The sequence below is a fragment of the Asaia platycodi JCM 25414 genome, assembly GCF_000614545.1.
GTDB classification, from domain to species: Bacteria; Pseudomonadota; Alphaproteobacteria; order Acetobacterales; family Acetobacteraceae; genus Asaia; species Asaia platycodi.
In genome coordinates this window covers 1-57671 of record NZ_BAKW01000007.1, presented here as the reverse complement: position 1 = coordinate 57671, position 57671 = coordinate 1, and the positions used below count along the sequence as shown (strand labels likewise).

The following is a 57671-nucleotide window of genomic DNA, read 5'->3' as shown; positions in this document are numbered from 1 at the left end:
CGCGTTCCAGAAAGCGGTCTCCTGAGCGTTCGAGCGCGCGCGCAATGCGCCGCATGTCACACAGATCCGTGCCAATCCCCCGTATCATGACATCAGATCAGTTCTTCGTGCGCTCAACCTGCATGACACCTTGGGCAGAACGCAACGCCGCGATCATCGCAGAAAGATGCCGAACATCGCGCACTTCAAGATCAACAAGAATTTCCATGAAATCGAGCTGGCGGTTGAGAATACGCAGATTGACCACGCTGCCATTATGTTTGGAGGCCGTGTTCGTGAGCGTTGTCAGCACAGCGGATTCATTAGCCGCGATCACACTCACCCGGCCGATATGCGGGGCGCCACGCTCACCCTGCGCCAAGGCCTCGTAGTCCCAGTCGATTTCGAGAAAACGCTCGGGTGTGGAAGAGAACGCGCTGAGATTCTGGCAGTGACGCTGATGGATGGTAACGCCCTTGCCCTGCGCAATGATCCCCACGATAGGATCGCCCGGCAACGGGTGACAACATCCGGCGAAGTGAGTGGCAATTCCCGACCCGATACCATTGATGATCGAGCCGCTCTTCGCGCCATAGCGTGCCGGGGCGCCGATACCGCCACCGAGACGCCCCGATAGGCCCGGAACCATACGCGGCGCGCGGTGGGTCTGGCGCAGTTCGGGATAAGCAGCGTTGACAACGTCACGCGGCCCGAGTTGCCCCGTGCCCACGGCCACATAAAGATCTTCGATACTCGGCTGACGCAGATCACGCAGGAGGGTCTCAAGCACCTTCTCACTGCCATCGACACCTTCCTGACGAAAAGCCTTGGCCAGAGCGGTGCGCCCCGTGTCGAGATTGACCTGACGCTGCTGAAGCGCGACGTAGCGCCGGATACGCGCCCGCGCCTTGCCGGTAACCACAAAACGCTCCCATGAGGCGGAAGGCGTTCCCCCACGCGCGGTCATGATTTCGACCTGATCGCCGTTCTGCAACTCATGCCGCAGCGGCATCAATCGGCCATTGATCTTGGCGCCCACGCAAGCATCGCCCACCTGGCTATGCACGGCGTAAGCGAAATCGACTGGCGTTGCGCGGCGCGGCAGGGAAATGAGCTGGCCCTTGGGCGTAAAGCAGAAAACCTGATCCTGATAGAGCTCAAGCTTGGTGTTCTCGAGGAACTCGTCTGGCGCTTCGGAATCTTCGAGAATTTCAAGAAGATCTTGCACCCAGCGCAGCTTGTTCAACCCCAGCGCAGCGACTTCACTGCTCGAAGCCTGCGCTGCATCGCGCTCCTTATAGGCCCAATGGGACGCCACACCGTTTTCGGCAAAATCATGCATATCGGCGGTGCGTATCTGGATTTCGATCTTCTGATTGCGTGGCTGACGCAGCGTAACTCCCGTATGGAGACTCTGGTAGCCATTTGCCTTCGGGGTCGAAATGTAGTCCTTGAAGCGCCCGGCGATCATGGGATACGCGCCATGAATGGCGCCAAGCGCAGCGTAACAGGCATCACGCGACGGCACGATCACACGGAATGCCATGATGTCCGAGAGCTGCTCAAAAGCGACATTGCGCTTCTGCATTTTTGCCCAGATCGAAAAGGGCGATTTTTCACGCCCCGTTACATCGACATGGTCGAGACCGACCTCGGCACAGAGCGCTTTAAGCTCCGCGCGAATTTGCTCGATAATATCGGCACCGTGCCCGCGCAGAAAATTCAACCGTGCCCGGATCGTAGCATCGGCCTCAGGCTCCAGTTGCTCGAAAGAGAGATTCTGCAGCTCCGTCTTGACCCGATCCATACCGATGCGCTCAGCGAGCGGCGCATAGATATCCATGGTCTCGCGCGCAATACGCAGGCGTCTATCCTGACGCTGCACGTAATGCAGCGTACGCATATTGTGAAGACGGTCGGCAAGCTTGACAATAAGCACGCGGATATCGCGTGACATCGCCAGAACGAGCTTGCGGAAATTTTCGGCCTGTTTGGTACGGTCCGACTGAAGCTCGAGCCTGGTCAGTTTGGTCACACCATCGACGAGACTGGCGACCGTCTCACCAAAACGCTCCTTCAAAAACGCCTGGGTGATGCCTGTATCTTCGACCGTATCGTGAAGCAGTCCCACCACGATGGACGGCACGTCCATGCGGAAACCCGCGAGGATATTAGCGACGGCGATCGGGTGAATGATGTAGGGTTCGCCGTTATCGCGCTTTTGTTCACGATGCGCCTTTTCGGCCACTGCGTAGGCTTCTTCAACGCGAGCGAGGTCTGCGTGAGGATCGTAACCTGCGATGCGGCGCAGCAAACCGGAAATTGACGGAATTGAGGCCGGCATTTCAGCGTCAGGGAGAAGGGTGTCAGACATGCCGGTGCTCTCTCCCAGTTTCGATCAGGCCCGGATTTCGTCAGGCGCAGAAACGATACCGGACCACAAAAAGGCCCGGTATCGCAAGAGATTAGCGGCGGCCGCGCCCTCCGAATTCCGCTTCAAAGGACGCTTCCAGCTCGGCCGGGGACATCGTCTCCGCCATATGGGCATGCTCTTCCTCGGTAGAAACATCCTGCAGACCGAAAATATTCTGATCGGTCGGAATGAGATCCATGACCTCTTCGTCAACCGGCTCAGGCTCAGGCGCACGGGCAAGGGAACGTACGATACCGTCCTTGAGCGCGCCCAGATTGACTTTTTCTTCTGCGATTTCGCGCAGGGCAACCACCGGGTTCTTGTCGTTATCGCGTTCGAGAGTCATTTCCTCGCCGCGTGAAAGGCCGCGGGCGCGCTGCGCAGCAAGGAGAACGAGCTCGAAGCGGTTCGGAACCTTTTCGATGCAGTCTTCAACGGTTACGCGTGCCATAAACTTTTCCCAACCAATATACGCAGATCCACGAGAATTGCATCGGCTATCACAAATACCCGTTCCGAGCAAACATTCCCTCTATCGGACCACGCTGCGGACACAAGTGCAACGAATGCGGATTGGCAGACCAACAAAAGCGACGGGGACGATAAGATGACAAGTGGCGATAAAGCAATGATATTGCTGTATTCTCGGTTCAGAATTCGTTAAACCACAGTTTGAGATTATTTTTTCTGTGACAACCGCTAAACGTCACAGTTTTTCTGCGATAGGTAAAAGATGCTCGATAAAAATGAGAGAACTGCCGTATTTATAGATGGTTCGAGCCTATATTATACCGCCAAGACTATTGGATTTGAAGTAGACTACAGAAGATTGCTGCGTTATTTCAAAACAAATACAAAACTATTGCGCGCCTATTATTATGCCGCAATCCCGGAAACCGAGGAGTATTCGCCACTCAAACCCCTGACTGACTGGCTGGCCTATAACGGTTTCATGCTGGTTACCAAGAACGCCCGGGAATTCACCGATCAGACCGGCAGACGCCGGTTGAAGGGCAACATGGATGTCGAGCTTGCAGTCGACCTCATGGAGCTCGCTGACCGGATCGATCATGCCGTGATCTTCAGTGGTGATGCCGATCTTCGCCGCGTCGTAGAGGCCATTCAGCGGCGTGGTGTACGCGTCACAGCCGTATCGTCCCTGCGTTCCTCTCCGTCGCTCATCGGTGACGATTTACGCCGTCAGGTCGATCAGTTCATCGAGCTGGGCGACATCGCAGGTGAATTCACGCGACGCCAGGGCGATGCCCCAGCCAGAACACGCTCCGCCCCGGTACGTCACCCAGCTGATATCGTAACCGATGACGACCTTGAAGACTGATACGCTTCTTCAGGCTCGATGACCGCTTCGATATGGACAGAACAGCTTCCGGCCACGAGAAGGCCTGCATTCTCGTCGTAAGTCTCGCCGAAGTCTCACCAGGCCTGCGGGACGGAATAGAGACACAAATGTGCCGGCAGAGCGTCCGAATAATTGATACGAGGATCGTCTTTCATCATCTCGAAAGAGCGCGGTCGGACTGGTCGATCCGTTCTGCGATGCAGGATGTCGAAGCAATTAGCCTGGGCGAGTTGCTTGCATCCCTAACCAACCTGAAACTGGTGATCACGTTCGGTGTTGCAGCGCATCTTTCCACCATCAGTGCCTATGGCATGGGGTGGACTCGCGTTCCTTTCCGCCCCGGCAAAATGACCGCCCTGCCTGACGGCTGGTGCTGGCCAACCTCCCCGCCGCGCAAGGGAAACATATTGACACAATAGCAGCACTACTTGCACAAATACCCCCCGCTCTCGGAGCGGCGCTGTCGGTTTAGTCCTTCGGGCGCGCAACCTGTGTCACGTCGGTGCTTTAGTCAGCAGCACAATGCGTGAAAAGGTATGACGAGAATGACTGGACAACAGATCGGCTTTGTCGGCTACGGCGCCATGGGCGCTCTCATGGGGCAAAACCTCAGAAAGGCCGGTTTCGGCGTGAGCGCCTATACGCCGTCGGGCCGACAACAGGATGCACAGACGCCCGTGGTGAAAACGGCCTCCACACTTGCAGCGCAATCGGATATTCTCATCCTCTGCGTACCTAATGACGCCGCGGTCTTTGCATCGGTCGAAGGCGATGAAGGGATCCTTGCCGGAGCCCGCGCTGGCACGCTCGTTCTCAATACCAGTACGATTTCGCCAGAAGCGACCGACAAGCTGCACGCTCTCGCGCAGAGCACGGGATTGCGCTTTGTCGATTCTCCGATGTCAGGAAGCACCCCTGAAGCCGAGAAGGGCGAGCTTGTCATGCTGGTTGGCGCGTCACATGACGACCTTGAGGCCGCTCGTCCTGTATTGAGCGCCATCGGCAAATTGAGCATTCATGCAGGAGGGGTCGGCGCAGGAACGCGGCTCAAACTCGTCATCAACGGTATCATGGGAGCCACGCTCAATGTCATTGCCGAGGCTGTCGGATACGGACTGTCGAGCGGTCTGGATCGCGCAATGCTCTATGAGGCCCTTGCGCAGGTCGCGGTGATCTCACCTCATCACAAGCGCAAACTGGCCGGTGCCGAACGCGGCGATTTCACCGCCCAGTTTCCGACACGCCTGATGTCGAAGGATATGGGGTTGCTCGTTTCGGCAGCGCGCAGCACACACAGCTTCTGCCCTTCTATTGCTGTTGCTGATCAGGCCCTCGCGCTCTCCAGCAAACGCCACGCCAATGACGATTACGCGGCCTTGCTCGGCGCGATCGAAAAGAGTGTGGTGCACCAGCCGGATCCTTCCGGAAAAGCGTGATCACCGTCGGGCCCCGACGGGTTGACGAAACCCGTCTGGCAACATAGCTGCCTTGGGAGACCAAGCAGCTCCGCTTTGTCCCCACCATGATAGTCCAGGAGACGCACCATGCTTTCGAACTGCCGTCCCTCCCCTACCAGACCAGCGCCCTTGCCGCTTCGGGCATGTGCCAGGAAACCCTTGAGCTGCATCACGGCAAGCACCATCAGGCCTATGTCACGGCGCTGAACGGCTTTGTCGAAGCCAAGCCGGAGCTTCAGGGCAAGAGCCTCGAAGAAATCATTCTCGCCGTGAAGGGCGACGCCGCTCAGGCTCCTGTCTTCAACAATGCGGGTCAGCACTGGAACCATATCCTGTTCTGGAAGAACCTTGCCCCGAATGGCGGTCAGATACCCTCTAAGCTCGCCGCCAAGATCGATTCCGATCTGGGTGGTCTCGATGCGTTCAAGGCCGCCTTCAAGCAGGCTGCGATCTCGCAGTTCGGTTCGGGCTGGGCATGGCTCGTTCTTGGCGCCGATGGCAAGCTCGCCGTCACCAAGACCCCCAATGGCTCGAACCCGCTCGCTGAAGGCCAGGGACGCGCGCTGCTCGGCCTCGATGTGTGGGAGCACGCCTATTATCTGGACTTCCGCAATCGTCGTCCGGACTACATCACGAACTATCTCGACAAGCTCGCCAATTACGAGTTCGCCGAGGCGGAACTGCTTTCCGCCTGATCCCGCAACGGGTCAACAAAAAACCGGCTTCCTCGCGGAGGCCGGTTTTTCTGTTTCTGGTACCCGGATCTAACGTCGAGGCCAGAATTACTTGGCAGCCTTGGCACCGTCATTGGCAGGCTTTGCCGTGCTGGTCAGAACCTGCGACACGTTTTCACGCATCAGCTGGATCTTCACGCCGGGAGCGATCTCGACCTCGATCTCCTTCGTGCCGTCGCGTGAAAGCTGCACCGTACCAATAATGCCACCGCTGGTCACAATGCGGTCACCACGGCGCAGGGCATTGAGCTGGGCCTTGAGCTCTTTCTGGCGCGACTGCTGCGGGCGAATGAGCACGAAATAGAACACGACGAACACGAGGATCATCGGGAGGAATGAGATAATCCCGCTGTTGGCGAGCATGCGTTTCTTCCATATGTCGATAGATAAGGGACCGGACGCGCCCGAAAGCCAGCCCGATTGGCCCGGACCATAATAGGTCGCGCCCGCTCGTCAAGCATAGTCACGGAGCAAGGGACACACCCATGGACGTCGTTCTGATCGAAAAACTCGAGCGCATCGCCAGCGCACTCGAGCGCCTGTCTCCCGCTCCCGCCAGCCCGGCGACCCTCGAAGGCAGCGACGCCTTCATGTGGCAAGGCAGCGCCGCGACATTGCGCGCCGTCGCACAGGTTCAGGGGGTCGATCTCTCCTTGCTGCGCGGTATCGACCGACAGACAAGGCTTGTGCTTGAAAATACGCGTCATTTCGCGGCGGGCCGAAGCGGCAATAACGTCATGCTCTGGGGTGCGCGAGGAATGGGCAAATCCTCGCTAGTCAAAGCCTGCTTTGCCGAAGCCAATCGAGCGCATCCCCACGCACTGGTTCTGATCGAAATCCAGCGCGACGATCTCTCCACCCTGCCCCGACTTCTGGATATTCTGCGCGCCCAGCCCCGACGCTGTATCGTGTTCTGCGATGATCTCTCTTTCGAGACGCAGGACGCCGATTACAAATCGCTCAAATCGGTTCTCGATGGTGGTATCATGGGACGACCGGAGAATGTGCTGTTTTACGCCACTTCGAACCGGCGCCATCTGATGCCGCGCGACATGATGGAAAACGAGAGCGGCAGCGCCATCAACCCGCAGGAAGCCGTAGAGGAAAAAGTCTCACTGTCAGACCGCTTCGGGCTCTGGATCGGCGTGCATGGCTGCAATCAGGAGACCTATCTTGCCATCGTCGATGGCTATGCCGCCCATCGCAAGCTTGAAATCTCCAAGGAGGCCCTGCATCGCCACGCACTGGAATGGGCCATGGAACGCGGCGGCCGCTCGGGGCGCGTGGCTGCCCAATTCATTGATCATCTGAGCGCGACACTCGGATGAGAAGAACCGGACTGGTTTGGCACCAGCCCGGTCAGGGGCAACCCTGAAAAACATGATGCACTCACGGGGGCCGGAGAATCGGCCCCTGCACCAGCTGATATCCGATCAGAACGTCGCGTTCAGGCGACCGTAGTAATAGGCGCCATAAATCGGGACACCAGACGAGTCGGTATCGTAAATCTTCGGCCCCAGATAATTAAGTGTCGGGTTCACGTGACGCGGGCGCTGGTTGAAGATGTTGTTCGCGCCGATAGCGAAGTGCCAGTGCTCGGTAAAGCGATAACCAACTTCAAGATCGGTCAGCCAGGTCGGGGTGTTCTTGAATTCGGCCCATTCAGTATTGGAGTATTTGAGCGCAGCCGGAGCCAGATCTTCATAGGTCATCAGCGACTTGGTCTCGCCGTAACGGGTCTGACGCAGGTTCACGTCCCACTGGTGATAGGTCCAGTAAGCGTTCAGGATCAGCTTGCTGCGCGGTGAACCCGTGGTGAGATAACCCACCGTCTGGGCATTCGCGGCAGGATCGCCGAAAGCATTGGTATTGATGTGGCTGATGCGCGTGCGGTTGAGGTTGAGCATCGCGCTGAGATTAAGCGTCCCGAAGCGATGCAGATGCAGCAGATAATCCGATTGCAGATCGAGCCCCTGTGTACGCGTGCTGGCCACATTGGCAAAGTAATTCGCCGTCACGTTGTCCAGCTCGATCCCACTCGGCAGATTGACGCCGGTAAGGGCGATGGCGTCCAGCGCGGTCTGACCATTGACTGTAGCCGAGCCGATAATGCGATCGCGGATGTTGATCTGATAGACGTCAACCGAGACGTGCCAGTCCTTGAGCGGCTCGGCAATAATACCACCCTCGGCGCTGGTCGATCTCTCAGGCTTCAGACGCTGGGCACCGATAGTCTGGCCAGCAGCGCCAACCGTCTGAAGGAGACCCGAAGCACCGGTCGGCGACACGTTGAGCGCCGAATAATATTGCTCGGGCATGGTCGGCGCACGGAAACCGTTGCTGATCGTGCCACGGATCGCCAGCTTGCTGGTGATGTCGTACCGCGTCGTGACCTTGCCGTTCTCGGTGTTACCCATGTCGGTGTAATGCTCGAAGCGCCCGGCAAAATCGAGATCCCAGTGCGGCAGCGGGTGGAAATCGCCGTCCAGATAACCAGCCCAGATGTTACGCTGCCACTGCCCTGCATTCTGCGGCGTAAGACCGGCAAAACCCTGCGTGCCGCCCAGCTCATACGAGGCCGGCTCGCCCGCCTTGATCTTGTACATCTCGAGGCGATGCTCGGCTCCGAAGGCCAGCGTCATCGGCACGACATCGGCAATACGGAAATTGCGTCGCGCGTCGAAATTGCTGGTCCACTGGGCGAGCGAATAGCTCTGGGCACGCACGGTGGTCGGCGAGAAGCCATACGCCTTGTAGTAATTCGGGTTGAAGGTGTTCTTGTTCCCGATATCGTCGTCATCCTGACCGTAGAGCGTACTCAGATCCCAGCTGAAGCCGAAGAGATTATCGCCCTTGATGCCCAGATTGGCCTGAAAATCATTCTCTTCAATGGTCTCGAGCGGCGAGAACCCATAAGGGAAGGCGCTCGGTGCCACGGTGGGGGTACGATAGTTTTCATAGGCCTCGGAGTGACGATGGGCATAGGTGATCAGACCATAGGTCTCGATGCCTTCCGTGATGCCCTTGCCCCATTCGATGGAGAGATTTTCGCGCGTCTCCTCGGGGTTGGAGAGAATCTTGTTCGAGTTCGCAGGCCAGCTCGAAGTCGGAGTCCAGCGATGATCGTTGGTGCTCTTGAGGTTCGAGACCCAGTGATCGGTGTGATAGACCTGACCACTCAGATGAACGAAGCCGTCATTGCCCCATTTCAGACCGCCATCGGCGCCGATCAGATACTGCCAGCCATCGCCGTTATACGCATTGGCGCCGGTCTGAGCGACGGTGTTGATCCCATGATTGGTCTTCTTGGTGATGATGTTCACAACGCCCGCAATAGCATCCGACCCATAAAGTGCGGCTGCGCCATCACGCAGAATTTCAATGTGATCGATGGCCCCTGCCGGGATCATGTTCAGATCGACGGGCGTCGAGCCCTGCTGCGGACCGTTATCGGCATAGATATTGGCGGTCGTATTGCGACGCTTGCCGTCGACCAGCACCAGCACTTCGTTCGGGTTGAGACCACGCATACGAATTGCGGAGGTCAGCGCCCCGGCATCGGCGCCATTGGCTGTGACCGTAATCGACGGATCGACACGCGTGATGGCATCGGCAAGGTTGAGCTGGCCCGAACGACGCAGTGTGGCAGCAGAAACGACCGTTACCGGCACAGCGCTGTCCCGCGCCTTGCGGTTGAACGCATGAGTGCCGGTCACAATGACGGATTCACCGCTGTCGCCGCTCGCATCGCGGGCCTTGCGTGTGCGGATTTTCGGAACCGAAGCCAGAGCCTGGCCTGAGCCGATCGACGTCCTGCTATGGGCTGTGGCGGTCTTTTTCGCTTTGGGCGTCGTCTGTTCAGCCGGCTGGGTGGCAGCCTGAGCATAAGTGAACCCGAAAGGAAGGGAGAGAAGGGTCGCTGCCGCAAGTATTCTTCGTTTTGTGAACATCGTTCGAGCTGTCTCTCCATGGGAACTTCAACAGGGGACAGTCTATGCAGTAATGAAAAATCGTTACAACATCGAAAAGGATATTTCTTTCGCTATCGGATCGATTGCGACAAAAAAAACACAGTTTGTTGCACAAAGCCAGCGTAAACCGCCTCTCTGACGCAATATTCTTTCTCTTGTCCCAACGCGCCCGCATGAAACTTGCTCGCCTCGCCCCTGTGCCATAAAGGCGCTGTTCCCCTTTGCCGCAAGCCTGCTAGTGTCGGGTTGCGTATCATCATGCACAATCTCAGGGCTGGGTTTCAGGGGACGCACCTGCCAAGGATGCCAGCCAGGAGGAGGTCACGACAGGAATACCCATGACGGAAAGCCTTACTCTCGACACCACGACCCACAAGCCGGCTGAACAACGCTGCTCAGACGCCATACGGCTGGGCAAGGACACGGTCGATCTGCGACGGGTCAAATGCGATCCGAATTACTGGTATCCTGTCGCCTGGTCGCACGAGCTCAAGAAGGGCAAGACCATCGCCACGCGCTTTGCCGGTCAGCCCATCGCGCTTATCCGCCCGCAGGAAGGCAGCGTCTTCGCACTTGAAGACCGATGCGCGCATCGTCAGGTGCCGCTCAGCAAGGGCCGTGTCGAGGGTGAGGCCGTGCAGTGCTGCTATCATGGCTGGGCCTATGGTCGCTCCGGACGCTGCATCGACGTTCCCTATCTTGGCAAGGGCAAGCTTCCAAATGGCGTGCGCACCTATCCTTGCCGCGAAGTCGAAGGCTGATTTTCGTCTTTCCCGGCGATGCCGAAAAAGCCGAAACTACGCCTTTCCCCCAGCTCGGATCGGTGGCCGATCCGGCCTACAAGACCCGACGCTTCGGTGAACAGGTGAAGTGCCATTACAGCTTCATGCATGAAAATCTGATGGATATGAATCATCAGTTCATGCACTCGAAGCAGATGGGCAAGATGAAGCCGCGCTATCTGGGCGGGGAGAACGAACCCCGCATGGTCGAGGCGCGCTACAGTTTCGCACGCGTGGGTGGTAAGCAGCCCTGGGGTGAAGCACTGATCTTCGGCGAACGTCGCGATGCGAGTGCCAAATTCGCCCATCGCGATGTCATGACGATCCGCACCGTCTATCCTTATCAGACGCTGCATATTCGCACGGAAGACGAACCGCCGGTCATGGATCTGTGGATCGTCTATGTGCCGCAGGACGAAGACCACCTGACCTGCCGCGTTTTCGGGCTGCTGTCGATTCGTCGCCCCAAGCTGAAGGGGGCGCTCGAACTCGCCTGGCCGCTTCTGGTTGGATTCACCAACCGCATCTTTGCCGAAGACCGCGAGATCGTGGAGCTTGAGCAGAATGCCTGGCGCGAACTGGGCGGGGACCGTAACCAGGAGGTCTTCCCGGTCATCAATGCGTTGCGCGATCTCTTGCGGCGCTCGGGTGTCCAGCCGGACACAGCCGCCGCGGAGTAACTCTGTAGAATGAGCCTCTCGCTCGACGTCGCCCCCTATACACTCCGCCCCCTCCGCGCCGATGATGGCGCGGCGGTGCATCGTCTGGTCAATGACTGGAGTGTGGTGCGTATGCTCAGCCACCTCCCCTTTCCCTATCCCAGGGAATTGGCCGATCAGTGGATCATGAGCACCATCGATCGCCAGACAGCGGGCACAGCCTGGCATTTCGCCATATGCGAGGGTGAGACCCTGATCGGCTGTATCGGCCTTTCGCTTGGTCATCCCAATCAGGGCGCCAGGATCGGCTATTGGGTCGGGCGTCCTTATTGGCAAAAGGGAGTCGCGACAGCCTGCGTCCGCCCGGTTGTGGACTGGGCGTTCGATACCCTGCCCGTTTCTCATATTCTCGCCGATGTTGCGGAAGATAATCTGGCTTCTATCGCGCTACTTGAAAGAATGGCGTTCGTGCGCTCGGGCACGACGCGCGTGCCGTTTCTCTCACGCGGACCGGACCCGTACCCCGTTCTGACCTATTGCAGAGAGCGCGCAACGACAATGGTCGCGAACCGAAACGATCCAGCCGCCCCGCGCATCCTGCTTGTCGTCGCTGGCGTATTGATCGACGCTGCAGGCCGCATCCTTCTGGCGCAACGACCGCCCGGGAAGCCCCTCGCAGGGCTATGGGAGTTTCCTGGTGGCAAGGTGGAGCCGCATGAGGCACCGGAACAGGCGCTGATACGCGAAATGCACGAGGAACTCGGGATCGATATCGCGTCTGGCTGTCTCGCACCTTTTACCTTCGTCTCGGAAAATATCGGCGCGCGCCATCTCCTGATGCCGCTTTATGTCTGCAGACGCTGGCGCGGCCAGCCTGCCGGTAAAGAAGGGCAAGCACTGGCCTGGGTTACCGCAGACCAGCTTGATGCTTATCCTATGCCTGCCCCTGACAGGCCTCTGATCCCGCTGCTCAAGGAGCTTCTACTAGGCTGACAGCGCGATACAATGTTGAGGCAGGCCAGCCTTATCAGCCGAAAGGTGAAAAGACTGCCAGAGCGCGGCTGGGCAGCAAGACCCTGCTCTGACACGCCCTTGCGGGCCGTCGTCACATAGGCCGTCTTGCGGTCATCACCACCAAAACACACCTTTGTTACGTTGGCTGCCGGGATGCGGATGGCGAAACGCTCTGACCCTTCCGGGGTAAAACAGCGTACATGCCCACCGCTCCATGTCGAGCACCAGACATTGCCTTCGCAATCCGCCACCACCCCATCGGGATAACCCTCCTCCTCGGGAACACGGACAAAGACCTGCTTGTTATGGAGCTCGCCTTCGGCCGTGATATCGAAGCGGTAGATCACCCCGTTTGGCGTATCACAGGCATAAAGATGCTTTCCGTCAGGCGAGACGGTCGGGCCATTCGACACGACATAGCCCGTATCGTGCTTCCTCAGTACAAATCCGCTTGCCTCATGTGTCACGCTGTAAAGCGACCCTGATGGGTCTTCTTCAGAATCGTCCATCGTACCGAACCATCCCCGCCCATGCAGATCGACGCAACCATCGTTCAGGCGGTTGCCGGGCAGCTCGGGCTCGACATCGAGCGTTTTGGTGAAGCTGCCTTCCTTGGGGTCGAAGCGATAGAGCCCATCCGGCAGCCCTGCGAGAAAGCTGCCATCCTCGACGGGCATGAGAAACGCCACCTTGCCCGGCGCCGCCCAGTGACAGGCCTCGCCCAGAACCGGGCTGAACCGATGGACCTTGCAGTCGTTGATATCGACGAAATAGACGGCATTCTCGCCAGAGATCCAGACGGGGCCCTCACCGAGTTCGGCACGGACGTCGTAAGCGCATGACGCGCAAACCTCGCTATTGGGTTCGGCCATTTCTGTTCTCCCGCGAAAAAGTCATCGATTACTAGAGGTTTAACGCAAGGCGACCCTGTATGGTTGTCGACGTTTTCATTCCTCGTCACTCAGAGGGACTTAGTCATGACTCCCACAGCCTGTCTCCTGATCATCGGCAACGAAATTCTCTCGGGCCGTACGCAGGACGCCAATATCCGTTTCATCGCTACGGGCCTAGCCCAGGCCGGAATCGCGCTTGAAGAAGTGCGCGTCATCCCGGACAAGGCCAGAAAGATCGTCGAAACCGTCGTCACATGTCGCACCCAGTTCGATCACGTCTTCACGACGGGCGGTATCGGCCCGACCCATGACGACATTACCGCAGGATGCGTCGCGGAAGCCGTCGGCGTCCCGCTCGAATGCCATGAAGAGAGTTATCAGGCGCTCGAAGCCTATCTGGGCAAGGAAAAATTCAACAAGGCCCGCCAGCGCATGGCCTGGTTGCCACGCGGCGCCGTTCCGATACGCAATACCGTCTCGATCGCGCCGGGATTCTCCATCGCCAATGTTCATGTGATGGCGGGCGTGCCCTCGATCATGCAATCGATGTTTACGGCCTTGCTACCTACGCTCCAGGGCGGTGCGCCACTCTGTTCGGTCGCCTGGCATGCTGATCTGCGCGAAGGGACGCTGGCCGAGGGGCTCGAAACCATACAGAACGATTTCCCCGAACTCGATCTGGGCTCCTATCCCTTCGAAAGGCCCGATGGGCGCCGGGGCGTGTCTCTCGTGGCCAAGGGTTATGACAGCGAAAAAGTCGAGGCCGCGGGTCAGCGCATCAAGGCACTGATCGAGTCGCTCGGTGTCACGCCAGTTGCGGGCGAACCTGCCCCCTAAAACAACAAAACGCCCGACCTGGCGGTCGGGCGTCCGGACTGTTCATCTCGAAAAGCGGATCGCCCCGCTCTTGCCTCCCTAGAGCGCCTCGCGCCCCATGGCGAGAAACTTCTCGCGGCGCTTGGCAACGAGGCTTTCGCTTTCGTACGGCAGAAGTTCGCCAAGCATATCGCCGATGGCATCGCCCACCGAGGCGATAGCCTCGTCCGGGAAGCGCTGGGCGCCTCCGATCGGTTCAGGAATGATCCGGTCGATCAGGCGCAGCTTGAGCAGATCCTGAGCAGTCAGCTTCAGCGCCTCGGCAGCGGTCGAGGCCTGCTTGGGGTCGCGCCAGAGAATCGACGCAGCGCCTTCCGGCGCGATGACCGAGTAGATGGAATGCTCAAGCATCAGCACGCGATCTCCGGCGCCCAGCGCCACGGCGCCGCCGGAGCCACCCTCACCGATGATGATCGCTATTAAAGGCACGGGAGCACGCAGGCAGCAATCGGTTGAGCGGGCAATGGCCTGAGCCTGGCCGCGCTCTTCGGCATCGATCCCGGGCCAGGCGCCCGAGGTGTCGATGAAGGTGAGAATCGGCAGACCGAATCGCCCGGCCATTTCCACAAGGCGCTGCGCCTTGCGATAGCCCTCGGGCTTGGGCATGCCGAAATTATGGCGCAGGCGCGACTCCATATCAAAACCACGCTCTGTGCCGATCACCATCACGGCCTGGCCGCGGAAGCGGGCCAGACCGCCAACGATGGCCTGATCGTCATGACCGAGGCGATCGCCTGCCAGCGGCGTGTATTCCTCAAGCAGCCCCTTGAAATAGTCGAGGGCGCGAGGGCGCTGGGCATGGCGGGCCACCATCACCTTCTGCCAGGGCGTCAGCTTGGTATAAGCTGCCCGAAGCTGCTTCTCCGCCTTGTCGGAGAGCTTGCCGATTTCGTCGGCGATGTTGATGCCTTCGCCGTCCTTCGCCATCTGACGAAGTTCGGCAATCTTGTTTTCAAGCTCGGCAACCGGCTTTTCGAAATCGAGATACTGACGCATGACCCGCCGATAGCACGGCTTCCATCCCGACAACAATCCGTTGCGTCACGAGACCGTCTCGTCTGAGAGCGGATGATGCTGGGTCAGCACCTGTCTGAGCCGCTCCTGCATCACATGCGTATAGATCTGGGTGGTGGCGATATCGGCATGACCGAGCAGCATCTGCAACGCCCTCAGATCGGCCCCACGCTCAAGCAGATGAGTCGCAAAGGAGTGACGCAGCACATGCGGCGAGACAAGATCGGGGTCGATTCCGGCCCTGATCGCAACCTGACACAGGATCTTGTCGAACCCCTGACGTGTGAGTGGTTTCGACGGATTACGCCCCGGGAAAAGATAGGGGCTCTCGATGTCCCGGTCATGATGCATCAGGCGAGCGCAGCCTCCCTCGCGGCACGGGATACGGGAATGAGCCGCTCACGCCCCCCCTTGCCTCTGATCAGCACCATGGGAGCGTCACGCATGAATACCCTTCCCGGCAGGGTGAGAAGTTCGGAAATACGCAGCCCGGTCGTGTAGAGCAGTTCGAGAGCGGCCCGGCTCACAATATCGCGTCGTGGATCGTCATGCCCGTTGCAGCCCTTGTCGATCAGGGCCGTCACCTGATCCTGCGAGAGCAATCTGGGCAAAATGCTCTGATGCCGTGGCATGACCACAGTTTCAGTCGGATCGGCGGCGCACCATCCTTCCCTCAATGCGAAACGAAAGAACTGCCTGAGACAGGAGAGCCGCCGCGCCATGGTACGCGACGAGAGCCCGGCCTGAGTCTGCAGGGCCATATAGGCAGAGATAGCGGCCCGATCGGCGTTCAGAATTGCGCCTGCGCCGCCCGGTGAAGCATGACGCAGGAAAGCGACGAAATCGTCCAGATCGGCGGCGTAAGCCTGGCGCGTGCGCAGGGCGGCATTGCGCTCAGCGAGCAACATTTCGAGAAAAGCCTCGGCCGCAGGTGGCAGGGCGGTTCCCCGTTTCGTCAAAGAGGGAGCGTTCAGTGTTGAAGCGTCGGGGCGGCGACGGGCTCCGGCATGGCCGGAAGCGGCTGACCGGCCTGCGGCGTTGCCTGATCCCGGGTCGCGGCGAATTGTGTTCCGGGAAGCTCTTTATGCACGATGGTCTGAACCGGCAGAGGCGGGTTCATGCCCAGCTTCAGAAAGGCGCCGCCCAGACCCAGCACGAGCAGAACGAGAAGGGCGAGGGCGATCCTCGGAAAGCTCAACGTGGACATGGAGGCTCCTGAACAATAGGCGCGAAAACGGAATTTCGTCACATAGCCCGACCCGCTCGGGGTCAGGTCGGTGGCGAGTGGCTTTCCTGTATGTTAGCCTTGCATGAATGTCACGCCCCACCTTTTTTTCTGATCGAAACCGAACGATGACCGACCTGCCTGATCCCGTACCGGGATCGGTCTCCCCCCAGATCGCCTCCTCGCACGGCATTATCGTCCTTGTCGGGTTGATGGGCGCAGGAAAGACGACGATCGGTCGGCGCCTTGCGGCTCGACTCGGGCTCGATTTCGTTGATGCCGATCACGAGATCGAAAGGGCTGCCGGGTGTACCATTGCAGAAATTTTCGCCCGCCATGGTGAACCCGCTTTTCGCGACGGAGAGCGACGCGTGATCCAGCGCCTGCTGCAAGGCCCGCCGAAGGTGCTGGCCACTGGCGGCGGAGCTTCATCGACTCCCAGACACGCAGACTCGTCAAGAAACATGCCCGCTCGATCTGGCTGCGCTGCCCGCTGCCCATTCTGGTCAAGCGCGTTTCAGGACGCACGGGGCGCCCGCTTCTCGACAAGGGCAATGTCGAGACAACCCTAGTGACACTTCAGGCACAGCGTCACCCTATTTATGCAGAGGCCGATATCATCGTGGATTGTGGAGATGACAGCGTCGATCACGGCGCCCAGCGTATAATCGAAGCCCTCGAATCTCATGCGCATCCGCTCAGGGTGCCTGTCACGCTGGAATCGCATCATTATGATGTGCTCATCGGTTCGGATCTGATCAGCCGCGCTGGCGCCTATTTGGCGCCTTTCCTGCCGCAGAAGCGCGTCGTAGTCGTCACAGATCAGAATGTCGCGGTCCTGCACCTGCCACGCCTCATGGCTGCTCTGGCCGAGACTGGCATCAAGGCAGAAGCCTTCATCGTGCCGGTAGGCGAGGAATCGAAATCCCTCACGCGCTATGCGCAGCTCATCAACGACATTCTTGACCATGGCATGGAGCGGCGCACGACAGTCATTGGCCTGGGCGGCGGTGTCGTAGGCGATCTTTCGGGTTTCGTCGCATCCAGCATTCTGCGCGGCGTTCCTTTTGTCCAGATCCCGACCACTCTACTATCGCAGGTCGATAGCTCCGTCGGCGGCAAGACGGGGCTGAATGCCCGCGCCGGAAAAAATCTTGTCGGCGCTTTCTATCAGCCGCAGCTCGTGCTGGCCGACAGTTCGGCACTGGCAACCCTCTCGCGTCGCGAGCGGGTCGCGGGCTATGCTGAGATCGTCAAGGCAGGGCTGATCGCAGACCCGGAACTGTTCGCCTGGTGCGAGGCTCATGGCGCCGACATACTGGATGGTGACCCCGCAGCACTTGCCGAGGCCGTTCAGCGGGCCTGCAGCTTCAAGGCGCGCGTGGTCATGGACGACGAGAAGGAAACTGCTGCCCAGGATGGCCGCGCCCTGCTCAATCTGGGCCATTCCTTCGGCCATGCCCTGGAAGCTCATTTCAACTATGACGGGCGTCTTCTGCACGGTGAGGGCGTCTCCATAGGGCTGCATCTCGCTGCGGCTCTCTCGGTTGCCTGGGGCATTGCCCCGAAAGGGACATGCAGCGCCTCGACGCGCATCTGCGCGGTCTGGGCATGCCCGCCGGTCTCGACTGGTTCGACGAAACCCTGAGCGCAGAAGAACTTATCGGTTCCATGGCCCGCGACAAAAAGGTTCAGGACGGGCGGCTGTCTTTCGTGCTGATGCGCGGAATCGGCAAGGCATTTACCAGTCGCGATGTTGAAATGGACACGGTGCGTGACGTTTTGGTGCAGGCGGGGTGCCGGGCGTAACCAAAACGGGGCTGTTTCCTGATTTTCCTTACGAATCAGTCAGTCTCCTCACGATCCGTTGATGATACGAATCAGAAAAAACCCCGTTAGAACGGGGCGCTGCATAAGAAATTGTTAATCGGACGGAATGAAGTGTTGCAGTTTGGACACGGCTACTTCGTCTAATCGTCAAATACCCATGGAACTCACTTCCTGAACCGGAACTGACGGCTCTATACGCACTTATGCATCGCGCTGAGCCTGTTGTTGCTTCGCCTCTCCGGGGGCAACGACACAGGCTTGAATGGATGAATTTATGAGGACGAAACTAATGCGTCTCCGCACGGCACTTCTGGCCATGACGTCGATGGCAGCCGCCCCGACGATCGCCATGGCGAGCACCATCACCGGCCCGTATGTCAATATCGGCGGTGGCTACAATCTGGTTCAGCAGCAGCACGCTACCTTCTCGCCGACCACGCAGGCTGACGGTGGGAACGGCGCGGGCGGCAGCAGCTCGCGCTACCGCCACAAGGACGGCTTCACGAGCTTCGGTTCGTTCGGCTGGGGCTTCGGCAACGGTCTGCGCGCTGAAGTTGAGGGTGTCTACAACTACTCCCAGATCAACCATCGTCGCCCGACCTACGCGAACGGCACGACCAGCGGTTCCGACCAGTCCTACGGTGGCTTTGTCAACGTTCTGTATGATATCGATCTGGCCCAGTTCGGCATCAACCTGCCGATCACGCCGTTCGTCGGTGTCGGTGCAGGTTACCTGTGGCAGCACTACAACCCGATCACCACGTCCTACACCAATGGCGTGACCAATCGCGTTGGCGGCACGCAGGGTGGCTTTGCCTATCAGGCATCGTCGGTGCAGCCTATGACATTCCGGGTGTTCCGGGCCTCGCCATCACCGGTGAATACCGCATGATCGGCCAGACCTTCTCGGAAGGTGCATACCGCTCCACCACGTGGAACCGCAATGGTTCGGGCCTGCACAAGGGCAACGTGAACTTTGATGACCGTTTCAATCATCAGTTCATCGTCGGCCTGCGTTATGCCTTCGACACGGCTCCCCCGCCGCCGCCGCCGGTTGCAGTTGTTGTTCCGCCCCCGGTTCAGCCTGCTCGCACCTATCTGGTGTTCTTCGATTGGGACAAGTCGAACCTGACGGGCCGCGCTCGTGAGATCGTCGCCCAGGCAGCTCAGGCTTCCACGCACGTCCAGACGACGCGCATCGAAGTCAACGGCTACACCGACAACTCTGCTGCGCACCCCGGTGCTCGCGGCCAGAAGTACAACCAGGGCCTCTCGGTCCGTCGTGCACAGTCGGTCAAGGCTGAGCTGATCCGTGACGGCGTTCCTGCCGCTGCGATCGACATCCACGGCTATGGTGAGCAGCATCCGCTGGTCCCGACGGGTCCGAACACCCGTGAGCCGCAGAACCGTCGCGTCAAATCATCCTTCGCTGATTTCGGCCTGATCTGAAGGCTGCCTTGGCAGCCTCCTGATTGGTTCAGAAAAGGCCCTTGGCAGTCATGCCAAGGGCCTTTTTGTTTGCTTGTCAGCCATGCAATTAAAACAATTCATTACTAATATGTAATCTGCGATAAAGGAGGCGTGCCACCAATCCCGTTTGAAGGGAGTTTGTCATGACCCGGATTTCACACCTTGGCGACGTGCCGAACCTTCACCGCTCTTCGCTTGATAATCGTCAGGACGGGATAGGCCTCACTATAGGCGCCATCCTTGGCGGGCTGATTGCATTCGGCACGATCGTCTTGCTCATGCTTTGAGTGGCGCCCTCTTCCCTGATCGCCGTCACAACCCACGCACGCCGGCGACAGGTCAGCCACAGGTTCATTTTCGCCGCGCCTTACGGTGAACAGCCGTCCGCCCGACAGCCATAAAAAAAGCCCCGAAAAACGGGGCTTTTTCTCCAACCCAGTGAATGTTGGTCAGGCGCTCAGGCCGATCTGCTTGATATCGTGGAAGGCGAGGTCTGCATTCATTTCGACCGTGCGACGCATCATGAAGTTGGAACTGGCAAGAAATACCGGATCGCCATCCAGATCATCGGCCATGGCCGAGCGATTGACCATCGAGAAAGTCTCGATCTTGCCTCGCTCGCCCGTTACCCACCGTGCAATAGTATAGGGCGTCGATTCAAAACCGATGGCCACACCATATTCCCCCTGAAGCCGCGATTGCAGCACGTCAAGCTGCAGCGTGCCCACTACCCCGACAATCGGCGGCAGGCCATCCTGCGGGCGAAAGAGCTGCACAACCCCCTCTTCCGCCAGTTCAACCAGAGCCTGGCGCAGTTTCTTGGCTTTCATGGCGTCGTCCAGACGGACACGGCGCAAGATTTCAGGCGCAAAATGCGGTACGCCGGTAAAGCGCAGCTCTTCACTCTCCGAAAGCGTGTCGCCGATACGCAGTGTCCCATGGTTGGGCAGACCCACCACATCTCCTGCAAATGCCTCTTCAGCGAGCTGACGGTCACGCGCGAAGAAGAATTGCGGCGTATGCAGCGCAAATTGCTTGCCAGTACGCACATGCTTCAGGCGCATGCCGCGCGTCAGCTTGCCGGAGCAGATACGCGCAAAGGCCATGCGATCACGATGGTTCGGATCCATATTGGCCTGGATCTTGAAGATCAGCGCCGTCACCAGTTCTTCATCGGCTTACCTCACGCGTTTCGCTGGGCTGTGCACGAGGCTCGGGACCATAGGCCACCAGAGCGTCGAGGAGATCGGTCACACCAATCTCCTTCATCGCACTACCGAAAAAAACAGGGGTCAAATGCCCGGCGTCGAACGACTCACGATCAAAAAGAGGCAGGGCAGCCTCGGCCAGCTCAAGCTCTTCCGATAGCGCTACCATACGGGCATCAGACTGGGCGAGCCCCGCCGCCTCACCGCGTATCTCACGCGTGCGCATGTCATAGGTACCGGCGAAGTGCCCCGCACGTCCGATCGGCCAGGTGGCAGGCGAGGTGTCGAGCGCCAGCGTCGACGCAATCTCGTCGAGCAGACCGAAGCAATCCTGCGCCTCACGATCCATCTTGTTGATGAAGGTGACGATGGGAATATCGCGCAGACGGCAGATTTCGAACAGCTTGCGTGTGCGATCCTCAATACCTTTGGCCGCGTCGATCACCATGACAGCGCAATCCACGGCGGTCAGGGTGCGATAGGTGTCTTCGGAGAAGTCCTCATGGCCCGGCGTGTCGAGCAGGTTGAAGACGCAGCCGCCATATTCGAAGGTCATGACCGAGGTAACAACCGAAATGCCACGATCGCGCTCGATGCCCATCCAGTCCGATTTGGTGCGGCGGCGTTCTCCCTTTGCACGCACATTACCAGCAAGCTGAATAGCGCCACCAGCGCGCAGGATACGCTCCGTCAGGGTCGTCTTACCGGCGTCGGGATGGGAAATGATGGCGAAGGTCCGGCGGCGCCGGATCTCGCTGGCAAGGCCGGTGGCAGAAACGGGGGCGGACGCGGCTTCGGACATCGAAAAAGACCTTCGGTAAACGTCAAATACCTGAAACGACAAATGCCGGACCGGGGGTGAACCCGATCCGGCATTGGCCAGAAACACCCGGTAGGGAAACCGGAGTTTAGCGCGAGTAGAACTCGACCACGAGGTTCGGTTCCATCTGCACGGGGTACGGCACATCGGACAGACGCGGGCTGCGAACGAACTTGCCCTTCATCTGGCGATGATCGACCTCGATGTATTCCGGCACATCGCGCTCAGCGGATTGCGCGGCGTCGAGAACAACAGCAAGCTGCTTGGACTTTTCACGAACTTCGATCACGTCGCCATCGCGAACCAGATACGAAGGGATGTTCACCTTGCGGCCATTGACCGTCACGTGACCGTGGTTCACGAACTGACGGGCAGCGAACGGGGTGATCGCGAATTTGAGGCGGTAGATCACCGCATCCAGGCGACGCTCCAGCAGGTCGATCAGGTTCTCCGACGTATCGCCCTTGCGACGCACGGCCTCATCGTAATACTTGCGGAACTGCTTCTCGCTGATGTTACCGTAGTAACCCTTGAGCTTCTGCTTGGCCATAAGCTGGATCGAGAAGTCGGAGGGCTTCTGCTTGCGGCGCTGACCATGCTGACCGGGGCCGTATTCCCGCTTGTTGACCGGCGACTTGGCGCGGCCCCACAGGTTTACGCCCAGACGGCGATTGATTTTATACTTGCTCTCTTGGCGCTTGCTCATGTGCAAGAACTCGCTTCGACTTCGGGCTGCCCTGTGCTGCGTGGCAACCGCATGTTGCACCGGTAGGCCTTCCCCCTGATTAGGAAAGACGGGCGCATCCCTCGAACCGCAACCTCGGGATGCAGATCCCGGTCTGGTTACGGCCGGAATGTCCACGTTCCCGGCAATAGCGGCGGCAGGTATAGGACCACCCTGCCCTGTCAATCGAAATCGCCCCCGCGCTCAAAAACAGCTCTTCAGGGAACGAAGCCAAAGCTGATACGTCAGCAGAAATACGACGCTCAATGCCTGTGCATCTCGTTTCCAGCCATAAGGAGCCTTTTCATGGCCATTTTCAAATTCAATCGCGCTGCGGGCCGTAAGCTTAACGACAAGGCAGAAATCGAAGCCATCAATCCTGCAGGCGCCCCTGCCCCGCGTGCGCCTCATGAGAGCCTGATCAAGAGAGCTTTCAAACAATACGGACTGTCGCAGCTCTCCGTGTCGCATATCACGGTGCGGGACACGACCATCGCGGTCAAAGCCACAGCCGAGAGCGCGGCCGAACGCGATGCCATCATTCTGGCTGCTGGCAATATCGCCGGGATCGACACGGTTCATGCCGACATCACAGTGCCGAAAGGCACACCGGCCCCGGTCTTCCATCAGGTCGCACCCGGCGAAACCCTGGCCGCCATCGCTGAAAAGACCGATGCCGACGTGACAGCGCAGGATTTGCATGAGGCCAATAAGGACGAATTGGCGCATAGCGAAGGTGTCTATCCGGGACAGACCATCCGTATCCCGGAAGCCTGAGCGACCACCTCAGGCAGGATCGACGAGCCCGTTCGCAATAGCGGGCTCGTCACCCGCAAGCTTGCGCCTGAACGTAATGACGAGGCGGATCGATAGTATAAGCGCCAGAATGCCAAGCCCGGTCGCCAGACCGATCCAGAGACCGACGGCGCCGTAACCTCCCTCGAAAGCCAGCCAGTCTCCGCCGAAAATCGAAACCGGAACATATGTCAGGACCATAAGCACCATCGGCATGAAAGTGTCGTGGCAGCCACGCAGCGCCCCTGCGCACACACACTGGACGCCATCGAGAATCTGAAAGATGCCCGCAATCTTGAGCAGCGACACCGCGATGGGCATGACCTTGGCCGCGTCCGCGCTCTGTGCATCGAGATAGAACCCGGCAATATAATCAGGAAAGAACAATAATATTGTGGCCGTAAAGCTGGTCCAGACAAGAACCAGAAACATCGCCCCGATTGTCGACCGCAGGGCAGCGCGCGGCGAGCCTGCACCCAGCCAGTAGGCAACGCGTATATTGACAGCCTGAGAGACGGCCAGGCTGATCATGAAGGCCGTGCTCGTAACGCTCAGCGCGATCTGGTGCGCCGCAGACGAAACCGCCCCCAGGGCACCCGCATGAAGCCCCGTCATCTGAAAAGCGAGCAACTCCGCACCTGTGGCGCCCATCATCGGCAGGCCAAGGCGCAGCATCTCACCCATGGCGCGCGGATCGGGACGCGCCAGACGCAGATGACGCTTCAGATGCGCCTGACGACGTGACAGCACCACCAGAAGAAGCGCCACAGACCAGCCTGTCACGATGGTAGCGCAGGCAGAGCCCCACAGCCCCATTTCAGGCAGACCGAAGCGGCCATGAATCAGTCCGGCATTCAGAAAGCCGTTCATGACTGCCATGCCCGGCATGGTCCAGAGCAGCAGGCGCTCGCTGCCGAAGGCGGGCAGGATGATCCGCAACAACCCGATGATCACAAGATTCGGCAGTAGCGCCCAGAGCAGCAGATGCATGAAGCGACTGCCCTGAATGACGATCTGTGACGGCTCGTTGAAAAACGCGAGCAACGAGCGGCGGGCAAAAGTATGGCCAGAACAGGCAGGCAGAGCAAAAGCGCGAGCACCACACCTGAAGAGACGATGCCCGAAAGATCCTCCAGCGCATCCTGTGCTGCAAAGGCGCGCCCTCTTGCCCGCGAGATCAATATGCTGGCGCCACCCAGCGCTGCCTGAAAGGTGATGAAGGTGCAAAAAAACAGATTGGTGGTCATGCCACCAACAGCAAGCGCCGCCGCGCCGAGACTGCCCAGAAGCACCGTGTCGGTAACATTCATGGCCATCTCGCTCAGCTGCGAAAAACTGAGCGGCGCGGCAATCTTGACCAGCGCGCGCAGATGCTGGCCCCATTGCGGCACCGTGATGGTAGAGCGAAGTTGTGTCATGGCGTTCTGCTTATACCACCAAGGGTAGAAAACCAGCGTTCAAAGCCGTAAAATAGAGTTGCGCTGGGCGCAGGGCTGACGCATCTACTCTGGATTATGGCCAGCCCTTCCTACTCCCTGTCCCTTCATGACAGCCAGACACGGCAGAAACAGGTTTTCACGCCGCTGGATCCTGCCAATGTGCGCGTCTATTACTGTGGGCCCACAGTGTATGACGCTGTGCACATCGGCAATCTGCGCGCCATGCTCAGCGCCGACATTCTTGTTCGTCTGCTGCGTCAGCTTTATCCGACGGTCACTTTCGTGCGTAACATCACCGATGTGGACGACAAGATCACTGCACGGGCGCAGCAGAACGGGGAAGACATCGCGAGCCTGACGGCACGCACGACCGTTGCCTTTCATGAAGATGTGGCCGCTCTCGGCATTCTGCCACCCGATATCGAACCGCGCGCCACCCACCATATCGACGATATGCTGAGCATGATCGCCCAACTCGTCGCCAATGGCCACGCCTATGAGGCCGAAGGTCACGTGCTCTTCGCCGTCGATCGCTGCGCCAGCTATGGCAGCCTCTCGGGGCGCAGCCCTGATGATCTTCTGGCAGGCGCACGGGTCGAAGTGGCGCCCTACAAGCGCCATCCGGGTGATTTCGTTCTATGGAAGCCCTCGGCGCCTGAACAGCCCGGTTGGGACAGCCCCTATGGGCGCGGTCGCCCCGGCTGGCATATAGAATGCTCGGCCATGTCGCATCGCTATCTCGGCGCGAGCTTCGATATTCACGGCGGCGGCGACGATCTGATGTTCCCGCATCATGAAAACGAACGTGCCCAGTCGCTTTGCTGCCACCCGGGCAGCAGCTTTGCGCGCTACTGGCTGCATAACGCCATGCTGCTCTCCAATGGCGAGAAAATGTCCAAATCGCTGGGTAATTTCTTCTCCATACGTGAGGTCCTGACACGTGCGCCCGCCGAGGCCCTGCGCCTGCTTATTCTCGGCACGCATTACCGCTCGGTGCTCGACTTTACGTGGGAGAAGCTGGACGAGGCCAAGCGCATTCTTGACCGCTTCTATCGTGCGCTGGAAAAGACCCCTGCAGACGCAAAGGGCACTGTACCGGACGCTTTCATGCAGGCGCTGTGCGACGACATGAACACGCCTCTCGCCCTCGCCTGCCTGCACCCCCTCGCCGATGCGGCGCTGGGTGGAGACTCACAGGCTTCTGCCTCGCTCAAAGCCTGCGGTGCCTTGATCGGCCTTCTCGAAGCCACGCCGGATGAATGGTTTCGCTCGGGCTCCGACGATGCCGCGATCGACGCGCTGATCGCTCAGCGCGTCGCCGCCAAAAGAGCCCGTGATTTCACGCTTGCCGACAGCATACGCAGCCAGCTCGCCGAACAGGGAATCATTCTTGAAGACACTGCCAAAGGCACGACATGGAGGCGCGCATGACCGGACGTGATGGCGGCGCCGATATCGGACCGATCGGGGAATTCAGCCCCGTTGTTATTCTTGTCCGTCCGCAACTGGCTGAGAACGTCGGCACCACGGCGCGCGCCATGGCGAATGGTGGGCTGTTTCACCTGCGTCTGGTTGCACCGCGCGACGGCTGGCCGCAGGAGCGCGCCTGGTATGCCTCATCCGGCGCCGATCGCATTCTCGATGCCGCACAGGTTTTCGATACTGTCGATGAGGCGGTAGCCGACCTCCACCACGTCATGGCCACCTGCCCACGACCGCGTCATATCGTGAAAACGGTCATGACCGCCCGCGGCGCAGCTCGGAGCTGCGCGCCATCGCCAACCGGGGGCTGAAAGCCGGATTGCTTTTCGGCCCCGAGCGGGCCGGGCTCGATAACGAAGACATGGCGCGCGCCGATGTGCTGATACGATATCCGCTCAACCCCGATTTCATGTCGCTAAACCTCGCCCAGGCCGTATTGATCATGGCGTATGAATGGTGGATGGCCTGCGAGACCACACCGCCACGCGCGCTCATGACAAACGAAACCCATGTGGCGACAAAAGGCGAGCTTGAGAACTTTCTCGGTCATCTGACACGCGATCTGGATGAATGCGGTTTTCTACGCAACGAGCAGAAGCGCCCCGGCATGGTGCGTAATCTGCGCCACCTCTTCCAGCGCGGTGAGGTGACGGAGCAGGAGCTGCGCACCATGCACGGTGTCGTCACCGAATTGTCCAATGGCCGCAAAGCCCGTCAGAAATAGGTCTCAGACGATGTTCACCTGCGTCCATCATATCGCGATCATCGCGTCCGATTATCAGAAGTCACGCGCCTTCTATACCGAGATCCTCGGATTTCGCATTATACGAGAGGTCTGGCGCGCCCAGCGGCAGTCATGGAAATGCGACGTCGCCATTGGCGACACGCAGATCGAGCTCTTTTCTTTTCCGACACCGCCTTCGCGCCCGACACAGCCAGAGGCAGCCGGGCTGCGTCATCTGGCGTTCGGTGTCGATAATATGCAGGAAGCCGTGCAGCATCTTGAGGGCCATGGTGTTGCCTGCGAGCCGGTACGAACCGATCCTTATACGGGCAAGCTCTATACGTTCTTCAGCGATCCCGACGGCCTGCCTCTGGAACTCTATCAAAGCTGATCGGCCCTCACTCACGACCTGAAGGAATCGCGCCCGGTCAGACGGCGCGCTCCTCCTCGCGGGCGTAATATTCCGATAGCGGCGGTGCTACTTCTTCCAGCGAGCGGTTTTCGGCATCGACCCCCCAGATCCAGGCGACCGCGCTGGCAATCAACATCAGGATCGCCGCCACGACATAGCCCATGACCAGCAGGGAAAGTCGCCCTGTGCCGATCAGATGGCCAAAGATCACCGGCGCTGCGACGCCCCCGAAAAGAGTGCCGACCGCGTAGAATACCGCGATTGCAAAAGCCCGCATTTCAAGAGGGAAAAGTTCGCTGGCGGTGAGGTAGGCCGATGATGCGGCCGCAGACGCAAAAAAGAAAATACCGCACCATGAGAGCGTCTGACTTGCGGCGGTCAGAGCGTGAATTCCCATGGCATAGGCGACAGCAATCATGAGCACACCTGAGATGGCGTAGCTCAGTCCGATCATACGCCTGCGGCCCCAGGTATCGAACCAGCGCGCCAGAATGAGCGGGCCACAAAGATTGCCTATTGCCAAAGGAAGAATATACCAGCCAACTGCACGCGGTGAGACGCCATGATATTTAGTCAGTACCATGCCGTAGGTGAAGAACACGGCATTATACAGGAAGGCCTGTGAAATCATCAGAACCAGCACATAAAGCGAGCGACCGCGATAACGCTGCACCATGATCCTGATCATTTCAGCCGGGCTGAATACCCCTGCGGGGTAGATCAGCACAGTGGGCAATTTCTGCCCCCACCCGCCGTCGGGCTCCACACAATGGGATTCCACATGGCTCACGATCGCATCGGCTTCTTCCACACGGCCATGGGTCATGAGCCATCTCGGGCTTTCCGGCACGAAAGTACGGAGAAAAAGTACCGCAACACCAAGAAGCGCCCCGAGCGCGAAAGCCACGCGCCAGGCGAGCCAGATCGGAATGATCGCCGAGTTGAGCAGCCAGACCGAGCCGATCGCCCCGAAGGCAGCACCAGCAGAACGTGCCGTTGACCATGACATCAACACGGCCACGCAGCCGTGCCGGGACAAGCTCGTCAATAGCGGAGTTGATGGCAGAATATTCGCCTCCGATACCCATACCGGTCACGAAACGGGCCACAGCGAAGCTGGTCAGATTCCATGACAGCGCCGAGGCGCCGACGCCGACAACGTAAAGAGCCAGAGTAAGAAAGAAGATCTGCTTGCGCCCCAGCTGATCGGTCATCCAGCCGAAAACCAGCGCTCCCAGCACGGCTCCCGCCACATAGGCAGATGAGGCAAAGCCTATGCCGTCGGCTGACAGGCCGAGCGTATCGCCACGCTGGAGCGAGGGAGCGAGCGAACCGATGATCGTCACTTCGAGCCCGTCGAGTATCCAGGTGATCCCGAGTGCCACGACGATCAGCATATGAAACCGCGACCAGGGTAGCCGGTCGAGCCGGGCGGGGATATCCGTATCGATAGGTCTGCCGTGGTTCTTCGTCATGCGTGGCCGCGCGTCTCGGGCACTGAAAAGCTGCAAAGGGCCGACCTCTCTTCTATTACAAAATATTTACTCTCTCATATCGACTCTGACGCGCGGAGGGGGCAAGGGTTTGCCACCTCACAATTCCCTGAGCAGGAAACACTTATTTCGGGCTGAACCAGCGACGACGAATGGCCAATCTGACGATCAGCAAACCGACAACGACCAGCGGTGCCCAAACGATGGCCTGGATCAGAAAATCCCACAGATCCGCAAGGGTTTCCGAGAAGAGAGCACCGCTCTCTTTCAGGCTCCGACGCAAGGGACCAAGATTTTCGCGAGCGGATTCATAGGTGACATCGACCTCTTCAGTCTCGACCCGACGCGACAAATCCTTTTCCTCGCGGGCCACACTCTCCAGCTCCGTCTGAGCCTCAGACAGTTCCTTCGCCACCTTGATCAGATCATCAGTCTTGCCCGCGCTCTGGGTCTCAAGCGCCTCCAGGCGGTCTCGATAGGCTGTCATCTGGACGATGCGGCGATCAACATCTGTAATCTCGTTATTCAGATCACGCTGGCTGGTACGAAGCTGTTGGGTCACCACCTTGCTTGAAGACTCGCCCGGCAGCGGAGCGGCTGCGACGGCGAGGAAGGACCCGATCTTGTCATGAGGAAGGCGCGCTGAAAGCCTGGCCGTGCGCCTGTTGTCTCCCTGCCCGCTTTCATCCGCGTCTTCCGACGCTGAAATCAGCTCGCACCCGGTTTGAGCAAGGCACTCATCGCGCAATTTCTCAAGATGGGCGCCGACCTTGCCGGACGCGACAATCAGGGAGAGACTATGCTCGTAAGCAATGGAGCCCGGCCCCATTTTACGACCGCCTGCAAAGCTGGCGGCTCGCGGCATCACGCTCAGCATGACGGGGGAGAGATCGAATCAGAGCTGGCCTCTGCGCCTCCCTGCCCGGTATGTCGGTGCTTGCACCACCCAGACTGACGACGACCACGCCAAGCGTCACCATGCCTGCGATCCGGATCGGGGCGTGCCTCACAGTCTGTCTCACCATCATCTGATTCCTTTTCCGCAATAAAGGAAAAAGACCATGAGAGTACTTTGTTGTGAAGGTCAGGCGGGAATGAGGCTGAATTGAGTTGTTTAGGGCCCTTGCCTGCTGGCACAGCGCCTTTTCAAACTTATCCCCAGATTCGAGGAACAACTCTGCGGATCAGCCTGTGCATAAGCTGTTGATGGCAGAGGATAGTTTACGTCAGACACAGATTGGATCGATCCACATGGCAGGCGTGGACCGATCCGAGACGGTAAGAATTCAGGTCGCGCGGGCGTTCAGCGAGGCGATGAGTTTGCCCATCACCAGTTCGGGCGTACCCGCACTATCCACAGTGATGACATTCTCATCCTTGCCGGGGGGCTCCAGTGTCGCAAGCTGGCTCGGCAGGAGGCTGGGGGGCATGAAATGGCCAATGCGCTGCTTCAGACGCTCGGCAATCGTGCGTTCGCTGGTTTCGAGATAGACAAAGGTCACATTGAGCCCGTTGCGCAGCGTATCCCGGTATTTACGCTTCAGAGCCGAACAGGTCAGTACGCCACCACCCTGAGCGTGCATCTTCAGCCATTCATGACAGATCTGGAGCCAGGGCGCACGGTCGGCATCGTCAAGCGGAATACCGCTATGCATCTTGGCGACATTCGCCGCCGGATGCAGATCGTCCCCTTCCTGAAAAGGCGTACCGAAATGATCGGCAAGCCCCTGGGCCACGGTCGTCTTGCCGCAGCCCGAGACACCCATGACGACGAAAAGGCCTGCACCGGCCTGAGCGATCGCCCCGCTCATGCTTTGAGCCTCTGCAAACCCGAGGCACCGGCAACCAGCACTTCGGAAGTGATATCCAGAAACAGGCCATGATCCACCACACCGGTGATCGAAATGATGTGATCGGCAAGCGCACGAGGGTCTTCGATACGCTCGTAATCGCAATCGATAATGATGTTGTGGTTATCGGTCATGTACAGTGAGCCATCGTCATTACGGCGCGGCACACAGGTTTTGGCCCCTGTCTTGCGCAGAAGGTTCTCGACACGCTCCCAGCCCCAGGGGATGATCTCGACCGGAACGGGCATATGGGTGCCCAGATCGGTCACGATCTTGCTCTCATCGACGATCACAATGAATTTGCGCGCTGACACCGCCACGATCTTCTCGCGCAAGAGCGCACCGCCGCGTCCCTTTATGAGAAAGAGCGACCCCGTCTGCACTTCATCGGCGCCGTCGATGGCGACGTCGAGATAGGGGTCATCGGCAAAATTGGTGATGGGAATATTCAGGCTCTGCGCCTGCGCCGCGCTGGCTTCCGAAGTCGGTATCGCGCGTATCTTGAGGCCCTCACGACGTACGCGCTCACCGAGCGCGTCAATCATGAATTTCGCCGTGCTACCCGTGCCGAGCCCAACCGCCATGCCATCCTGGATGTAGGAAATGGCATGGGTTGCAGCCTCGCGTTTCAACTCCGCCACGCGGGCAGCTGCGTCTTGTGCGATCTCAGCCATTCTGAAGCACTCCTGCTGCGGCCTTGTCGACCAGGAAAACAACTTCACCTTCCGAAGTGATATGCGATGCCGGAAGTGAGTCATCGCCGCCGCGTACACGCGCCAGCATTTCAGCCTTGCCTGCGCCCTCGATCAGAAAAACAACGCTGTGGCTGGAATGGATGGCCGGATAGGTGAGAGACACACGATCATGCGGGGCGTTGTCGGGCGTGCAGGCAGCGACCCATTTCGTCTTCTCCTGCAGGATCGGCTGGCGCGGAAAAAGCGATGCCGTATGGCCATCGGGGCCCATGCCGAGCATGACAACATCGAAAAGCGGCTTGCCCGGGGTCAGATGGTGGCTGCCGTAGAGATCCTGCAATGCGTTTTGATACCAGACTGCATCCTGCTCAGCCGTGCCATCGGCAGGGATGGGGTGCGCATTCTCGGCGGGCAGATCGACATGCTCGAGCAGAAGCTCATCGGTCATGCGATAATTGCTGTCTTCATGGGTAAAAGGCACATGCCGATCGTCACCGAAGAATATGTGCGTGCGGCGCCACGGGAATTTCGAAGCATATCCCGGCTCGGCCATGATCTTGAACAGGCGCTTGGGCGTCGAACCGCCCGATAGCGCCATGACAAAAGGCCCGTCGGTTTTGGCCAGAGCCTGATCCAGCAGCCATTGCGCCATCTTCTGGGCGACGGCTTCGCCGTCCTCCAGAACGACCACGCGGGCTGAAGTCACATCATGTCCACTCATCTTATCATTCCTTTGTGTCAGGCCGCACCGGGGGCCCTAGGGAGGACGAAGCGCCGCATGGCTTCTGCCCACCCGTCTGCATCATTACGCCCCGTCGTCACATGAGCATGCGCGCTGACCTCTTCGGTCGCATTGCCCATGGCGATACCGAGCCCGGCGATTCTGAGCATCGGCACATCATTGGACATGTCGCCGATGCACGCAACCTCACTCATCGGGATGCCCAGACGCTCGGCCAAAGCGCGTGCGGCGAAGCCCTTGTTGGCATCCTTGTGTGTGATGTCGAGATAGTAGTTCGCCGATCGATGAACGCTGGCCTGCCCTTTGAGCATGGCCCCGATCTCGACCTCCATGCGTTGCAGCAAGGCGAAATTGCTGCTCGCCGCCATGATTTTGCCCACGCCTTCCCGATATGGCTTGAAGTCGGGCACGACAACCGGGTCGATACCGACCGATCTGCGCTCGTGCTCGACATAAAAGGCGCCGGGATCCCGAATGAGCCACTCATGACCGCGAAACAGCCAGGTATCGACGTGGTGAACCGAAAGCGTATCGCAGGCCCCGTCTACGCAGACCGCCGGAAGCGACAAGGTCGATAAGATCTCGTCATCGGAGCCGACAATCAACCCGCCATTGAGCGCACCGAACGGCGTGTTGAGACCGAGCTCACGATGATAGCGCAGCATGCCTTCGGCCGAACGCGAGCTCACGAGACAGAGCACGATGCCTGCCTCGCGAAGCTGTCTCGCTGCTTCGAGTGTGGACTCGGCGAGGGCTTTGTCCGATCCGATCAGCGTACCGTCGATATCCGATACAACCATGCGGATGGTGGATGCCATGGGCGGCAGCGCGTCGTGAATGGCATCCAGATCATGTGTCATGAGAATTCCTGTCTTGGCGCCAGGGCGCGTCAGTTGTTCAGATCGAGCCAGCGGCGCCCGCTGCGAGCCAGCAGCTCATCAGCCTCACGCGGCCCATCCAGACCACCCGGGTAGAAGCAGAGAGGTGACTTGTCAGCTATGTTCTGGGTGAAGGCGGGCTCAACGATACGCCACCCCTCTTCAATCGTGTCAGCACGCTGGAAGAGAGTCTGATCACCGATCATGCAATCATAGATAAGTGTTTCATAGCCAGTGCTTGGCCCTTCGCTGAACCAGTCCGAATAATCGAACTTCATGCGCACGCCACCCAGACGCACTGACGGACCAGGCACCTTGGCCGAGAACTGCATGGTCACACCCTCAGTCGGCTGGATATGCAAGACCATGATATTGGGCGTGAGCTTGTCGACCGGCGTATCGCGGAAAAGTGCAAACGGCGCCTGCTTGAAGTGGATGGCAATCTCGGTCTTGCGGCGACGCAGGCGCTTGCCCGTGCGCAGATAGAACGGCACGCCAGCCCAGCGCCAGTTATCGATGCGCAGCTTCATGGCGACATAGGTTTCGGTCTGACTCCCCATGCCGACATCGGGCTCTTCACGATAGCCACGCAGAGCCTCGGCTTCATCGCCAACGCCGAATGACCCGCTGACATATTGTCCACGCACAACCTGCGTGAGATCGATTGGCTGGATAGCGCTCAACACCTTGGCCTTCTCGTCACGAACGGCTTCGGCATCGAACGAGGTAGGGGCTTCCATCGCCACCATCGACAGCAACTGCATCAGATGGTTCGGCACCATGTCGCGGATAGCGCCCGTGCTTTCGTAAAAGCGCCCGCGGCGCTCCACGCCCACAGTCTCGGCGGCTGTAATCTGCACGTGGTCGATATTCTGACGGTTCCAGAGCGGTTCGAAAAAGCCATTCGAAAAGCGCAGTGCCAGAATGTTCTGAACTGTCTCTTTGCCGAGATAATGGTCGATGCGGTAGATCTGGTTTTCATCGAGCGAACGCTGAAGACGCGCATTGAGCGCCTTGGCCGACTCCAGATCGGCGCCGAAGGGCTTCTCGATGATGACACGGCGCGAGATCGTGTCTGTCTGTTCGGCGAGACCTGATTCACCAAGAAGATCGACGATGGGGCCGAAGAAACGGGCTGCGACAGCCAGGTAGAAGACTGCCGAACGATCGCCCAGCTTTTCTTTCAAAGCCTCATAAGTCGACAGCTCTTCGAAGGAGCCACGCAGATAGGTGATGCTCTTGGAAAGACGATCCCATACGTCTTGTCGCAGCACCGTAGCGCTGGTGCCCCGCTTGCTGACGAAATCGTCGAGCGCACCGCTTAACTGTTCCAGCAGCGCCTCGGTCGTCATCTCGGCCCAGTCGACCACGATGATAGAAAAATCCTCACTGAGCAGACCGGCAGTGTCCAGATTATAGATAGCCGGAACCAGAAGACGTTTCGTCAGATCGCCGCCGCCGCCAAAAATGACCATGGAGCCCGGAGGGGCCGGGCGTACGCCACGCGGAGCCTCTGAATTGGACAATGCCGCACGCGCTGAAGCGGAAATCTCGACCATATGCCAAACCTTTTTAGTCGATAAACTGAAAGCCGGAGTGCAAGCGGGAGCATCACAGCTCCCGCTGACATTCGGGCCAAGAGTGTAGGAATAAAAAAAGGGCCGGGACCAGATGAGGTCCCGGCCCGGAATGTCACTTCTTCTCGACGTGACCGCCGAAGCCGAAGCGCATGGCAGAGAGGATCTTCTCTGCATAGTTGTTGCCGCTGCGCGAGCGGAAGCGCGTGAATAGCGATGCCGTCATGACCGGAACCGGCACCGACTCTTCGATGGCAGCTTCGATCGTCCAGCGACCTTCACCCGAATCGGCCACTTCACCCGAGAACTCGGAGAGGGATTCGTTTTTGGCGAGGGCGTCGGCCGTCAGGTCGAGCAGCCAGGACGAGACGACACTGCCGCGACGCCAGACTTCGGCGATATCGGCCATGTTCAGGTCGAAGCGCTGGTCTTCCTGCAGAACGGGCGAGTTCTTGGACTTCATGACGTCGAAGCCTTCGGCGAAGGCCTGCATCATACCGTATTCGATGCCGTTATGGACCATCTTGACGAAATGACCCGAACCGGCCGGACCACAATGCAGATAGCCTTCTTCGGCACGGGGATCGAGGCCTTCACGGTCGCGACCGATCGTACGCACCACATCGCCCTTGCCCGGCGCCAGTGCCTTGAGGATCGGATCGACATGATCGGCAGAATCCTTGGTGCCGCCATACATCATGCAATAGCCGCGATCGAGGCCCCACACGCCGCCGGACGTGCCGACATCGATGTAGTGAATGCCCTTGTCCATCAGCTCATGTGCACGACGGACATCGTCCTTGTAGTAGCTGTTACCACCGTCGATCACGATGTCGTCCTTGCCGAGCAGGCCGCGCAGTTCCTGCACGCAGGCTTCGGTGACCTCACCGGCGGGCAGCATGACCCAAACGATCTTGCGCTCTGCCGAGATCTTGCTGACGAGATCGGAAACGGAAGTAGCGGCGATCGCACGGCCCTTTTCGGCACGGTCGAACGTCTTGGTCACAACTTCCGGGGTGCGATCGAACAGCACGACATCATGCCCATGACGGGTCAGGCGCACTGCGATGTTGCCGCCCATACGGCCAAGGCCAACAATACCGATTTGCATCTTCAAAACTCCTGCACAGTTTCCCTGTGCCCTAATACATCTACCCTAAAAAACAATCCGCCCCGTCTGAGCGGGGCGGATTGCTTCAGTCTCAGACGGCCTTCTTGAGGACCGTTGCCAGTTCGGCCAGGCCAGCTTCAAGCGGGCCCTTGATGTGCACGCGCAGAGCGCGACGGCCACGCTCGGAGAGCACATCGAAATCACCGCGAGCCTGAGCAGCCTTCACCACACTGAAGGTGAAGCGCTCTCCCGGCACGGCCAGATCAGCATGATCGTCAGCTGTGATCTGCAGGAACACGCCGCTATCCGGGCCGCCCTTGTAAGCCTGACCAGTCGAGTGCAGGAAGCGCGGGCCGAACTCGGCAGCCGTTGCAACCTTCAACTGGTCGCGCAGATTGAGGCGCACGTTCTGGATCCACTCGCGCGTCTTTAGATCGCGCTCGACATAAGCCAGAACGCCCACATAATCGCCCGCCTTCACGCGGCCGAAATGCGCCTTGAGGATCGCCAGTGCATCGCCACCACCAAGAGCCTTGGCGTTGCTCGCATCGGCGAAGAACTCGAAAGCCCCCGACGTCGCGAACGGCGTCTCGGCAGGAAGCTTGCCCGTCTCGTTGAAGGCGGTCGTGAGCTTCTTGGTCTCGATCTTGCTGAATTCCACATCCGGCTGATCGAAGGGGTCGATCGCAAGAACCGAGCCGGCAACTGCCGTGGCATATTCCCAGTGGAAGAAAGCCTGAGCGATATCGAGCTTGTCAGCCAGATCGATCGTGACGACTGGCTCGCCTGCTGCCACGAGAGCGGCAATGGCCTTCTCCTGGTTCGGGCAGGCTTCACCCTTCAGACGCAGATAGGCAAAAACGCGATCCTTGCCATAGACGCCAGGGGCCCCGAGGGTCTCGTCGTCAATGGGGATCAGGCCCGTGCCCTTCTTGCCGGTGGATTCAGCAATAAGCTGTTCCAGCCAGGCACCGAGATCATAGATCGCGGGCGATGCGACGATCGTCACCTTGTCACGACCGAATTTGGTCGCGGCGGCGCCGAGGATCGCACCGAGCTGAAGTGCAGTATTCTGGGCCGGCGGCGTGCTGGCCGAGGCTTCCTTGACCGAACGCAGCGCGGATTCAAGGAAGGCGCGCACGTTCAGACCGGCAGCGGCTGCTGGAACGAGACCGAAATTGGACAGAACCGAAAAACGGCCGCCAATCTGCTTCTCACCGTAGAAGATCTTCCAGAAGCCATCTTTCTTGGCCACTTCTTCCATGTGCGAGCCCGGATCGGTCACGGCCACGAAATGCGCGCCAGGAGCCGAACCAAGTGCCTTTTCGGCCGCGGCGAAGAAATAGGCCTTCAGAATGTTCGGCTCAAGCGTGCCGCCCGATTTGGACGAGACGATGAACAGGGTCTTTCTGAGATCGACCGCGCTCTCGAAGGTCTTGACCTGCTGCGGATCCGTGCTGTCGAGCACGTGCAGCTTCGGGAAGCCTGCGATATGACCGAAGGTCTCCGCAATTACTTCCGGCCCGAGGCTCGAACCGCCCATACCGAGCAGCAGCACGTCGCTGAAGCCCTTGGCCTTCACTGCGCTTGCAAATGCCTCGAGTTCCGACACATGAGCCAGACGCTCATCGACGATATCGAGCCATTTCAGCCAGTTGCTTCGTCACCGCCGGTCCATACCGTGGCGTCCTTGGCCCAGAGCTTGCGGCCCTTGCCAGTCTTGCGCCAGTCTTCGAGCACCGCATCGGCTGCGGCTTTCAGGTCGGCTGGAAGCTCGGCCTTCTGCTCAATCAGTTTGGAACCGAGAAACGTGGCCTGCTTGTTTGCTACCGCCCCAAGCAGCTGGTCGAAAGCGTCGCAGAACGAAGCGCAGCCTTCTGTTACAAGGGTCTTGGTCACGCCATCGAGGTCGAGACCGAGCTTGGCCTGCTGCTCGAGCACCTTGAAAGCCTCTTCGACATTCTCGGTCAGGCTGGCGCGCAGCTTGCCGTGATCGCGGAAGGCATCGAAGGTTGCGGGCGGGATGGTGTTGACCGTATCGGCACCGATCAGTTCTTCAACATAGAGAACGTCGGAGAACGTCTTGTCCTTGGTGCCCGTCGAGGCCCAGAGCAGACGCTGCGGCTGAGCGCCAGCAGCAGCCAGCTTCTTCCAGCGCTCGGAAGCCGTGACTTCCAGATAATGCTGATAGGCAACCTTGGCATTCGCAATAGCGACCTTGCCGCGCAGGGCCTTCAGGGCTTCTGCGTCCTTGTCGCCTTCCTTGATGCGACGATCGATCGCACCGTCGATCTTGCCATCGATGCGGCTCACGAAGAACGAGGCGACGCTGGCGATCTTGCTGATGTCCTCACCCGCCGCATGGCGGATTTCGAGGCCCTTGATATAGGCTTCGAGAACATTCTTGTAAGCTTCAAGCGAGAAGAGCAGCGTGACGTTGACGCTGATACCTTCCGACGTGACCTCCTGAAAAGCCGGGATCCTTCGGGCGTGCCCGGGATCTTGATCATCAGGTTCTCTTCGTTGACGGCGGCCCAGAGGCGACGCGCTTCATCAGCCGTGGCCTTCGTCTCGAAAGCGAGATAGGGCGACACTTCAAGGCTCACATAGCCGTCAAGACCCTTGGTCTTCACGAAGACCGGATGCATGACCTTGGCAGTCGCCTGAATGTCGGTGATGGCGAGCTTCTCGTAGAGTTCACCGGGGGAGAGGGTTTCGGCGGCCAGCAGATCCTTGATCTGGCGTCGTAATCCGTGCCGTAGCCCATTGCCTTCTCGAAGATGGCCGGGTTTGACGTCACGCCACGCAGGCCGTCTTCGTCCACCAGCTTCTTGAGGCTGCCATCGGCAGTGTAGGATCTCTGGATGAAGTCCAGCCAGGGTGACTGGCCAAAATTGGAAAGATCACGCAGCGGTTCCCGCTCGTAGCGGCACCCTGCTTCTGTTCGACGTCCATGACGTACTCCTGTCTGTCCACCTGACGGGCTCCCTGTGGACACCCGTCTCAGCTCAGGTCGGCCTTCCGACCCTGACCTCATGAGAGGGGGCCATAGCACGCTGTGGCCCCGAGAGACCCGACCGCCGAGGAAGCGGTCAGGCCCCGGTAGTCGTCTTATTTGCGGGCAGCCTGCTCGCGGGCGGCGTCGTACACCTTTTCCGGCGTAAAGCCGAACTTGGTGAGCAGCGACTTGAGCGGAGCCGAGGCGCCAAAGCTGTTCATCGCGATGATCGAACCACCGATGCCGGTGTAACGGTCCCAGCCGAAAGCCGCAGCCTGCTCGACTGCCACACGTCCCTTGACTTCCGGCGGCAGCACGCTGTCACGATAGGACTGATCCTGCTCCTCGAAGAGATCGAAGGACGGGAAGGACACGACGCGGGCCTTGATGCCTCTGCCGTCAGCTTCTCATAAGCATCGACCACGAGAGACACTTCCGAACCCGATGCCATCAGGATGACATCCGGCTTGCCTTCACAGCTTGCCAGCACATAGGCGCCCTTGGCGAGGTTGGAGGCGCAGGCATACTTGCTGCGATCCAGCGTCGGCAGGTTCTGACGGCTCAGGATCAGCACGGCAGGCTTGTGCGTCATCGGCATCAGGGTGCGCCAAGCTTCAGACACTTCGTTGGCGTCAGCCGGACGAATGGTCATGATACCAGGCGTTGCACGCAGCTGAGCCAGCTGCTCGATCGGCTGATGGGTCGGACCATCTTCGCCGACGCCAATGGAGTCATGCGTGAAGATGTAGGTGACCGGCAGTTCCATGAGGGCCGACAGACGGATCGGAGCCTTCATGTAATCAGAGAAGATTAGGAAGCCCGAGCCATAAGCATGCAGACCAGCCAGCGCCAGACCGTTGCAGATCGACCCCATTGCATGTTCGCGAATACCGAAATGGATATTGCGACCGGCATAGGTGCCACCCCATTGCGGCGGCTGGAACGACCCTGCACCGTCAAAGGTGAGGTTGGTCTTGGTCGAAGGCGAAAGATCGGCAGAGCCGCCAAGCATCCAGGGGACGTTCTTGGCAACGGCGTTGATGACCTTGCCCGAGCTTGCGCGCGAGGCAATGCCCTTGGCATCCGCATCCCACTTCGGAATATCCTTGTCCCAGCCTTCCGGCAGGCGACGTTCGAAGATGGCGCGCAGCTCTGCGGCTTCCTTCGGATATTCGCTCGTATAGCGGTCGAACAGGGCATGCCATTCCGCACGCGCCGTTGCGCCGCGCTTGCCGAGACCTTCCTGGAAATGCTCCAGAACACCTTCGGGTACATGGAACGCATCGGTCCAAGGCCAGTGATAGGCCTTCTTGGCACCGGCGATTTCTTCTTCGCCCAGAGGCTCACCATGGGCCGAAGCCGTACCGGCCTTCTTCGGGGCACCGAAACCGATGACCGTGTGCATGATGATCAGGCTCGGACGGTCCTTGACCGAACGGGCTTCTTCGAGCGCCTTGCTTACCGCAGCAATGTCGTTGACATCGTTGACGGTGACAACATGCCATTTGTAAGCGTGGAAGCGCTCGGCAACATTCTCGGTGAAGGCAAGGTTGGTTGAGCCTTCGATCGAGATCTGGTTCGAGTCATACAGCCAGATCAGGTTGCCCAGACCCAGATGACCTGCCATGGAAGCGGCTTCGGACGAAACGCCTTCCATCATGTCACCGTCACCACAGAACACATAGGTGTGGTAATCGAACAGGTCATAGCCGGGGCGGTTGTAATGGGCTGCGAGATATTTCTCGGCCATCGCCATACCGACCGAGTTGCCACAGCCCTGGCCGAGCGGGCCGGTCGTGGTCTCGATGCCTGCCGTGTGACGGTATTCCGGGTGACCCGGGGTCTTGGAGTTCAGCTGACGGAACTGCTTGAGGTCCTCAAGGGTCAGCGACGGGCTGTCGAGAACCTTGTCCTTCACCACATCGCGAATACCGGTGAGATAGATCGTCGAATACAGCAGCATCGAGGCGTGACCGACGGACAGCACAAAGCGATCGCGTGCCGGCCAGAGCGGATCTGCCGGATCGTATTTCAGGTCATTCTGCCAGAGCGTATACATGACAGGAGCCAGCGCCATCGCCGTTCCCGGATGGCTGAATCGGCCTTTTCCACACCATCCATCGACAAGGTGCGGATAGTGTTGATGCTCAGCTGCGCGATGTCAGAGACATTGGCGCCGGCCGCTCCACCTGTTTCCGCGCCGAACGCGGACGGGTTGCTTAAAGAACGCATCAAAAATCGACCTCCGAATTAACTCTCTGCGATGGAAAACCATCCGCCGGACAGACATCAATGTTCAAGACCGGTTTGCTGCCTGAGACAACCCCACCAGGGATCCTTTTCGCATAGGCGACCACGCAGAGATGGCGACCGCTCTCACCTCGCATGGCTCAGCCACGGGGAGAAGATCACCGGAACACCCTGACCATACGCCTGCGTGATGGCGATGTTCCGCTGCGACGCACATATTGCCTCAAAATCCCGACAGCATTGACACCAAACTGAAACCTACCGGCCCGGCAATACATTGCGTTGCGCATAAGACGCCCATTGCCCACATTGTGCTAGAGCCAAATTCTTCACGAGTGCTCGACCACACGAAAATTTGCAGGATTCGCGATGAAGCTTTTTCCGAAATCGGATCATTGCGACGGCCGGAGCTTTTACAACCCGGCTTCTTATCGCCTTTCCCCTCCGCTCAATGCCCCACCGGTCCGCCCGTCGATCGAACCGGATTTTGCCACCATCCTCTCCTGGCAGAGAAGCCTGCGGCCCGGATGGCCGAGCGACATTCCAACCTGTGCCCCTGCCCCCCTCTCACAGCTGGCGCCTGGAGAGATTTCGGTCAGCTTCATCAATCATTCGAATTTTCTGATCCGTATCGGTCGTGAGGGACAGCGCCCCCTTGCCATTCTGACAGACCCGATCCTCTCCGAACGGTGTTCGCCTCTGCGTCATTTCGGCCCGAAGCGGGTCGTGCCACCGGGGCTGGCTTTCGACGCCATTCCGGCAGTCGACATCATACTCGTCTCTCATTGTCATTACGATCACCTCGATCGCCCGACACTGAGGCGGTTTGCCCGACGTGATCACCCGTTATGCATTGCTCCGATCGGCAACCGGCGGCATCTGCGCGGCCTGCCTTTTTCCGCCGTCGGCACATTGGACTGGTGGCAAGCACTTCGTTTCGACCCGATCACAATCACGGCAATTCCGGCGCTGCACGGCTCGGCGCGCACGCCTTTCGATCAGAATCGGGCGCTCTGGTGCGGCTTCCATATCGATACGGGGAAACAATCCTTGATTTTTGCTGGAGACACGGCCCACGGCCATCACTGGACCGAGATAAACCAGCGCCTGGGCGCCCCCGACCTCGCCCTGCTGCCGATCGGCGCCTATGAGCCATAACGCTCATGCAATCAGTCCACATGACGCCCGAACAGGCGGTGGAGGCTGCCTTGCTGCTGGACGCCCGCCGTGCAATTGCCATGCATTTCGGCACGTTCCGACTCACCGATGAGGGGTATTGGGAACCTGAAGGCCGGCTGAAACGCTGCCTTGCCTCTCTGAAGAGAGAGTCTTCCTGGTTCGTTCTGCCCGAGCGCGGGCAATGCCTGCGCGCTTCGTGACGGACAGAAAACACGCTGCCGGGATGGCAGAAGAAAAGAATTTCCCGAGCTTCCTGATCAAGGGCCGCTCGGCTATTCTCGGCCCGATATGACAGCTTCAGGCCCTTCCATGACCGAGATGATGCCGGCAGGCAGTTTTTCGCCCGAACAGATAACCGCGCTCTTCATTGATGCCGCGCGGCTCGGCGATACCGATATGCTGACCCAGTTTCTGGATGCCGGAATGGCGGTCGATGCGCAGGACAGCCGCGGCTATACGGCGCTCATTGTCGCCGCCTATAACGGTGTCCTGCCCGCTACCGCGCTGCTTCTGGAGCGTGGTGCCGACCCGAATACACAGGACGCCAAGGGCGCGACAGCCCTCTCCGGCGTTGCCTTCAAGGGCCATTTGGCCGTTGCCGAGCTTCTCGTGAGCGCCGGTGCGAAGCTCGATATTCCGAGCCATCTCGGGCGCACACCACTGATGTTTGCCGTCATGTTCGGCCGTGAGGACATGGTACGCCTTCTGCTGTCTCATGGTGCAGACCCGGATCAGCAAGACGCCGAGGGGCTTTCCGTTCGCGATATCGCCGAAACCCACGGCCAGAAACATCTCTTCACTTCTGATACGGCAGATTTCTCATGAGCCGCCTCTGGAATCCCCTCGTTGCAGATCTGCATCCCTATATCCCGGGCGAACAGCCGCATTTCACCGATATTCTGAAGCTCAACACGAACGAGCTTCCCTACGGCCCCAGCCTGAGCGCCCTCGCAGCGATAAAAAAAAGCCTGCGACGACACATTGCGCCTTTATCCCGACCCGACGGCACGGGACCTGAGACGCGTGATCGCCTCAACCTACGGCACGACCGAAGAGCGGGTCTTTGTCGGCAATGGCTCAGACGAGGTGCTGGCTCACGCCTTTCGTGCCCTCATCTCGCCCGACGCGCCCATGCTTTTCGCGGATGTGAGCTATGGTTTTTATCCCGTTTATTGCGGATTGTTCGGCCAACCCTATCGTGAAATTCCGCTGAATGAGCGCTTCGAGATCGACATCGAAGACTACACGATCCCTTGCGGCGGAATCGCCATCGCCAATCCGAATGCCAATACCGGCCACGCCCTGCCGCTCGAAACGCTGTCACGCCTGGCCACCCTCCAGCCGGACCGGACGATCATCGTCGACGAGGCCTATGTCGATTTCGGCGCTGAATCGGCCATCCGGCTGACTGAAGAACACGATAATATTCTGGTCGTGCAAACGCTCTCGAAGTCGCGTGCGCTGGCCGGACTTCGGGTCGGCTACGCCATCGGCCATCCCGATCTGATCGAAGGTCTCATTCGGGTCAAAGACAGCTTCAATTCATACCCGCTCAGCCGCGTTGCTCAGGCAGGGGCTGCTGCCGCCATTGCCGATGCCGACTGGCTTGCGCATACTACTGGTCAGGTCATGGCGACGCGCGGGCGTTTTGTGCAATGCATGGCCGGGTTGGGCTTTGACATTCTGCCATCCTGTGCCAATTTTGTTCTTGTGCATCACCCCGCCTGTCAGGCCAGCGCCCTGCTGGCAAGCTTGCGGGAGCGCCACATCATCGTGCGACAGCTCAGTGCGCCTCGTATCCGCGACTGGCTTCGCATCACGATCGGCACGGATGAGGAAATGGACCGGCTGATCGAGCGCTTGCCTCCATGGGTCTGATGTCGCGCTGAAACCAGGCGCGCGCCTGCCCTTCTGACATCACCGAAACCGGACCCGGCCGGGCGCTTCCCCGCGCCTGCCGGGTTCTATGCAACGACACACTCTGGCATGCTCCGGAGCAGAATAAAGAGACTCGACCATGCGCTCCTATACGGGACAGCTTTCCGATAATCAGCCGATCCGCCGCAACCTGGCAGAAAAGCAGAAGCAACTGCGCGACCTCAAGGAAACCCTGGCCACAATGAAGCCGCATACCTCTCCTTCTCTCAAGGAAAGTGTGCAGCGCCGCATTCGTGAGCTGGAAGTGGAAATCCGCACGGCGCCGCGCGACGAAAAACCTGTCAGCCGCGACAAGACGCCGCGTCAGGAACGTCCGCGTCGCGCCCCACGCCGCGCGCATCACGCCGAAACATTCGGCGAATAAGCGATCGATCAGGCGCCCGTATCGGGCCAGAACGGGCACAGCCCGCCAGGAGAAAACTGATGTCTGAAACCACCCTGCCCTTCGCCGAACGTCTCGACAGACTCGGCAAGGTTGCGATCAGAATCGGCCTCAATCTGCAGCCCGGACAAGAGCTGGTCATTTCAGCACCACTCGAAGCCGTGCCGTTGGTGCGGCGCCTGACCGAACATGCCTATCGCGCCGGGGCAAGCCTCGTCACAACGCAGTATAGCGACGACGAGACAACTCTCGCCCGCTATCGCTTCGCCTCGGATGAAAGCCTCGATACAAGTGCGGCTTGGATGGCCGACGGAATTGCCCGCGCCTATCGCGAGGGCGCGGCCCGTCTCGCCATCACCGGCGCAAACCCTACCCTGCTCAACGGTCAGGACCCTAAACGCGTCTCACGCGCCAGTCGTGCCGCCTCGCGCGCGAATCGCGAAGCGATGGAGATTATCACCCGGTTCGACACGAACTGGACCATCGTGGCCTATGCGACGGAAAACTGGGCGGCGCAGGTCTTCCATGATCTGCCCGCAGATCAGGCGCAGGCACGACTCTGGGATGCGATCTTCGCCTCATCACGCCTCGACACGCCCGATCCCGTCATCGCATGGAAGCAGCACAACGCAACACTTCGTGCGAAGGCAGCGATGCTCAACGAGCGCCGCTTCGACTCCCTTCATTTCAGCGGGCCCGGTACGGATCTTCTGGTAGGGCTTGCGGATGGCCATGCCTGGGCTGGCGGCGCAGAGCACACCACGAACGGCATCGAGTGCAATCCGAACATCCCGACCGAAGAAGTCTTTACGACTCCGCACAGCCATCGTGTGAGCGGTCATGTTGCCAGCACCAAGCCACTCTTTCACCAAGGCACACTCATCGACGATATTCGCGTCACCTTTGCCGAAGGGCGTATTATCGAGGCTCACGCATCCAAGGGCGAAGACGCGCTGAAACGCATTCTGGAAACAGATGACGGCGCAGCGCGCCTGGGTGAAGTGGCACTCGTGCCTCATGCCTCGCCCATCTCCGAGACGGGCATCCTGTTTCGCAATACGCTGTTCGATGAGAATGCCTCGAGCCACATTGCGCTCGGACAGGCTTATACAAAATGTCTATTCGACACCGAGAGCGCGACACCAGAAGAACTCGCAGCGCGCGGCGCCAATACAAGCATGATTCATATCGACTGGATGATCGGCTCGAACGAAGTCGATCTCGACGGCGTTCATCAGGACGGTCAACGCGTGCCGCTGATGCGAAAGGGAGAATGGGTCTGATGAACAAACTCGTTACTATAGCTGCGTCTGCTCTATGCCTGTGTGGCGCGCTCGCCGCTCCGGCCTTCGCCCAGACCGCTCCCGAGTTTGTACCGCAGTCGCAGCAGCAAGCCCTGTCGCCCGCCATGAGGCAGGATATCGAGGCCGGGCTGCGCTACCCGCTGCCAGCCGATTTCATGCCGCGTGCCGCCGAAACATTGCAGGCGCTTCAAGCTGCCAATATCCGCCCCCCCAACTCGACACAGCTTTCGCTTCAGCAGACGATCGGTCAGATTGCGGCGACACCCCGCGTGCCTGAGATCCTGAGCGCCCATGGATTTACGCCCGAAAGCTTTACCATGGGCATGACGGCATTCGGCATGACACTGGCAGCAACAAACGGACAGGCGCTCCCGGCCGGTTTGCCCGCGCCGAATCCAAGCAATGTAGCCCTCTTTCACGCCCATCCCGAGCAGGTGACCGCCCTCATGCAGGCCATGGGCACCCCGCCAGGACAAAACTGAGCCGGGAGCCAATCTGTCGATGAAAGAGTTCGTTCTCAATCCTGCCACCTTGCCAGCAACCGATATTCTTGAACTCGCCCAGGCAGGACTTCTTTGCCGCGCTGAACGGGAGACGCCTGGAGGAGGTATTCCGGCTTTTGTTACGCGTCAGGACTGGGACTGCCTGACCAGACGCTTCGGTCGGGAGGAAACAGCTCCAGAACGCCTCATAGAAGCAGCAGAGCGCGCCGTCTGGCGCCTCATGAGCCACGCCGCAGCCACCCTGACCAGGCAAACGCCAGGCACCGTCAGCGCGACGATGAGCGTCCAGACCGATCTTTTCTCAGACGATGGAGAGACATTTCTTTCTTTTGTACGTGACAACACTCATCCGGTCGCCTGCGTCATAATCGGCACTCGCCCCTGGAGCGAGATCGAGGCGGAGCGCCACTGCTAGCATGGCACCTCGCACCTGACCGAGGAGCAGACGGGTGACTTGGAACACGGTGCATGCCCCTCATTGTGAAGACAATTCCTCACCACGCTCTCCGGCGCCTGCCGGGCCACCCTTGGCCTGCATGAAAAGATGATAAGCCACAGCCACGTCGATCGCGACCTCTCGCTCAGCGCTGCGCGCCTTTTCGATCGCCCCCCTGGCCTCAGGGAGCCAGTTCACGAACCCCTCGACAGCCGTATCGCTGTCATTTGAGCTTAGTATCGCACGCTCAGCGCAGACAATTTTCGCTTCAGCGCTACGCCTCAGCAATCGAGCGCCAGTTTCACGGCGCAACACGGCAATCAGCGCCTGAGCCCTATCACGCAGCTCATGCCATTTCTCTATTCTCGTGTTCTGCCTGATCCGCACGGCGCTCGATCTCCGTTCTCTATCCAAAATCAGACATTGTCCACTAGGTCGAGGGCCGCAGTAATCCGTACGAATTGAGCAAAGCAACCTTGCTGAATTCTTTCCATACCAGCGGTTTGTTTTATGAGAACCCTATTGCAATACAACCTAAACGAGTATTGCATGTCACCACTGGACACCGTAAGGCCAAATCAAGGGTTTGACACGTTAATAAGCGTCAACGATTTGTCTCGACCACCTGAAGATCACTATAGAAAAAGGCACTAACACTTCAAAAACATCAGCATTTTTATTGTAAGAAACTTTAGACATCACAAGAAAATCCTAGGGCGCAAACGTTAAAAACTCGTTACTAGGTTGCAGAAATGTTTTCGGAGAAAGAAAGTATTTTTCTTGCCGACAGCAACCTTAGGTAGTACCAAACCATCATCAACCCTGGAGATTGATGAGATGCGCCTCCTTCTTGTGGAAAGCGATCAAGCTACGGCCCAAGCGCTGATCAAGACCCTGAAACAGGGCGGTATTACTGTTGATCACGCCCATACAGGGCACGAAGCGATCGATATGCTCCGCCATTACGATTACGATCTTGCCCTGACCGAACTGACTCTCGAAGATCTCGAAGGGTATGAAGTCATCAGGCGCGTTCGAAAAACTCAAATACAGACGCCGATTATTGTCCTGAGCGGGCTCAATCGAGCAGAGGCTAAAATCAAGCATTTCATGCCGGGGCTGATGACTACATCACCAAGCCCTTCGATTCAGAAGAGCTTATGGCTCGACTTCAGGCCGTCTTGCGCCGCTCGCGGGGCTTCAGCACCACTGTCATGACGGTTGGCCCCCTCGCTCTCGACCTGAATGCCAAAAGCGCCTCGGTAAATGGCAACCATGTGCAGCTCACCGGCAAGGAGTATGCCATTCTCGAACTGTTGGTGCTACGCCGTGGCAATGTGCTGACGAAAGATGCTTTCCTGAACCATCTATACGGCGGCATCGATGAACCGGAAATGAAGATTATCGATGTCTTCATCTGCAAGCTACGCAGGAAGCTGCAACAATTCGGCGCCGGACATCTGATAGGCACGGTCTGGGGGCGTGGCTATGTGCTGCGCGACGACACGAAGCCGGTGGCGCCCGGAGCATCAACAGAGCAGGGCAAACTGGCGACCTCGGCCCTTCAACCTTCGTTCTGATTCATGTGGTTCATCGGTCGGGCGTTCCCTTTCCCATAAGGCGGCGCCTGAAGGATGGCACGACGAACATAGGCCCTGCTCCGCTCGACAGCTCGCCTCACAGCTTCGCCTTGGGCGAGGCATACGGCTATAGCGCTGGCCAGAGTACAGCCAGTGCCATGCGTATGAAGGGTGTCGACCTTCGGGTCTTCAAACCGTTGCTCCTGCTGCTTCGAAAGCAAGATATCGACCACATCACCTCCGGGCAGATGGCCGCCCTTTGCCAGTATCCAGGTAAGGTCCTGGTTTCCCATGACCTCGATGGCTGCCTCTCTCATTTCCCCTGGGGTCGAAAGCGCGCGACCACTCAGTGCCTCGAGCTCAGGCAGATTGGGTGTCAACATGAAGCAATGGGCGTAAAGACGCCGGAATGCGGCCTCACCGTCTTCGGTCATCAGACGCGCTCCGCTGGTTGCAATCATCACCGGATCGATGACACAGCGTATCGTGGGGTAGCGCGCAAGCGTATCGCACACCGCCTCCATGATCTCGGCATTACCCAGCATGCCGAGCTTGATGATATCCGCGCCGATATCATCAAGCACCGCCCGCATCTGGTCAGCCACCATACCGGGCGACAGGTAAGTAATTGCACTCACCCCGCGTGTGTTCTGCGCCGTCACTGCGGTGATGGCAGTCATGGCAAAGCCACCGAAGGCACTGACCGTCTTGATGTCGGCCTGAATACCTGCACCGCCACCGGAGTCGCTCCCCGCAACGATCAGCACGCGCCCCTTCATCAGAGCGCGACCGCTTTCTGAACCGCCTCGCAGATTGAAGAGACGATCTCTTCGACCAAGGCGGGATCTTCAGCCTCTGCCATGACGCGGATCAACGGCTCGGTTCCGCTCTTGCGCAGCACCAGACGACCTTTATTGCCGAGCCGTGCTTCGGCCGACCGCCTTGCCTCGGCGAGACTTTCCGTCTGGAGCGGATCGCCACCCTGATAGCGCACATTGCGCAGGAGCTGTGGATAAGGCTTGAACACGCGCAGGATCTCGCTCGCTGGCCGTCCTTCTTCGACAAGTACGGCCAACACTTGAAGCGCCGCGATGAGCCCATCACCCGTCGTCGCGAAATCCGACAGGATCATGTGGCCAGACTGCTCGCCACCCAGTTTGATCCCCCGCTCGCGCATTCTCTCGACAACATACCGATCGCCTACCGCCGTGCGGTGTAGGGTGATCCCATGTTCTGCAAGCTTCTTTTCGAGGCCGAGATTGGACATGACTGTCGCAACCGCATCATTGCTGCCAAGGCGCTCGTTCTTGTGCAGGAACAATACGATGAGCCCGAGAATCTGATCGCCATCGACGATCTGCCCCTTCTCATCGACGATAATGAGACGATCGGCATCGCCATCAAGCGCGATGCCGAGATGCGCCTTTTGAGCGATCACGGCCTCACGCAGGGGTTCGGGACAGGTAGAGCCGCATTTGGCGTTGATATTCACCCCGTTCGGCTCGCAGCCGATCTTGATGACCTCTGCCCCCAATTCCCACAAGGCGGTAGGGGCTACGCGATAGGCCGCGCCATTGGCGCAATCGAGAACAATACGCAGCCCTTCGAGACGCGACCCTCTGGGAAAAGACGCTTTGGCTGCTTCGATATAGCGACCAGCAGCATCGTTCAGACGGGAGGCGCGACCGACCTCCTCCGGTGGCGCCATCTGGGCCGTCAGATCCTGCCCCATCAGGGACTCGATTTCCGCCTCGACCTCATCAGAGAGCTTGAAACCATCCGGGCCGAAAAGCTTGATGCCATTATCGCCAAACGGGTTATGCGAGGCCGATATCATCACGCCCAGATCGGCGCGAAGCGAACGGGTCAACATCGCTATGGCTGGCGTAGGCAACGGACCAACGAGAATGACGTCCATACCGGCAGAGAGAAATCCCGATACCAGTGCGCTTTCAATCATGTAGCCCGACAGACGCGTATCCTTGCCCAGCACGACACTATGACGATGCGCCCCACGACGGAAATAGAGCCTGCGGCCTGACCCAGACGAAGCGCCACATCGACTGTCATCGGAAAACTGTTGGCGGTGCCTCGAATACCGTCTGTGCCGAACAGCTTACGCTCTGCCTTGCGCTCTTTACTCATGACCGTCCCTCTTTCCGCGTACCCGTATCGTAGCACGTCGCTCTTCAAGCATACCCCGCATTACGAAAAAAGGGGGGCTCATGCCCCCCTAACTCTCTCAGTCTTGACCTTGGCTCACCCCGCCTGAGGCGACGGATCGAGAGCCTCTGTCCCTGCCGCAGGCTCAGGCTTCACTGTCGGCACGGAGGCGCGGCGATTATCGGGGGCGGAATCATCGACCGCTACCCGCTCTACCGGTTCACCACGAATGACCTTGCCAACTTCATCGCCCGTGAGCGTTTCAAACTCGAGCAACGCATTTGCAAGACGATGCAAATCGTCGATATGCTCCAGAAGGAGCGCATGAGCTCGGCGATACGCTTCGTCGACAAGCTCCTTTACTTCACGGTCGATCTCACGTGCAGTCTGTTCGGAAACGTTCTTGTTCTGCGTCACCGAATGCCCAAGGAAAACTTCCTGTCCGTTGTCGCCATAGGCAATCATCCCCAGCTTGTCGCTCATGCCCCATTCGGTGACCATGCGACGGGCCAGATTAGTTGCCATCTTGATGTCACCTGAAGCGCCTGTGCAGACATTCTCGGCACCGAAGATGAGCTCCTCAGCAACGCGACCGCCCATCGCCAGAACCAGATCGGCTTTGCACTGCGCCTTGCTCTTCGAATAGCGATCACCCTCCGGCAGGCTCATGACCATGCCGAGAGCGCGACCACGCGGGATGATTGTCGCCTTGTGCACAGGATCGCATCCCGGCGTCAGGATTGCGCAGATTGCGTGACCGCCCTCGTGGTAAGCCGTGTTTCTCTTCTCTGCGTCGCTCATCACCAGCGAGCGGCGTTCGGCACCCATGAGCACCTTGTCCTTGGCATTTTCAAATTCGAGCATGGCAACCGTGCGCTTGCCCAGACGGGCAGCGAGCAAAGCGGCTTCGTTAACAAGATTGGACAGATCTGCACCCGAAAAACCGGGGGTACCACGGGCGATAACCTTCGGATCGACGTCGGAAGCAAGAGGCACCTTGCGCATGTGAACACGCAGGATTTTTTCACGGCCGGCCACATCCGGGTTGGGAACCACAACCTGACGGTCGAAACGGCCGGGACGCAGAAGGGCGGGGTCGAGCACGTCGGGGCGGTTGGTGGCGGCAATCAGGATCACGCCTTCATTGCTCTCGAACCCATCCATCTCGACCAGCATCTGGTTAAGGGTCTGCTCACGCTCATCATTACCGCCACCCAAACCGGCGCCACGGTGACGACCGACCGCATCGATTTCATCGATAAAGATGATGCAGGGAGCCGATTTCTTGCCCTGTTCGAACATGTCGCGAACACGAGACGCGCCGACACCCACAAACATCTCAACGAAATCAGAGCCTGAGATCGTGAAGAACGGCACGTTTGCCTCGCCGGCGATGGCACGGGCCAGCAGGGTCTTACCCGTACCCGGCGGGCCGACCAGGAGGGCTCCCTTGGGAATCTTGCCACCGAGACGCGTGAACTTCTGAGGATCCTTTAGAAATTCCACAATCTCTTCGAGTTCGGCCTTCGCTTCGTCGATGCCTGCGACATCATCGAACGTGACGCGGCCCTGCTTCTCCGTCAGCAGACGGGCTCGGGACTTGCCGAAACCCATTGCACGTCCGCTACCGGACTGCATCTGACGAAAGAACAGAATGCCGATGCCGAGCAGAAAGATCATCGGCAGCCAGCTCGTGACCGCACGCAGAATCGGGCTGCCATCGGCGTCGAGCGGCTTTGCGACAACCTCGATCCCCTTGCCCGTCATGCGCGGCACGAGGCCTGGATCCACGGGGGCATAGGTCTCGAAAGACGTTCCGTCCCTGAGCGTACCGGTGATGTTCTGGTTCTGAACCACCACCGAGCGCACCTTGCCCTGATCGACATCAGTGACGAAATCGGAATAGGCGAGTTGCTGTGAAGCGTGCTGGTTTCCACTCGGCTGAAACGCCAGGAAAAGCAGCAGCGCCAGAACGATGATGATCACCCAGAGTGCCAGGTTACGGCCGAAATTGTTCATCACTGTCTCTATTGTTTCCAAACTTTGAGGCGAAGACTGACCGACGACGACACGACAGCCCCTGGTTCTCTGCCAGGGACCGGCAGCAACCACACTTTGCGAACTAACATAAGCATTCGGCAGTATGTTCCCACCCCCTTACGATCAAGTTTTCACTGTTTCGCGGTATTCCGGCCAGAATGAGGGGTCGCTCAGGAGCACAGCCGGACTGAAAGAGAACGCCAGCCCTGCCCAGAGGGGCCCGGCAAAGACGCCGAGCTGGGGAACGGCCATCACGTGCCCCCCCAACCAGAGTGCGGGAAGCCCCCTCAACACAATGGCGGGCAATGCATGGCGACGAAAATGACGGGCATTGTCACCGAGCGCCGCAATCTCTCCCCCCTGCTCGGGCACTTCGCCTGAAAAGGAGAACCGTCCGTCCCACAAGACACCAGGCTGTGCCGCGATCCGCCCTGCCACAGCCGACGGCTCCCTCAGTAACAGCCAGCCACTCCCAAGCCGTCCGGCAGCACATAGCTGCGCGCCCGCCATCGTCACTGGCTTCGGCAGTGCAATAAGGTTTTCGAGAAAAACGGGAGACGGCGGATAGGCCGCACCTGAGACACCCTGCCAGATACGGCCCAGCAGAGCCGGGTCGTCGGGTAATGTCGCCATGACAGCAAAGCCAAGCGGATCGACATGCAATTTCGCGAGCGCTTGAGCGCCTTTTGAAGCGTTCTCGTTGCGCTGAAGCGCGTGCAAGGCAAGCTGGCCGCGCCCCGCCATGTAGCTGGCTTCGTCAAGCGAGAGACGGATGCGGACCCGCTCGAAGAGGCGATTACGGTTGCTCGGATCCTCAACCAGACGATGCCCTGTTCTCTTAACGTCGCTCTCAAGCGCTCCGGCGCGATCTCAAGCAATGGCCTGATATGGCGCAGTTGCGGCGTCTCGCGCGAGAGGGCCATGGCGGCGAGCCCATGAGGCGAACTCCCATGAGCCTTGCGAAGAAGAAGCGTTTCAACCTGATCGCGCTCATGATGGCCTAAAGCCAGATCGAGAATGCCGCGCGAGAGGCAGGCTGCTGTGAGCGCCTGATAGCGTGCGATACGAGCGTTCTTCTGTAAGCTCCCCTTTCGATCGATTGTATCAAGCTTGAGGATGACAGAAGGAATATCGAGTGCCTTGAGTCTGGACGCTGTTTCTGCGGCCTCGGCAGCAGAGTTCTCACGCAGGCCATGGTCTACGATCAGCGCCAGAACCGCACGGCGCCAGCGGCGCAATAACCAGGCAAGGCAGAGACTATCTGCCCCGCCAGACACAGCAACAGCGACGGGAAAGCGGGGCAGATCAGGGATGAAAGGTCCGAAGACAGACATCAGATCGGCGAACTCACTCTCGCCGATCGGCTGAGCCTCTCTCAATGGCAGCTTGCACGCCCCTTGAATGTCGTGACAGCAGCCTTCACACGCGCTGTGGCTGAGGGGAATTCAGCATCGAGCTTCTGCAAGGCCTGACAAGCTGAATTCTTGTCACCGAGCGCGAGCATCGAGCGGAAACGCCAAGGAGAGCCTCCGGTGCACGGGGCGATTTCGGCGCGCGGTTGTAAGCATCGTAATAGGCCAGTGCCGAGTCACGATATTGCTTTTGCCCGGCGAGCGACTGGGCGAGCAAAAACTGCGATTCGAGTTTTCCATTCGGCGTTTTGGCGAGTTTCAAAGCCTGGCTTGCATCACTCTGCGCCGTTGCATAATCGCGGCTCTTGAGGCTGCCTGCCCGGTCTTGAGCAGTTCGAGCGCTGTTACCGGCTTGTCCGTCGCTGCTGGTGCCGCAGGGGCCGCGGCTGGCGCATCGGATGAAGGCGGAGCTGAGGGCGCTGCGCCACCGCCACCGTTCTGGGCCGCAAACTGCATGTCACCGATCTGCTTGGTCAGCGTCGCGTTTTGCGTCTGGACCTGGTTCGACAGCTGGTCCAGCTCGCCGCGCATCTCGCGGTTCTCGTTTTCGAGGGTCGAGACACGCTGAAGAAGTTGCGACACCAGATCGCCATTGCCTGCCGAAACGGACGGCGCCGAACCGCCGGAAGCCGGTGCGCTCTGCGCGCTGGACTGAACCTGCTGAAGCTGCTCGCTGAGCTGCTGGATCTGGTTCTGAAGCGTAATCCCCTCGCGGCTCGTGACCTGAGCCTTCGCGGCGGACGCGCCCAGCACGGACAGCAGAGAAACGGTCGAGAGGATGAAGAACCGGGAAACTCGGGCACCGCGCATGGCGCATCCTTCAGTCAAATCGTGGGTGCGGGCAGAATGCCACGCAAAATCGCATTCACCATAAAACAAAACCGGCTGACGCATAAGCGCCAGCCGGTTTCGAAGCTTTGCTCGTCGGGCACCGTACCAGACCGGCAAACGGACTGGTACGGAGCGCTTCTCCCCGTCCCGCTCTAGAGAGACGATACAACGTCAGATGTCGGAAGCGGGAGCGCCCTTTCGAGCGACGAACCGATTACTTGACCGAGGTGATCCCGTTACGATTCTGAGCCATGCCTGCTCATCGTCACCATCGGCAGTCGGACGATCCTTACCATAGGAAATCGTCGAGATGCGCGAAGGGGCAACGCCTTTGGCGACCAGATAGTCGCGAGCGGCGTTCGCACGACGCTGGCCGAGAGCAATGTTGTACTCTTCCGTGCCACGGTCATCGCAGTTACCGGCGATCTGGACGCTAACCTGCGGATAGCGGGCGAGCCATGCTGCCTGCTTGTCGAGGGTTGCCTGGGCGTCGCTCGAGAGCGTGTTGCGGTTCAGGTCGAAGAAGACGCGATCGCCGACATTGGCGACCAGATCGGCTTCGCTACCGGGCGCAGCGCCCGTTTCCTGAGCCGTTGCGCCTGCACCGGTCGATGCACCCTTGTTTGATTCGTCCGAGCAGGCAGCCAGAACGACTGCCAGACCAAGCGCACCGAGAAGCTTGAAATTCATTTTTGCCAACCCTGAATATAGTCCCCATCCGGGACCAGGAAGCGTGACGACAACTAATTACGAAGGCCGGAGTTCCCGTTTTGCTTGCTGGTTACCAGAACCATTGGGCCTCACCGATACCGACGACCAAGATCGGCCATACTCATTCCCGAGAACTGCGGTCAAGCGGGATGATAACCATCACGAGGCAAGTCGCGCGGAATTCATGAGAAAGTCAGAAATTAGTGTCTCCAACGCCACAAAACGCGGCGTCAGAGACACGATACTCAGCCTTGCAGCGGCGACCAGGCCGGATCGGACGCGCCGGTTTCGGTGCGAATGGGGCGCTCATGGAAGCCAGTGATATCGATCGTCCCGATTCCGCTCGAGAATCCGGCGCCGCCCGCTCCTGCTGCCGACTGGCGGCAGAAGGCGATGACGCGACCATTAGGGCAGAAAGTGGGGCTTTCGACCGTGAAACCCTCGGTCAGGATACGCTCGCCCGTACCGTCTGGCCCCATGACGCCAAGAGAGAATCGCCCACCGGAAAGGCGGGTGAACGCAATCTGATCGCCACGCGGTGACCATACGGGCGAGCCGTAAGTGCCGTGACCATAAGAAATGCGACGTACGCCGCCCCCGGACGCGCTCATCATGTAGAGCTGCGGCGAACCGCCACGATCGGAATTGAAGACGATCTGGCTGCCATCGGGGCTGAAGCAGGGGCTGGTATCGATCGCGCCTGAATTGGTGATCTGGCGCTTTGCCCCCGACCCCAGATCGACCACAAAAATGTCTGAGCCGCCGCCGCGCGTAGCAGACAGCACAACCTGGCTGCCATTAGGCGAGAAACGCGGCGCGAACGAAATGCCGTCGAATTCGCCTAGCATGCGCTGGCTGCCGGAACCCAGATCGAAGGTATAAACGCGAGGACGGTTATTCGCGTAAGACATGAACGCAATCTGATCGCGCACCGGATTGAAGCGCGGCGTCAATGTCAGCCACTGGCCGGAGGTCAGGATGTGGTTATTGGCCCCATCCTGATCCATGACGGCAAGGCGCGTGATCTGATGATGGCGCGGACCCGTCCGGGCAATATAGGCGAGGCGGGTATCGAAATAACCCTTCTCACCCAGCATACGCTCATAAATCACGTCAGCGATTGTGTGCGCAATTCGGCGCCAGTTCGCCGCCGAGGCCGTGTAAGCGGTACCCTGGATCTGCTCGCCGGTCAGGACGTTCCACAGACGCATCTCCACACGGGTGCTGCTCGATCCTGCGGCGCTACCGGTTACGGCGGCGCGTGCTCCCTGCGCCTTGAGCGCAGCGAAATCGGGCGTTCCTGACGTGCCGGGCAGTATGGTGAACAAACCCGTCGATTCGAGGTCGGCCGAGACCACGCCGGTGATCTGCTCGCCGAGTCCAGGCCCGAAAGAAGGGATCGAGATGGGGATGGGTGCCGTACGCGCCTGATCGACCGTAATCTCGGCTTCACCGGGCGCATTGGCGGCCTGGGCGAAAGCGCTGAGCGGGGTGGCCAGGAGGCCACCCGCAGCAATGGACGCGCCGAGAAGGGAGCGGCGGGAGAAAAAGGTGGAAAGGCTCTGTGCCTGATCGTCGGTCAACAGGGGCTTATCGACTGGCATGACTTCGCTTCTCTTGCGCTCTTTGAGGTTCATGGGCGGAACACGAATTTGAGTTCGTGCGTCTTGCCAGAAGGTTTGACGGTATGGGAAGTTTCGAACAGGTCGGGCTCAGCACGGCATCGCGTGCCCGCTCGGCCAAGGCCCGATAAGACGGGTCAGCATTTGCTTTCGCCTGTGTATCGGGAGCGAAACGCGCCATTCTTGCCTCTCCGGTCGCATCTACGGTGACGACTAGATGCGCACTAAATGAGGCATAATTACGCGCTTCGGTGTCTTCGGAGTAGCAACGCCGCACCGATCCACCGATGGCCTTCTGCTCAGCCGAGCTGAGCGCATTCGTGATGTCGCCATTCGGTGCCCCGCCGCCATTCGGCGCGCCGCCCTGCTGAGGGTTGGCACGCGCCTTCGGCGGGTGGGTCTGCTTCTGGTCCGCTCTCAGCGAGTCGAGCGTCGCCAGGAGCGAATGCGAGTCGGCCTGCGTCTTCTTCGCCGGGTTGGGCTGCGTGATATGTGAGAAAGTCGCAGTCTCAGGCAGCTTGTCGACAGGCTGTGTCTGTGGCGAGGGCGGTGCGACCTGCTTCGATGCCGAGGGCGGCGACGGCTTGGGCGGCGAAGCTTGATGGGCTCGGCCGAGTCGTCGACCATTTTCTCCGGCGTTTTCACATCGGGCAAAGGCGGCGTCCTGCTTTCCGCCGGTGGCGGAATGGGCGGCG

46 protein-coding genes and 14 pseudogenes (1 of these 60 running past the window's edge) are annotated in these 57671 nt (G+C 59.3%); 26 read left to right on the top strand and 34 right to left on the bottom strand.

The window, feature by feature from the left end; genetic code table 11:
- From acpS to rpoZ, 3 genes are all read right to left on the bottom strand, one after another.
- Nucleotides 1-88 carry the beginning of a holo-ACP synthase gene (gene acpS, locus JCM25414_RS07475; RefSeq protein WP_025841225.1) on the bottom strand. 323 nt of this gene lie to the left of the window's left edge, so the window shows 88 of its 411 coding nt (coding positions 1-88); its start codon is at nt 86-88; its stop codon lies off the left edge, out of view.
- A gap of 9 nt (nt 89-97) precedes the next feature.
- Complete coding sequence (locus JCM25414_RS07470) at nt 98-2353, bottom strand: RelA/SpoT family protein (RefSeq protein WP_025841224.1); 2256 nt, start codon at nt 2351-2353, stop codon at nt 98-100.
- 91 nt (nt 2354-2444) lie between these two features.
- Complete coding sequence (gene rpoZ / locus JCM25414_RS07465; RefSeq protein ID WP_025841223.1) at nt 2445-2843, bottom strand: DNA-directed RNA polymerase subunit omega; 399 nt, start codon at nt 2841-2843, stop codon at nt 2445-2447.
- A gap of 282 nt (nt 2844-3125) precedes the next feature.
- Here rpoZ and JCM25414_RS07460 point away from each other — a divergent pair, with 282 nt between their 5' ends.
- The 4 genes from JCM25414_RS07460 (at nt 3126) to JCM25414_RS07445 (ending at nt 5904) form a co-directional block, all read left to right on the top strand.
- Nucleotides 3126-3731, top strand: a complete 606-nt coding sequence (locus JCM25414_RS07460) for a LabA-like NYN domain-containing protein (protein ID WP_025841222.1) — start codon at nt 3126-3128, stop codon at nt 3729-3731.
- A 32-nt stretch (nt 3732-3763) separates the two neighbouring features.
- Nucleotides 3764-4171, top strand: coding sequence for a uracil-DNA glycosylase family protein (locus JCM25414_RS07455; protein ID WP_025841221.1), 408 nt, complete (start codon nt 3764-3766; stop codon nt 4169-4171).
- 126 nt (nt 4172-4297) lie between these two features.
- Nucleotides 4298-5188: an NAD(P)-dependent oxidoreductase gene (locus JCM25414_RS07450; RefSeq protein ID WP_025841220.1), complete on the top strand. Its 891-nt coding sequence runs from the start codon at nt 4298-4300 to the stop codon at nt 5186-5188.
- Between the two features lie 86 nt (nt 5189-5274).
- Nucleotides 5275-5904 carry a superoxide dismutase gene (locus JCM25414_RS07445; RefSeq protein WP_025841219.1) on the top strand — a complete coding sequence of 210 codons (630 nt, stop codon included), beginning with the start codon at nt 5275-5277 and terminating at the stop codon, nt 5902-5904.
- An 87-nt stretch (nt 5905-5991) separates the two neighbouring features.
- Here the strand turns inward: JCM25414_RS07445 and yajC are convergent, their stop codons facing one another.
- Nucleotides 5992-6306: a preprotein translocase subunit YajC gene (yajC, locus tag JCM25414_RS07440; protein WP_025841218.1), complete on the bottom strand. Its 315-nt coding sequence runs from the start codon at nt 6304-6306 to the stop codon at nt 5992-5994.
- A 122-nt stretch (nt 6307-6428) separates the two neighbouring features.
- Here yajC and JCM25414_RS18200 point away from each other — a divergent pair, with 122 nt between their 5' ends.
- A complete protein-coding gene (locus JCM25414_RS18200; RefSeq protein WP_035442886.1) occupies nt 6429-7271 on the top strand; it encodes an ATP-binding protein in 843 nt (280 codons plus the stop codon).
- Between the two features lie 105 nt (nt 7272-7376).
- On the opposite strand, the gene JCM25414_RS07430 is transcribed toward JCM25414_RS18200, so the two are convergent.
- On the bottom strand, nt 7377-9893 hold the full coding sequence (locus tag JCM25414_RS07430; protein WP_025841217.1) for a TonB-dependent receptor plug domain-containing protein: 2517 nt from the start codon (nt 9891-9893) through the stop codon (nt 7377-7379).
- Nucleotides 9894-10318: 425 nt separating this feature from the next.
- On the opposite strand from JCM25414_RS07430, the pseudogene JCM25414_RS18195 reads away from it, so the two are divergent.
- Both JCM25414_RS18195 and JCM25414_RS07415 read left to right on the top strand, forming a co-directional pair.
- A pseudogene (locus JCM25414_RS18195) lies at nt 10319-11376 on the top strand (Rieske 2Fe-2S domain-containing protein).
- A gap of 9 nt (nt 11377-11385) precedes the next feature.
- Nucleotides 11386-12348 (top strand): bifunctional GNAT family N-acetyltransferase/(deoxy)nucleoside triphosphate pyrophosphohydrolase, encoded by a 963-nt coding sequence (locus tag JCM25414_RS07415; protein WP_025841216.1) that lies wholly within the window; start codon nt 11386-11388, stop codon nt 12346-12348.
- Here the strand turns inward: JCM25414_RS07415 and JCM25414_RS07410 are convergent.
- Nucleotides 12285-13241: an SMP-30/gluconolactonase/LRE family protein gene (locus tag JCM25414_RS07410; RefSeq protein ID WP_025841215.1), complete on the bottom strand. Its 957-nt coding sequence runs from the start codon at nt 13239-13241 to the stop codon at nt 12285-12287. The two genes, JCM25414_RS07415 and JCM25414_RS07410, sit on opposite strands and share 64 nt — an antisense overlap.
- Before the next feature lie 105 nt (nt 13242-13346).
- Here JCM25414_RS07410 and JCM25414_RS07405 point away from each other — a divergent pair, with 105 nt between their 5' ends.
- Complete coding sequence (locus tag JCM25414_RS07405; protein WP_025841214.1) at nt 13347-14099, top strand: competence/damage-inducible protein A; 753 nt, start codon at nt 13347-13349, stop codon at nt 14097-14099.
- A gap of 78 nt (nt 14100-14177) precedes the next feature.
- Here JCM25414_RS07405 and JCM25414_RS07400 read toward each other — a convergent pair whose 3' ends face one another.
- The 3 genes and pseudogenes from JCM25414_RS07400 to JCM25414_RS07390 all read right to left on the bottom strand — a co-directional run bounded on the left by JCM25414_RS07400 (nt 14178) and on the right by JCM25414_RS07390 (nt 16359).
- Nucleotides 14178-15134, bottom strand: coding sequence for an acetyl-CoA carboxylase carboxyltransferase subunit alpha (locus JCM25414_RS07400; protein ID WP_025841213.1), 957 nt, complete (start codon nt 15132-15134; stop codon nt 14178-14180).
- A 45-nt stretch (nt 15135-15179) separates the two neighbouring features.
- Nucleotides 15180-16060 (bottom strand): annotated as a pseudogene (locus tag JCM25414_RS24805) (tyrosine recombinase).
- A 62-nt stretch (nt 16061-16122) separates the two neighbouring features.
- Nucleotides 16123-16359, bottom strand: a complete 237-nt coding sequence (locus tag JCM25414_RS07390) for a hypothetical protein (RefSeq protein WP_025841212.1) — start codon at nt 16357-16359, stop codon at nt 16123-16125.
- A 107-nt stretch (nt 16360-16466) separates the two neighbouring features.
- On the opposite strand from JCM25414_RS07390, the pseudogene JCM25414_RS24800 reads away from it, so the two are divergent.
- From JCM25414_RS24800 to JCM25414_RS23330, 5 genes and pseudogenes are all read left to right on the top strand, one after another.
- Nucleotides 16467-16996: pseudogene (locus tag JCM25414_RS24800) on the top strand (shikimate kinase); the annotation flags it as partial.
- Between the two features lie 3 nt (nt 16997-16999).
- Complete coding sequence (aroB, locus tag JCM25414_RS18185; protein WP_369346024.1) at nt 17000-18025, top strand: 3-dehydroquinate synthase; 1026 nt, start codon at nt 17000-17002, stop codon at nt 18023-18025.
- Complete coding sequence (locus JCM25414_RS24795) at nt 17989-18186, top strand: hypothetical protein (RefSeq protein WP_242403431.1); 198 nt, start codon at nt 17989-17991, stop codon at nt 18184-18186. The genes aroB and JCM25414_RS24795 overlap by 37 nt, the downstream gene beginning before the upstream one ends.
- Before the next feature lie 310 nt (nt 18187-18496).
- Nucleotides 18497-19656: pseudogene (locus JCM25414_RS18180) on the top strand (OmpA family protein).
- Between the two features lie 164 nt (nt 19657-19820).
- Entirely contained in the window at nt 19821-19964 is a 144-nt protein-coding gene (locus JCM25414_RS23330; RefSeq protein WP_159101725.1) for a hypothetical protein, read from the top strand.
- A gap of 162 nt (nt 19965-20126) precedes the next feature.
- On the opposite strand, the pseudogene JCM25414_RS18175 reads toward JCM25414_RS23330, so the two are convergent.
- A pseudogene (locus JCM25414_RS18175) lies at nt 20127-21687 on the bottom strand (peptide chain release factor 3).
- 106 nt (nt 21688-21793) lie between these two features.
- A complete protein-coding gene (rpsD, locus tag JCM25414_RS07360; RefSeq protein ID WP_025841209.1) occupies nt 21794-22411 on the bottom strand; it encodes a 30S ribosomal protein S4 in 618 nt (205 codons plus the stop codon).
- Nucleotides 22412-22735: 324 nt separating this feature from the next.
- Here rpsD and JCM25414_RS07355 point away from each other — a divergent pair, with 324 nt between their 5' ends.
- Complete coding sequence (locus JCM25414_RS07355) at nt 22736-23206, top strand: LysM peptidoglycan-binding domain-containing protein (RefSeq protein ID WP_025841208.1); 471 nt, start codon at nt 22736-22738, stop codon at nt 23204-23206.
- Between the two features lie 9 nt (nt 23207-23215).
- On the opposite strand, the gene JCM25414_RS18170 is transcribed toward JCM25414_RS07355, so the two are convergent.
- On the bottom strand, nt 23216-24214 hold the full coding sequence (locus tag JCM25414_RS18170) for an MATE family efflux transporter (protein WP_051535750.1): 999 nt from the start codon (nt 24212-24214) through the stop codon (nt 23216-23218).
- Nucleotides 24175-24642 carry an MATE family efflux transporter gene (locus tag JCM25414_RS21585; RefSeq protein WP_051535749.1) on the bottom strand — a complete coding sequence of 156 codons (468 nt, stop codon included), beginning with the start codon at nt 24640-24642 and terminating at the stop codon, nt 24175-24177. The genes JCM25414_RS18170 and JCM25414_RS21585 overlap by 40 nt, the downstream gene beginning before the upstream one ends.
- Nucleotides 24643-24738: 96 nt before the next feature.
- On the opposite strand from JCM25414_RS21585, the gene cysS reads away from it, so the two are divergent.
- The 3 genes and pseudogenes from cysS (at nt 24739) to gloA2 (ending at nt 27260) form a co-directional block, all read left to right on the top strand.
- Nucleotides 24739-26094: a cysteine--tRNA ligase gene (gene cysS / locus JCM25414_RS07345; RefSeq protein ID WP_025841207.1), complete on the top strand. Its 1356-nt coding sequence runs from the start codon at nt 24739-24741 to the stop codon at nt 26092-26094.
- Nucleotides 26091-26869: pseudogene (locus tag JCM25414_RS18165) on the top strand (RNA methyltransferase). Before cysS ends, JCM25414_RS18165 begins: the two are co-directional and overlap by 4 nt.
- 10 nt (nt 26870-26879) lie before the next feature.
- Nucleotides 26880-27260: an SMU1112c/YaeR family gloxylase I-like metalloprotein gene (gene gloA2, locus JCM25414_RS07335; RefSeq protein ID WP_025841206.1), complete on the top strand. Its 381-nt coding sequence runs from the start codon at nt 26880-26882 to the stop codon at nt 27258-27260.
- 37 nt (nt 27261-27297) lie between these two features.
- On the opposite strand, the pseudogene JCM25414_RS18160 reads toward gloA2, so the two are convergent.
- The 10 genes and pseudogenes from JCM25414_RS18160 to tkt form a co-directional block, all read right to left on the bottom strand.
- Nucleotides 27298-28756 (bottom strand): annotated as a pseudogene (locus JCM25414_RS18160) (MFS transporter).
- Nucleotides 28757-28898: 142 nt separating this feature from the next.
- Nucleotides 28899-29651, bottom strand: a complete 753-nt coding sequence (locus tag JCM25414_RS07325) for a DUF4349 domain-containing protein (RefSeq protein WP_081775834.1) — start codon at nt 29649-29651, stop codon at nt 28899-28901.
- Between the two features lie 409 nt (nt 29652-30060).
- Nucleotides 30061-30585: a gluconokinase gene (locus JCM25414_RS07315; RefSeq protein WP_025841203.1), complete on the bottom strand. Its 525-nt coding sequence runs from the start codon at nt 30583-30585 to the stop codon at nt 30061-30063.
- Complete coding sequence (gene rpiA / locus JCM25414_RS07310; RefSeq protein ID WP_035442881.1) at nt 30582-31298, bottom strand: ribose-5-phosphate isomerase RpiA; 717 nt, start codon at nt 31296-31298, stop codon at nt 30582-30584. The genes JCM25414_RS07315 and rpiA overlap by 4 nt, the downstream gene beginning before the upstream one ends.
- On the bottom strand, nt 31291-32040 hold the full coding sequence (gene pgl / locus JCM25414_RS07305; RefSeq protein WP_025841201.1) for a 6-phosphogluconolactonase: 750 nt from the start codon (nt 32038-32040) through the stop codon (nt 31291-31293). The genes rpiA and pgl overlap by 8 nt, the downstream gene beginning before the upstream one ends.
- 17 nt (nt 32041-32057) lie before the next feature.
- Entirely contained in the window at nt 32058-32921 is an 864-nt protein-coding gene (locus JCM25414_RS07300) for a Cof-type HAD-IIB family hydrolase (protein WP_025841200.1), read from the bottom strand.
- A gap of 29 nt (nt 32922-32950) precedes the next feature.
- On the bottom strand, nt 32951-34498 hold the full coding sequence (gene zwf / locus JCM25414_RS07295; protein WP_025841199.1) for a glucose-6-phosphate dehydrogenase: 1548 nt from the start codon (nt 34496-34498) through the stop codon (nt 32951-32953).
- A gap of 133 nt (nt 34499-34631) precedes the next feature.
- Complete coding sequence (gnd, locus tag JCM25414_RS07290; RefSeq protein ID WP_025841198.1) at nt 34632-35627, bottom strand: phosphogluconate dehydrogenase (NAD(+)-dependent, decarboxylating); 996 nt, start codon at nt 35625-35627, stop codon at nt 34632-34634.
- 91 nt (nt 35628-35718) lie between these two features.
- Nucleotides 35719-38538 (bottom strand): annotated as a pseudogene (locus JCM25414_RS18155) (bifunctional transaldolase/phosoglucose isomerase).
- Nucleotides 38539-38738: 200 nt separating this feature from the next.
- Nucleotides 38739-40746: pseudogene (tkt, locus tag JCM25414_RS18150) on the bottom strand (transketolase).
- A gap of 498 nt (nt 40747-41244) precedes the next feature.
- On the opposite strand from tkt, the gene JCM25414_RS18145 reads away from it, so the two are divergent.
- The 8 genes and pseudogenes from JCM25414_RS18145 to JCM25414_RS07240 all read left to right on the top strand — a co-directional run bounded on the left by JCM25414_RS18145 (nt 41245) and on the right by JCM25414_RS07240 (nt 46596).
- The gene (locus tag JCM25414_RS18145; protein WP_148300988.1) at nt 41245-42033 is read left to right on the top strand and encodes an MBL fold metallo-hydrolase; all 789 of its coding nucleotides are present in this window, start codon (nt 41245-41247) and stop codon (nt 42031-42033) included.
- A 5-nt stretch (nt 42034-42038) separates the two neighbouring features.
- Nucleotides 42039-42254 carry an MBL fold metallo-hydrolase gene (locus JCM25414_RS22930; protein WP_148300987.1) on the top strand — a complete coding sequence of 72 codons (216 nt, stop codon included), beginning with the start codon at nt 42039-42041 and terminating at the stop codon, nt 42252-42254.
- Between the two features lie 88 nt (nt 42255-42342).
- Nucleotides 42343-42879, top strand: a complete 537-nt coding sequence (locus tag JCM25414_RS07265; RefSeq protein ID WP_242403430.1) for an ankyrin repeat domain-containing protein — start codon at nt 42343-42345, stop codon at nt 42877-42879.
- Nucleotides 42876-43932: pseudogene (locus tag JCM25414_RS18140) on the top strand (pyridoxal phosphate-dependent aminotransferase). Before JCM25414_RS07265 ends, JCM25414_RS18140 begins: the two are co-directional and overlap by 4 nt.
- Before the next feature lie 139 nt (nt 43933-44071).
- Nucleotides 44072-44356, top strand: coding sequence for a hypothetical protein (locus JCM25414_RS07255; RefSeq protein ID WP_025841196.1), 285 nt, complete (start codon nt 44072-44074; stop codon nt 44354-44356).
- A 59-nt stretch (nt 44357-44415) separates the two neighbouring features.
- Entirely contained in the window at nt 44416-45657 is a 1242-nt protein-coding gene (locus tag JCM25414_RS07250; RefSeq protein ID WP_025841195.1) for an aminopeptidase, read from the top strand.
- The gene (locus tag JCM25414_RS07245; RefSeq protein ID WP_035442904.1) at nt 45657-46160 is read left to right on the top strand and encodes a hypothetical protein; all 504 of its coding nucleotides are present in this window, start codon (nt 45657-45659) and stop codon (nt 46158-46160) included. The genes JCM25414_RS07250 and JCM25414_RS07245 overlap by 1 nt, the downstream gene beginning before the upstream one ends.
- Nucleotides 46161-46179: 19 nt before the next feature.
- Nucleotides 46180-46596 (top strand): hypothetical protein, encoded by a 417-nt coding sequence (locus JCM25414_RS07240; RefSeq protein ID WP_025841193.1) that lies wholly within the window; start codon nt 46180-46182, stop codon nt 46594-46596.
- A gap of 60 nt (nt 46597-46656) precedes the next feature.
- On the opposite strand, the gene JCM25414_RS07235 is transcribed toward JCM25414_RS07240, so the two are convergent.
- A complete protein-coding gene (locus JCM25414_RS07235) occupies nt 46657-47004 on the bottom strand; it encodes a hypothetical protein (protein ID WP_025841192.1) in 348 nt (115 codons plus the stop codon).
- Nucleotides 47005-47454: 450 nt separating this feature from the next.
- On the opposite strand from JCM25414_RS07235, the pseudogene JCM25414_RS18135 reads away from it, so the two are divergent.
- Nucleotides 47455-48197: pseudogene (locus tag JCM25414_RS18135) on the top strand (response regulator transcription factor).
- Here JCM25414_RS18135 and thiD read toward each other — a convergent pair.
- The 10 genes and pseudogenes from thiD to JCM25414_RS18110 form a co-directional block, all read right to left on the bottom strand.
- A complete protein-coding gene (gene thiD, locus JCM25414_RS07225) occupies nt 48182-48976 on the bottom strand; it encodes a bifunctional hydroxymethylpyrimidine kinase/phosphomethylpyrimidine kinase (protein WP_025841191.1) in 795 nt (264 codons plus the stop codon). The pseudogene JCM25414_RS18135 and the gene thiD sit on opposite strands and share 16 nt — an antisense overlap.
- Nucleotides 48976-50342 (bottom strand): annotated as a pseudogene (glmM, locus tag JCM25414_RS18130) (phosphoglucosamine mutase). The gene thiD and the pseudogene glmM overlap by 1 nt, the downstream one beginning before the upstream one ends.
- Nucleotides 50343-50456: 114 nt before the next feature.
- Entirely contained in the window at nt 50457-52379 is a 1923-nt protein-coding gene (gene ftsH / locus JCM25414_RS07215) for an ATP-dependent zinc metalloprotease FtsH (protein ID WP_025841190.1), read from the bottom strand.
- 144 nt (nt 52380-52523) lie between these two features.
- Nucleotides 52524-52910 (bottom strand): hypothetical protein, encoded by a 387-nt coding sequence (locus tag JCM25414_RS21580; RefSeq protein WP_051535747.1) that lies wholly within the window; start codon nt 52908-52910, stop codon nt 52524-52526.
- A 2-nt stretch (nt 52911-52912) separates the two neighbouring features.
- On the bottom strand, nt 52913-53734 hold the full coding sequence (gene tilS, locus JCM25414_RS18125) for a tRNA lysidine(34) synthetase TilS (RefSeq protein WP_148300986.1): 822 nt from the start codon (nt 53732-53734) through the stop codon (nt 52913-52915).
- A 41-nt stretch (nt 53735-53775) separates the two neighbouring features.
- Nucleotides 53776-53904: a tol-pal system YbgF family protein gene (locus JCM25414_RS26540; RefSeq protein WP_369346020.1), complete on the bottom strand. Its 129-nt coding sequence runs from the start codon at nt 53902-53904 to the stop codon at nt 53776-53778.
- A gap of 166 nt (nt 53905-54070) precedes the next feature.
- The gene (locus JCM25414_RS18120; protein ID WP_369346019.1) at nt 54071-54622 is read right to left on the bottom strand and encodes a hypothetical protein; all 552 of its coding nucleotides are present in this window, start codon (nt 54620-54622) and stop codon (nt 54071-54073) included.
- A 235-nt stretch (nt 54623-54857) separates the two neighbouring features.
- Nucleotides 54858-55333 (bottom strand): annotated as a pseudogene (gene pal / locus JCM25414_RS18115) (peptidoglycan-associated lipoprotein Pal).
- Nucleotides 55334-55599: 266 nt separating this feature from the next.
- A complete protein-coding gene (gene tolB, locus JCM25414_RS07195; protein ID WP_035442901.1) occupies nt 55600-56958 on the bottom strand; it encodes a Tol-Pal system beta propeller repeat protein TolB in 1359 nt (452 codons plus the stop codon).
- 29 nt (nt 56959-56987) lie between these two features.
- Nucleotides 56988-57671, bottom strand: a pseudogene (locus tag JCM25414_RS18110) (energy transducer TonB); the annotation flags it as partial.

Coding starts and splice junctions, on each gene's coding strand:
- JCM25414_RS07470 (WP_025841224.1), bottom strand. CDS start 2,353: ATGTCTGACACCCTTCTCCCTGACGCTGAAATGCCGGCCTCAATTCCG.
- rpoZ (WP_025841223.1), bottom strand. CDS start 2,843: ATGGCACGCGTAACCGTTGAAGACTGCATCGAAAAGGTTCCGAACCGC.
- JCM25414_RS07460 (WP_025841222.1), top strand. CDS start 3,126: ATGCTCGATAAAAATGAGAGAACTGCCGTATTTATAGATGGTTCGAGC.
- JCM25414_RS07455 (WP_025841221.1), top strand. CDS start 3,764: ATGGACAGAACAGCTTCCGGCCACGAGAAGGCCTGCATTCTCGTCGTA.
- JCM25414_RS07450 (WP_025841220.1), top strand. CDS start 4,298: ATGACTGGACAACAGATCGGCTTTGTCGGCTACGGCGCCATGGGCGCT.
- JCM25414_RS07445 (WP_025841219.1), top strand. CDS start 5,275: ATGATAGTCCAGGAGACGCACCATGCTTTCGAACTGCCGTCCCTCCCC.
- yajC (WP_025841218.1), bottom strand. CDS start 6,306: ATGCTCGCCAACAGCGGGATTATCTCATTCCTCCCGATGATCCTCGTG.
- JCM25414_RS18200 (WP_035442886.1), top strand. CDS start 6,429: ATGGACGTCGTTCTGATCGAAAAACTCGAGCGCATCGCCAGCGCACTC.
- JCM25414_RS07430 (WP_025841217.1), bottom strand. CDS start 9,893: ATGTTCACAAAACGAAGAATACTTGCGGCAGCGACCCTTCTCTCCCTT.
- JCM25414_RS07415 (WP_025841216.1), top strand. CDS start 11,386: ATGAGCCTCTCGCTCGACGTCGCCCCCTATACACTCCGCCCCCTCCGC.
- JCM25414_RS07410 (WP_025841215.1), bottom strand. CDS start 13,241: ATGGCCGAACCCAATAGCGAGGTTTGCGCGTCATGCGCTTACGACGTC.
- JCM25414_RS07405 (WP_025841214.1), top strand. CDS start 13,347: ATGACTCCCACAGCCTGTCTCCTGATCATCGGCAACGAAATTCTCTCG.
- JCM25414_RS07400 (WP_025841213.1), bottom strand. CDS start 15,134: ATGCGTCAGTATCTCGATTTCGAAAAGCCGGTTGCCGAGCTTGAAAAC.
- JCM25414_RS07390 (WP_025841212.1), bottom strand. CDS start 16,359: ATGTCCACGTTGAGCTTTCCGAGGATCGCCCTCGCCCTTCTCGTTCTG.
- JCM25414_RS24795 (WP_242403431.1), top strand. CDS start 17,989: ATGCCCGCCGGTCTCGACTGGTTCGACGAAACCCTGAGCGCAGAAGAA.
- JCM25414_RS23330 (WP_159101725.1), top strand. CDS start 19,821: ATGACCCGGATTTCACACCTTGGCGACGTGCCGAACCTTCACCGCTCT.
- rpsD (WP_025841209.1), bottom strand. CDS start 22,411: ATGAGCAAGCGCCAAGAGAGCAAGTATAAAATCAATCGCCGTCTGGGC.
- JCM25414_RS07355 (WP_025841208.1), top strand. CDS start 22,736: ATGGCCATTTTCAAATTCAATCGCGCTGCGGGCCGTAAGCTTAACGAC.
- JCM25414_RS18170 (WP_051535750.1), bottom strand. CDS start 24,214: ATGCATCTGCTGCTCTGGGCGCTACTGCCGAATCTTGTGATCATCGGG.
- JCM25414_RS21585 (WP_051535749.1), bottom strand. CDS start 24,642: ATGACACAACTTCGCTCTACCATCACGGTGCCGCAATGGGGCCAGCAT.
- cysS (WP_025841207.1), top strand. CDS start 24,739: ATGGCCAGCCCTTCCTACTCCCTGTCCCTTCATGACAGCCAGACACGG.
- gloA2 (WP_025841206.1), top strand. CDS start 26,880: ATGTTCACCTGCGTCCATCATATCGCGATCATCGCGTCCGATTATCAG.
- JCM25414_RS07325 (WP_081775834.1), bottom strand. CDS start 29,651: ATGCTGAGCGTGATGCCGCGAGCCGCCAGCTTTGCAGGCGGTCGTAAA.
- JCM25414_RS07315 (WP_025841203.1), bottom strand. CDS start 30,585: ATGAGCGGGGCGATCGCTCAGGCCGGTGCAGGCCTTTTCGTCGTCATG.
- rpiA (WP_035442881.1), bottom strand. CDS start 31,298: ATGGCTGAGATCGCACAAGACGCAGCTGCCCGCGTGGCGGAGTTGAAA.
- pgl (WP_025841201.1), bottom strand. CDS start 32,040: ATGAGTGGACATGATGTGACTTCAGCCCGCGTGGTCGTTCTGGAGGAC.
- JCM25414_RS07300 (WP_025841200.1), bottom strand. CDS start 32,921: ATGACACATGATCTGGATGCCATTCACGACGCGCTGCCGCCCATGGCA.
- zwf (WP_025841199.1), bottom strand. CDS start 34,498: ATGGTCGAGATTTCCGCTTCAGCGCGTGCGGCATTGTCCAATTCAGAG.
- gnd (WP_025841198.1), bottom strand. CDS start 35,627: ATGCAAATCGGTATTGTTGGCCTTGGCCGTATGGGCGGCAACATCGCA.
- JCM25414_RS18145 (WP_148300988.1), top strand. CDS start 41,245: ATGAAGCTTTTTCCGAAATCGGATCATTGCGACGGCCGGAGCTTTTAC.
- JCM25414_RS22930 (WP_148300987.1), top strand. CDS start 42,039: ATGCAATCAGTCCACATGACGCCCGAACAGGCGGTGGAGGCTGCCTTG.
- JCM25414_RS07265 (WP_242403430.1), top strand. CDS start 42,343: ATGACAGCTTCAGGCCCTTCCATGACCGAGATGATGCCGGCAGGCAGT.
- JCM25414_RS07255 (WP_025841196.1), top strand. CDS start 44,072: ATGCGCTCCTATACGGGACAGCTTTCCGATAATCAGCCGATCCGCCGC.
- JCM25414_RS07250 (WP_025841195.1), top strand. CDS start 44,416: ATGTCTGAAACCACCCTGCCCTTCGCCGAACGTCTCGACAGACTCGGC.
- JCM25414_RS07245 (WP_035442904.1), top strand. CDS start 45,657: ATGAACAAACTCGTTACTATAGCTGCGTCTGCTCTATGCCTGTGTGGC.
- JCM25414_RS07240 (WP_025841193.1), top strand. CDS start 46,180: ATGAAAGAGTTCGTTCTCAATCCTGCCACCTTGCCAGCAACCGATATT.
- thiD (WP_025841191.1), bottom strand. CDS start 48,976: ATGAAGGGGCGCGTGCTGATCGTTGCGGGGAGCGACTCCGGTGGCGGT.
- ftsH (WP_025841190.1), bottom strand. CDS start 52,379: ATGAACAATTTCGGCCGTAACCTGGCACTCTGGGTGATCATCATCGTT.
- JCM25414_RS21580 (WP_051535747.1), bottom strand. CDS start 52,910: ATGGCGGGCGCGCAGCTATGTGCTGCCGGACGGCTTGGGAGTGGCTGG.
- tilS (WP_148300986.1), bottom strand. CDS start 53,734: ATGTCTGTCTTCGGACCTTTCATCCCTGATCTGCCCCGCTTTCCCGTC.
- JCM25414_RS26540 (WP_369346020.1), bottom strand. CDS start 53,904: ATGCTCGCGCTCGGTGACAAGAATTCAGCTTGTCAGGCCTTGCAGAAG.
- JCM25414_RS18120 (WP_369346019.1), bottom strand. CDS start 54,622: ATGCGCGGTGCCCGAGTTTCCCGGTTCTTCATCCTCTCGACCGTTTCT.
- tolB (WP_035442901.1), bottom strand. CDS start 56,958: ATGCCAGTCGATAAGCCCCTGTTGACCGACGATCAGGCACAGAGCCTT.